At 51.4% G+C, this 57,671-nt stretch carries 35 protein-coding genes, 5 tRNA genes and 1 pseudogene (1 of these 41 running past the window's edge); 24 read left to right on the top strand and 17 right to left on the bottom strand.

Annotated elements, in window-relative coordinates:
- From purB to htpG, 4 genes are all read right to left on the bottom strand, one after another.
- Positions 1-636, bottom strand: the start of a protein-coding gene (gene purB, locus NG346_RS09620; protein ID WP_262288656.1) for an adenylosuccinate lyase. The gene continues 711 nt to the left of window position 1, outside the view; only the first 636 of its 1,347 coding nucleotides appear in the window; its start codon is at positions 634-636; the stop codon falls past the left edge of the window.
- A gap of 343 nt (positions 637-979) precedes the next feature.
- A tRNA-Val gene (locus NG346_RS09615) sits at positions 980-1,054 on the bottom strand.
- Between the two features lie 49 nt (positions 1,055-1,103).
- Positions 1,104-1,178: transfer RNA gene (locus tag NG346_RS09610), tRNA-Val, on the bottom strand.
- A gap of 380 nt (positions 1,179-1,558) precedes the next feature.
- The gene (gene htpG / locus NG346_RS09605; protein ID WP_262279983.1) at positions 1,559-3,616 is read right to left on the bottom strand and encodes a molecular chaperone HtpG; all 2,058 of its coding nucleotides are present in this window, start codon (positions 3,614-3,616) and stop codon (positions 1,559-1,561) included.
- Between the two features lie 781 nt (positions 3,617-4,397).
- Here htpG and NG346_RS09600 point away from each other — a divergent pair.
- Positions 4,398-4,670 (top strand): co-chaperone GroES, encoded by a 273-nt coding sequence (locus NG346_RS09600; RefSeq protein WP_154533616.1) that lies wholly within the window; start codon positions 4,398-4,400, stop codon positions 4,668-4,670.
- A gap of 79 nt (positions 4,671-4,749) precedes the next feature.
- Entirely contained in the window at positions 4,750-6,369 is a 1,620-nt protein-coding gene (groL, locus tag NG346_RS09595; protein WP_262279982.1) for a chaperonin GroEL, read from the top strand.
- 334 nt (positions 6,370-6,703) lie between these two features.
- Here groL and NG346_RS09590 read toward each other — a convergent pair whose 3' ends face one another.
- Complete coding sequence (locus NG346_RS09590; RefSeq protein WP_262288655.1) at positions 6,704-7,090, bottom strand: hypothetical protein; 387 nt, start codon at positions 7,088-7,090, stop codon at positions 6,704-6,706.
- 159 nt (positions 7,091-7,249) lie between these two features.
- Positions 7,250-7,828 carry a sugar O-acetyltransferase gene (locus tag NG346_RS09585; protein ID WP_262288654.1) on the bottom strand — a complete coding sequence of 193 codons (579 nt, stop codon included), beginning with the start codon at positions 7,826-7,828 and terminating at the stop codon, positions 7,250-7,252.
- A gap of 311 nt (positions 7,829-8,139) precedes the next feature.
- On the opposite strand from NG346_RS09585, the gene NG346_RS09580 reads away from it, so the two are divergent.
- Complete coding sequence (locus NG346_RS09580) at positions 8,140-9,090, top strand: bile acid:sodium symporter family protein (RefSeq protein WP_262288653.1); 951 nt, start codon at positions 8,140-8,142, stop codon at positions 9,088-9,090.
- Positions 9,091-9,232: 142 nt separating this feature from the next.
- Here NG346_RS09580 and NG346_RS09575 read toward each other — a convergent pair whose 3' ends face one another.
- The 4 genes from NG346_RS09575 to NG346_RS09560 all read right to left on the bottom strand — a co-directional run bounded on the left by NG346_RS09575 (position 9,233) and on the right by NG346_RS09560 (position 17,853).
- Positions 9,233-10,567: an NAD(P)-dependent oxidoreductase gene (locus NG346_RS09575; protein ID WP_262288652.1), complete on the bottom strand. Its 1,335-nt coding sequence runs from the start codon at positions 10,565-10,567 to the stop codon at positions 9,233-9,235.
- Between the two features lie 351 nt (positions 10,568-10,918).
- Positions 10,919-12,481, bottom strand: coding sequence for a glycoside hydrolase 43 family protein (locus NG346_RS09570; protein ID WP_396266806.1), 1,563 nt, complete (start codon positions 12,479-12,481; stop codon positions 10,919-10,921).
- Between the two features lie 227 nt (positions 12,482-12,708).
- Positions 12,709-15,180, bottom strand: coding sequence for a glycosyl hydrolase 115 family protein (locus NG346_RS09565; protein ID WP_262288650.1), 2,472 nt, complete (start codon positions 15,178-15,180; stop codon positions 12,709-12,711).
- Between the two features lie 15 nt (positions 15,181-15,195).
- Positions 15,196-17,853 (bottom strand): glycoside hydrolase family 95 protein, encoded by a 2,658-nt coding sequence (locus NG346_RS09560; protein WP_262288658.1) that lies wholly within the window; start codon positions 17,851-17,853, stop codon positions 15,196-15,198.
- 211 nt (positions 17,854-18,064) lie between these two features.
- On the opposite strand from NG346_RS09560, the gene NG346_RS09555 reads away from it, so the two are divergent.
- The 3 genes from NG346_RS09555 to pdxT all read left to right on the top strand — a co-directional run bounded on the left by NG346_RS09555 (position 18,065) and on the right by pdxT (position 20,564).
- Complete coding sequence (locus tag NG346_RS09555; RefSeq protein WP_262279975.1) at positions 18,065-19,015, top strand: bifunctional hydroxymethylpyrimidine kinase/phosphomethylpyrimidine kinase; 951 nt, start codon at positions 18,065-18,067, stop codon at positions 19,013-19,015.
- Between the two features lie 64 nt (positions 19,016-19,079).
- Positions 19,080-19,955 carry a pyridoxal 5'-phosphate synthase lyase subunit PdxS gene (gene pdxS, locus NG346_RS09550; RefSeq protein ID WP_262279974.1) on the top strand — a complete coding sequence of 292 codons (876 nt, stop codon included), beginning with the start codon at positions 19,080-19,082 and terminating at the stop codon, positions 19,953-19,955.
- 21 nt (positions 19,956-19,976) lie between these two features.
- The gene (gene pdxT, locus NG346_RS09545; RefSeq protein ID WP_262279973.1) at positions 19,977-20,564 is read left to right on the top strand and encodes a pyridoxal 5'-phosphate synthase glutaminase subunit PdxT; all 588 of its coding nucleotides are present in this window, start codon (positions 19,977-19,979) and stop codon (positions 20,562-20,564) included.
- A gap of 307 nt (positions 20,565-20,871) precedes the next feature.
- Here pdxT and nifJ read toward each other — a convergent pair whose 3' ends face one another.
- The 3 genes from nifJ to NG346_RS09530 all read right to left on the bottom strand — a co-directional run bounded on the left by nifJ (position 20,872) and on the right by NG346_RS09530 (position 26,026).
- Positions 20,872-24,477 carry a pyruvate:ferredoxin (flavodoxin) oxidoreductase gene (gene nifJ, locus NG346_RS09540; protein WP_262279972.1) on the bottom strand — a complete coding sequence of 1,202 codons (3,606 nt, stop codon included), beginning with the start codon at positions 24,475-24,477 and terminating at the stop codon, positions 20,872-20,874.
- Positions 24,478-24,536: 59 nt separating this feature from the next.
- Positions 24,537-25,724 (bottom strand): ATP-binding protein, encoded by a 1,188-nt coding sequence (locus NG346_RS09535; protein ID WP_262279971.1) that lies wholly within the window; start codon positions 25,722-25,724, stop codon positions 24,537-24,539.
- Between the two features lie 228 nt (positions 25,725-25,952).
- A tRNA-Pro gene (locus NG346_RS09530) sits at positions 25,953-26,026 on the bottom strand.
- A 272-nt stretch (positions 26,027-26,298) separates the two neighbouring features.
- Between NG346_RS09530 and NG346_RS09525 the strand changes: the two genes are divergently transcribed.
- The 4 genes from NG346_RS09525 to NG346_RS09510 all read left to right on the top strand — a co-directional run bounded on the left by NG346_RS09525 (position 26,299) and on the right by NG346_RS09510 (position 34,002).
- Positions 26,299-27,420, top strand: coding sequence for an OprO/OprP family phosphate-selective porin (locus tag NG346_RS09525; protein ID WP_262279970.1), 1,122 nt, complete (start codon positions 26,299-26,301; stop codon positions 27,418-27,420).
- 12 nt (positions 27,421-27,432) lie between these two features.
- Positions 27,433-27,657 (top strand): hypothetical protein, encoded by a 225-nt coding sequence (locus NG346_RS09520; protein ID WP_262279969.1) that lies wholly within the window; start codon positions 27,433-27,435, stop codon positions 27,655-27,657.
- 752 nt (positions 27,658-28,409) lie between these two features.
- Positions 28,410-33,788, top strand: coding sequence for a LamG-like jellyroll fold domain-containing protein (locus NG346_RS09515; RefSeq protein ID WP_262279968.1), 5,379 nt, complete (start codon positions 28,410-28,412; stop codon positions 33,786-33,788).
- 40 nt (positions 33,789-33,828) lie between these two features.
- The gene (locus NG346_RS09510) at positions 33,829-34,002 is read left to right on the top strand and encodes a hypothetical protein (RefSeq protein ID WP_262279967.1); all 174 of its coding nucleotides are present in this window, start codon (positions 33,829-33,831) and stop codon (positions 34,000-34,002) included.
- Between the two features lie 130 nt (positions 34,003-34,132).
- On the opposite strand, the gene NG346_RS09505 is transcribed toward NG346_RS09510, so the two are convergent.
- On the bottom strand, positions 34,133-35,470 hold the full coding sequence (locus NG346_RS09505) for an NADP-specific glutamate dehydrogenase (protein WP_262279966.1): 1,338 nt from the start codon (positions 35,468-35,470) through the stop codon (positions 34,133-34,135).
- 604 nt (positions 35,471-36,074) lie between these two features.
- Here NG346_RS09505 and nrdD point away from each other — a divergent pair.
- From nrdD to NG346_RS09445, 12 genes are all read left to right on the top strand, one after another.
- Positions 36,075-38,240 (top strand): anaerobic ribonucleoside-triphosphate reductase, encoded by a 2,166-nt coding sequence (gene nrdD, locus NG346_RS09500; protein ID WP_262279965.1) that lies wholly within the window; start codon positions 36,075-36,077, stop codon positions 38,238-38,240.
- 3 nt (positions 38,241-38,243) lie between these two features.
- Positions 38,244-38,705 (top strand): anaerobic ribonucleoside-triphosphate reductase activating protein, encoded by a 462-nt coding sequence (gene nrdG, locus NG346_RS09495; protein ID WP_154533472.1) that lies wholly within the window; start codon positions 38,244-38,246, stop codon positions 38,703-38,705.
- A 292-nt stretch (positions 38,706-38,997) separates the two neighbouring features.
- Positions 38,998-40,257, top strand: a complete 1,260-nt coding sequence (locus tag NG346_RS09490; protein WP_262279964.1) for a DUF2264 domain-containing protein — start codon at positions 38,998-39,000, stop codon at positions 40,255-40,257.
- 52 nt (positions 40,258-40,309) lie between these two features.
- Positions 40,310-41,590: a glycoside hydrolase family 88 protein gene (locus NG346_RS09485; RefSeq protein WP_262279963.1), complete on the top strand. Its 1,281-nt coding sequence runs from the start codon at positions 40,310-40,312 to the stop codon at positions 41,588-41,590.
- Between the two features lie 12 nt (positions 41,591-41,602).
- Entirely contained in the window at positions 41,603-43,390 is a 1,788-nt protein-coding gene (locus NG346_RS09480; RefSeq protein ID WP_262279962.1) for a hypothetical protein, read from the top strand.
- Positions 43,391-43,498: 108 nt separating this feature from the next.
- On the top strand, positions 43,499-44,293 hold the full coding sequence (locus NG346_RS09475; RefSeq protein ID WP_262279961.1) for a gluconate 5-dehydrogenase: 795 nt from the start codon (positions 43,499-43,501) through the stop codon (positions 44,291-44,293).
- 9 nt (positions 44,294-44,302) lie between these two features.
- Positions 44,303-45,673: a PTS galactitol transporter subunit IIC gene (locus tag NG346_RS09470; protein WP_262279960.1), complete on the top strand. Its 1,371-nt coding sequence runs from the start codon at positions 44,303-44,305 to the stop codon at positions 45,671-45,673.
- 86 nt (positions 45,674-45,759) lie between these two features.
- On the top strand, positions 45,760-46,737 hold the full coding sequence (kduI, locus tag NG346_RS09465) for a 5-dehydro-4-deoxy-D-glucuronate isomerase (protein ID WP_262279995.1): 978 nt from the start codon (positions 45,760-45,762) through the stop codon (positions 46,735-46,737).
- Between the two features lies 1 nt (position 46,738).
- Entirely contained in the window at positions 46,739-47,899 is a 1,161-nt protein-coding gene (locus NG346_RS09460) for a DUF4861 domain-containing protein (protein ID WP_262279959.1), read from the top strand.
- Between the two features lie 157 nt (positions 47,900-48,056).
- Complete coding sequence (locus NG346_RS09455) at positions 48,057-48,302, top strand: hypothetical protein (protein ID WP_262279958.1); 246 nt, start codon at positions 48,057-48,059, stop codon at positions 48,300-48,302.
- Between the two features lie 13 nt (positions 48,303-48,315).
- Positions 48,316-49,866: a RapZ C-terminal domain-containing protein gene (locus NG346_RS09450; protein ID WP_262279957.1), complete on the top strand. Its 1,551-nt coding sequence runs from the start codon at positions 48,316-48,318 to the stop codon at positions 49,864-49,866.
- A gap of 131 nt (positions 49,867-49,997) precedes the next feature.
- Positions 49,998-51,710, top strand: a complete 1,713-nt coding sequence (locus NG346_RS09445) for a glycoside hydrolase family 43 protein (protein ID WP_262279956.1) — start codon at positions 49,998-50,000, stop codon at positions 51,708-51,710.
- Positions 51,711-51,867: 157 nt separating this feature from the next.
- Here the strand turns inward: NG346_RS09445 and NG346_RS09440 are convergent.
- From NG346_RS09440 to NG346_RS09430, 3 genes and pseudogenes are all read right to left on the bottom strand, one after another.
- A pseudogene (locus NG346_RS09440) lies at positions 51,868-52,235 on the bottom strand (transposase); the annotation flags it as partial.
- Between the two features lie 418 nt (positions 52,236-52,653).
- Positions 52,654-52,727: transfer RNA gene (locus tag NG346_RS09435), tRNA-Arg, on the bottom strand.
- A 29-nt stretch (positions 52,728-52,756) separates the two neighbouring features.
- Positions 52,757-52,830, bottom strand: a tRNA-Arg gene (locus NG346_RS09430).
- Positions 52,831-53,480: 650 nt separating this feature from the next.
- On the opposite strand from NG346_RS09430, the gene NG346_RS09425 reads away from it, so the two are divergent.
- Positions 53,481-55,079 (top strand): hypothetical protein, encoded by a 1,599-nt coding sequence (locus NG346_RS09425; RefSeq protein ID WP_262288648.1) that lies wholly within the window; start codon positions 53,481-53,483, stop codon positions 55,077-55,079.
- A gap of 565 nt (positions 55,080-55,644) precedes the next feature.
- Positions 55,645-57,546 (top strand): TonB-dependent receptor, encoded by a 1,902-nt coding sequence (locus NG346_RS09420; RefSeq protein WP_262288647.1) that lies wholly within the window; start codon positions 55,645-55,647, stop codon positions 57,544-57,546.
- Positions 57,547-57,671 lie beyond the last annotated feature (125 nt).

Here is a 57,671-nt window from a genome sequence, read left to right as displayed (position 1 = left end):
GTTGCCCGTCGCGCCCCCGAACTTAGCAGTAATCTTGCAGGCCTTCAGACTGTTGAGCTGTTCGGTCAGACGATAGACATAGACCATGATCTCTTTGCCCAGGCGTGTGGGTGAGGCAGGCTGACCATGTGTCTTGGCAAGCATAGGCACGTCTTTCCACTCATCGGCATATTGCTGTAGCTGAGCGATGAGCTCTTCAATCAAAGGATAGTAGACATCGTGCAGTGCCTCCTTCAGCGAGAGGGGCACGCTGGTGTTGTTGATATCCTGAGAAGTCAGACCGAAGTGGATGAACTCCTTGTAGGCATCCAAGCCTCCGATCTCGTCGAAGCGCTCCTTGATGAAATACTCCACGGCCTTGACATCGTGGTTAGTGATCTTCTCGATGTCCTTGACACGTTGAGCGCTCTTCTCGTCGAAGTTGCGATAGATGTCGCGCAAGCGTTCGAAAAGGTTGTGATCGAAGTCCTTTAGTTGCGGCAAAGGCAACTCGCACAGAGTGATGAAATACTCCACCTCTACACGAATGCGGTAGCGGATCAGTGCGTATTCAGAGAAGTAGTTGGCCAAAGGCTCTGTCTTGCTTCTATAGCGACCATCGATAGGCGAGATGGCCGTCAATGTATCCAGATTCATAATGCTGTTAATAAGCTGTGATAATACGTATTATATTCTATTCTGCAAAATTACTAATTTATTTCGACATCTAATAAAAGTGTAGTGAAAAAGATAATTAAAAAGGAAAAAAGAAAGAAAATAGGGGAGAAAAGGCGAGCAACGGAAAGACATCAAGCGCTTCTGCGCAGCAGAAGCCTACAAAACCAAGCACAACCCTTCCAGCCCGCAAGCGACTATACGAAAGAACCAAGCACACACATTGTCAACCCATAAGCGACCACGCACACGCTAAGCACCGCGGAGAAAGTTCTTTAAAAAAGAAGTATGCTGAAACGGGAGTCAAAGACAAAGCACTTTGACGTGGGCGTTGACGGATTCGAACCGCCGACCCTCTGCTTGTAAGGCAGATGCTCTAAACCAACTGAGCTAAACGCCCGATATAAAAATCCCCGCAATCCCGAAGGACTACAGGGACCACCCCTACGTGGGCGTTGACGGATTCGAACCGCCGACCCTCTGCTTGTAAGGCAGATGCTCTAAACCAACTGAGCTAAACGCCCCTATCTCGGATTGCGGGTGCAAAGGTAACACAATTATTTCATCCCACCAAACTTTTGGCAAGAAAAAAGTGTAAGGGCACAAAAAAGCCTCTGCGCTGCTGAATGAAAAGACAGAAGCGCAGAGGCTGATATAGAGGGGATGACAACCATAGAGCTTATAGAGCCATAGAAGCTATAGAGGCCATAGAAACTACAGAATCCCATAGAGATTATAGAAACCAGAGACACTATAGGAGCCATAGATCTCCATCGCTCAATCATCATCATCTCCCGAAACATTCTCCCCGCAGTCTCCTCCACGAAGGTGTCAGTGGTGTGCAGATCCCCTCCTTTCCCCTTGGGGAGAGGACGGGGGCAGGGGGAGAAGAGAGGCTGGTCTTTTACTTCTTGATCATCTCCACCGATCTCTTGAGGAACTCGTCGAGGGCTTTGCCCTTGAGCATACCGTTCTGCAGGAGAGCCAGGTCGATGAGCTGATGCACGATCTTGTTGTCCTTGGCATAGTCGCAGAGGATCTTGTTCTTCTTATCGCGCTGCTCGTTGACAGCCTTCTCCGTCTTTTCGAGATCGTCTTTTTCCTCTTTGGTGATCTCCTCTGGTTTCTTCTTGCTCTGACTCTGATGAAGGGCTGCAAGACGAGCCTGCTGGCCTTTGAGTTCACTCTCGATCGGCTCCAAAGCCTCGTCGGTAGCCTTATGGGTCTCGTCGAGCACCTCTTTCACGAGAGCGTGGTCGGTGTTGAGCACCACCGTGTAGCTGTCCGGCATCTGACCATAGAAGCTCATTCCCGGCTGGAAGTGGCTCATATCCTTCATACGACGCATGTACTCACTCTCCGTGATCAGCACCGGCTGAGCCTGCTCGCCGAGTGCCTCCATGTCGACGTTGAATGTAGCCTTGGTGTCTACAGGCATCTGCGAGCGGAACACCTCTGACAGTTTGTCGCGGTCGTCGGCTTCCAGAGCACTCTTCTTTGCGTCCTCCTTTTGGATGAGACGGTCGATGATGTCAGCGTCGACACGTGCGAAGCGGCTCTTCTCCAGCTTCTGCTCGAGCATCGACACCATCGGCATGTCGAGCTGGCCGTCCATCAACAGCACGCTGTAGCCCTTGTCCTCGGCAGCCTTTATATAAGAATACTGGTCGTTCTTGTTGGTGGCATAGAGATAGACGAGGTCACCGTTCTTATCGGTCTGGTTGTCCTTGATGAGCGTCTTGTACTCCTCCATGGTGAAGTACTTGCCATTGATGTCCTTGAACAGCGCGAAGTCCTTGGCACGGTCGTAGAAGTCCTCCTGCGAGAGCATGCCGTAGTTGATGAAGAGCTTCAGGTCGTCCCACTTAGCCTCATAGTCCTTGCGGTCGTCCTTAAAGGTCTGCTGCAAGCGGTCTGCCACCTTCTTAGTGATATATGTCGAGATCTTCTTCACGTTGGCGTCGCTCTGCAGATAGCTGCGGCTGACGTTCAACGGGATATCCGGCGAGTCGATGACACCATGGAGCAGCGTCAGGAAGTCCGGCACAATGCCCTCTACCTGATCCGTGACGAAGACCTGGTTGCAATAGAGCTGGATCTTGTTGCGCTGCAGGTCGAGATTGCTGTGGACGCGCGGGAAGTAGAGGATACCCGTCAGATGGAACGGGAAGTCGACGTTGAGGTGAATCCAGAACAGCGGCTCGTCCTGCATCGGATAGAGCGTACGGTAGAAGTTCTTATAGTCCTCGTCTTTCAGTGTCGACGGTGTCTTGGTCCACAGAGGTTCCACGCTGTTGATGATGTTGTCGTCCTGCGTCTCCACTTCCTTGCCATCCTTCCATTCTGTCTTCTTGCCAAAGGCGATAGGCACTGCCATGAACTTGCAGTACTTATTCAGCAAAGCCGTGATACGCGTCTTCTCAAGAAATTCCTTGCAGTCGTCAGCGATGTGCAGCACGATGTCGGTACCGCGGTCAGCCTTCTCAGTCTCCTCAAGCGTAAACTCTGGTGAGCCGTCGCATGTCCAGTGCATGGCTTGTGCGCCCTCCTGATAGCTCTTGGTGATGATTTCGACCTTGTCAGACACCATAAAGCTGGAGTAGAAGCCGAGTCCGAAGTGTCCGATGATGGCATTGGCCTCATCCTTGTATTTCGTCAGGAAGTCAGTGACACCTGAGAAAGCGATTTGGTTGATGTATTTGTCGATCTCCTCAGCGGTCATACCGAGTCCGCGGTCGCTGATGGTCAGCGTCTTGGCATCTTTGTCGAGCTTGACGTGAATCGTCAGGTCGCCGAGCTCGCCCTTGAAGTCGCCCTTCTGCGCCAATGTCTTCAACTTCTGCGTAGCATCGACAGCGTTGGAGACCATTTCACGCAGGAAAATCTCATGATCGGAATACAAGAACTTTTTGATGACGGGGAAAATGTTCTCTGTTGTAACCCCAATATTACCTTTTTTCATGGTACGCTTTCTTATTAGTTTTTGCCGATAAAAATGCAAAAAGCGTGCCACGAAGATTTTTTTGAAATTTTACCGAAATGTTGACAATACTTTGAAAGAAAATTGTTATATTTGCAACATAGATTCATTTCAATAGGTTAAGGTTAGTTTTTTTAAAAGGTTAAAGGCCCCAATCAGAGTAGTGATTACTGTGGATTGGGGATTTTTGTTTAATCTATTGACAATGATCTGCTCTGAGAATCGATTCTTTTGAGTCAAACGGCTTGCCGGCCATGATTTCGTGAATTTCGTGCCTTTTTTGTAATGCGTTGATGGTTAATGCGTTATATCAACGTTGCTTCTTTGCTATTTGCAAAATTATTGGGAATTACCACAGAAACAGTCCAATAATCCTGTCATCTCGGTGGAATGATGCTGTCATCTCGGTGAAATGAGAAGGTCATCTCGGCAGGATGACAGGATCAAATCACCGAGATGACATGGTCAAACCGCCGAAATCATAAAAAAACGAAGCAAAACACACCAAGTCACACCATCGTTTTTATCTGGAAGCAAAAATGAGTTTTTTGCGTTTTGTCAGTTTTTATTGGGTCTATATCCTTTACACCTTATTTATATATAGGGTGCTTCAAGCTGGGACACAGACAAGATGTCACGTCGAAGTCTGCCACTCTTGTCAGTGTGGAGGCTGCTTTCCTTTTGGCACGATTTTGGCAATTACACGGTTGGTTAGCGAAACGCAACAACCAATTTGAAGTTAAACATAAAAAACATAGCAATTATGACAATTAAACCATTAGCAGACAGAGTGCTGGTACTTCCTGCACCAGCTGAGGAGAAAGTAGGTGGAATCATCATTCCTGACACAGCCAAGGAGAAACCACAGCGCGGCGAGATCGTCGCCGTCGGCCAAGGCACTAAAGACGATCCTATGGTTCTGAAGAAGGGCGACACCGTGCTCTATGGCAAATATGCCGGAACAGAGCTGGAGGATGGCGACAAGAAATACTTGATGATGCGTCAGAGCGACGTGCTCGCTGTCGTAGAGGACTAAAGATCTGCCGAGCGCAGACATCTGTTTTCACTCAATCAGTTTACTATTATCATAACATTAAAAATAGGAAATCACAACTATGGCAAAGATTATCAAATACAATACAGAAGCCCGCAACCTCATCAAGGCTGGTGTTGACCAGTTGGCCAACGCTGTAAAGGTTACACTCGGTCCTAAGGGCCGTAACGTCATCATCGAGAAGAAATTCGGTGCTCCTCAGATCACCAAGGACGGTGTCACCGTCGCTAAGGAGGTGGAACTTGAGGATAAGTTCGAGAACACTGGCGCCCAGCTCGTCAAGAGCGTAGCCAGCAAGACTGGTGACGACGCCGGCGACGGTACCACCACAGCTACCATCCTGACACAGGCCATCGTCACAGAGGGTCTGAAGAACGTCACTGCAGGTGCTAACCCAATGGATCTGAAGCGCGGTATCGACAAGGCCGTGGCCAAGGTCATCGACTATATCAAGACCAACGCTGAGCAGGTCGGCGACAACTACGACAAGATCGAGCAGGTCGCTACCGTCAGTGCCAACAACGATCCAGAGATTGGTAAGCTTATCGCCGACGCTATGCGCAAAGTCTCCAAGGACGGCGTGATCACCATCGAGGAGAGCAAGACCCGCGACACCAGCATCGGCGTGGTTCAGGGTATGCAGTTCGACCGTGGCTATCTGTCTGGCTACTTCGTGACCGACACCGACAAGATGGAGTGCGTCATGGAGAATCCTTACATCCTCATCTACGACAAGAAGATCAGCAACCTCAAGGAGTTCTTGCCTATCCTGCAGCCTGCTGCCGAGAGTGGCCGTCCACTGCTCGTCATCGCTGAGGATGTAGACTCTGAGGCTCTGACGACATTGGTTGTCAACCGTCTGCGTGGTGGTCTGAAGATCTGCGCTGTCAAGGCTCCTGGCTTCGGCGACCGTCGCAAGGCTATGCTTGAGGACATCGCAGTCCTGACCGGTGGCGTTGTCATCAGCGAGGAGAAGGGTCTGAAGCTCGAGCAGGCTACGCTTGACATGCTGGGCTCCGCCAAGAAGGTGACTATCACCAAGGACGACACGACGATCGTCGGCGGTGCCGGTGCTAAGGAGAACATCCAGGAGCGCGTCAACCAGATCAAGAACGAGATTGCCAACACCAAGAGCTCTTACGACAAGGAGAAGCTGCAGGAGCGCCTCGGCAAGCTCAGCGGTGGTGTCGCTGTGCTCTATGTCGGTGCTAACTCCGAGGTGGAGATGAAGGAAAAGAAGGATCGTTGCGACGACGCACTCTGCGCTACACGTGCAGCCAGCGAGGAAGGTGTTGTAGTTGGTGGCGGTACCACATACATCCGCGCTCAGGAAGAGCTGAAGGATCTCAAGGGCGACAACGCTGATGAGCAGACTGGTATCAACATCGTACGCCGCGCTATCGAGGAGCCGCTGCGTCAGATCGTCTTCAACGCCGGTGGCGAGGGCGCTGTCGTGGTGAACAAGGTTCGCGAGGGCAAGGGCGACTTCGGTTACAATGCCCGTGAGGACAAGTACGAAGACCTGCGTCAGGCTGGTGTCATCGACCCCGCCAAGGTAGAGCGTGTGGCTCTGGAGAACGCTGCTTCCGTAGCAGGTATGTTCCTGACCACTGAGTGCCTCATCTGCGACAAGCCTGAGGAGAAGCCGGCTATGCCAGCCGCTCAGCCCGGAATGATGTAATTGAGACATCGAAATAAAGATACTCATAACCACGAAGAGGTGGCAAGCCATGTTGCTTGCCACCTCTTTTTTTGTGTCCATACGCAACGACGCTGATTCTATTCATAGGATTTTCCCCGAAAAGAAGTCATCACGATCAGGTCATTTTTTTATTGAATTTACAACTCAAATACCACCAACTATGGAAGAGATTATTCAAACCGCATCACACCCGACTACTGTCATCGAGTCAGCTTATTGATGCCGTAATGCAGCTCTATGACCATATCGTCAACCGATATAAAAAACGTTGCTGCAAGAAGGCACTTTTTGCTCGCATAGTTACCACATGTAATTACAACAACACCAGCATACTCGACGTGGGGCGGACATCGGCCAGATGCTGCTCTATGTCGGGATAATCATTTTTCGACTTGTCGATGACAGCAGTGAGAATTTGGTTCTGCGCATCTATGAGATTGTCATCTTTAATACAGAAATCAAAGGATAGCTGCTTGATGATGGAGTTGGCAATGTCAATACCCTTCTGTAAATCACGGTCGTCATCGCCAAGCTGATTGAAGAGTTGCTTGATGAGCGCATGGAGATATTGCGAGAGATACTCTGCAATATTGCTTTTGTCGATAGGCTTCTTGCCAATGTAGTATTTACATTGGTCCATCTCGTCCAGCTTCCTTTTGAAGAACCTGTTGATGATCTGCTCGTATATACCTAATTCCATTGCTGCTTATAAAGATTGTATATACGTGCAAAGATAATATGTTTTTTTGTAACTGTCGACACTCACCTTATTTTTTACCGGTTACAAGGTTGCATTATTCTCCATCCCGATTGCGTTCTTATTTGCCTAATATTATGGAAAAGGCAGAGCATGCATAGGTTAGTCTTTACTGCTTACTGCTACTGTTCTGATCACTCTGCACGGATTGCCGACAGCGACCACACCGTCGGGAATGTCGTGGGTCACCACCGATCCGGCGCCAATAGTCGTATTGTTGCCGATGGTCACTCCGGGTAAAACAGTGACGTTGCCGCCAAACCATACGTTGTCGCCGACATGGATAGGCTTCGATTTCCCTACCTGTTGGTTGCGTCGCTCCACATCAATGGGGTGAATGGCGGTGTAGAAATTGCAGTTAGGTCCGATGAAGACATTGTCGCCGAAAGTCACCTCTGCCTCGTCAAGCACCGTGAGATTGTAGTTGGCAAAGAAATGCTTGCCCACCTTGATATTGAAGCCAAAGTCGCAATATATCGGTGTGTTGACGTGTAAGCCCTCACCAGCAGCGCCAAAGAACTTGGCAATGCGCCGGTTGCGCTCGTCGATTTGACTTGGCGGCATTTGGTTGATTTCAAAGATTTCCTGCTGACTGCGTCGCAGGCACTTTATCAGTTCTGGGGCATTGGCTTGGTACCAATTACCGCTTTTCATCTGCTGAAAGACGTCTTCCTTTTCCATATTTCCCTAAAGATTGCACCACAATAGTCTTTGACTTTCGTATAAATTAAAATTTAACCATGCAGAAAAACAACGTACCTGAGTGGTGCTAACAAAGCCGCAATTCATCAGCACGGCACGGCAAAGGTACGAATAAAAACTGAGAGGCTGACGTCTTCGAGCGGACTATTTACCTTATCATTGTCTTCGCGTGATCTCAACAATATACATTCTACTTGGAAAATCATTGGTTTGTTCTGTCGTTTGGATAATATTTTGTACTTTTGCTCCACAATTAATAATAAAGTAAAAGAATAGAAAGATAAAGCATCATGCTGAACAAGATTTGCAATTTCATTTCAAAGTATATGGCAGGAATCGTCATTGTGGTAGCAGCGATGGCGCTTTTGTTACCGGCATCATTCAACTGGATTTCAACCTCGTGGATCACGCCGTTGCTTGGACTGGTCATGTTCGGCATGGGACTGACCTTGGATCCACACGACTTCAAGGTAGTCTTCACTCGTCCAAAGGACATCATCATCGGCAGCCTGGCTCAATTCATCATCATGCCGTTGACCGCCTTCCTGCTGTCGCGCGTCTTTGGTCTGAGCGATGAACTGGCTATTGGTGTCATCCTTGTCGGCTGTTGTCCCGGCGGTACCGCCTCAAATGTAATGACCTATTTGGCCAAGGGTGACCTCGCGCTGTCGGTGGGCATGACCACGGTCAGCACGGTGCTGGCTCCTTTTCTCACGCCACTACTCACCTTGCTCTATGCCGGTGAGCGTGTGCACGTCAATGCTCTTGGCATGTTCCTGAGCATCATTGAAGTAGTCATTCTGCCCATCATCTTGGGCTTTGTCTTCAAGAAACTGTTTCCAAGACAGACGCAACGACTATCAGCTTATCTGCCAGCTTTCTCTTCAGTGATGATTGCGTTGATCGTCGGTATTATCGTCAGTGCCAATGCTCCGAAACTGCTTACGGGCGGCTTGCTCATCGTGCTCGTCGTGGTGTTGCACAACATTTGCGGCTTGAGCATGGGTTATCTCGTCGGTCGTGCGCTCCGTTTGTCTCACAAGAAATGCTCAGCGATCTCCATAGAAGTAGGCATGCAAAACTCCGGTCTCGCCAGTTCATTGGCTGCCGTTCACTTCGCCATGTATCCGATGGCTACCGTCCCCGGTGCCGTTTTCTCTGTGTGGCATAATGTCAGCGGTGCTGTCGTCGCCAAGATCTACGCCAAGCAGCAAGAGAAAAAGGAGAAGGCAGAACAATGAAAGAAGACATAGAATCACAAAAAACTCGTGTGACCCTAAAGTCGCACGAGTTTTTTTGTTACCTATATATATATAAGGTGTAAGCGCAAATATTGGCTACTGTCCGTAAGCAATGGCGGTGATTTGTGTTAAACCTTTGTCGTTATTCTTCTTCCCGTTTCTCGATGTCCTGCATCAACTTCACGGCATCGACGTACTGCTCGATACCTTGCGCCACCTCCTGTGCGGCTTTCATGGCGAGGACGACGGTCTGTGGACGGTGCACCACGTCGCCACCGGCAAAGACGCCGCGCCGCGTGGTCATGCCAAAGGGACGCTCCAAGATCTTGACATAGCCTTTCTCGTCGACATCGATGCCATCTGTCGTAGACACGATGCGGTTGGCGGGACGCGAGCCGATGGCCAGGAAAATGCGGTCAAAGTGCTCTTCGCGGTCACCATCGTCGGTGTGTACGGTCACGCTGCCGAGTCGTCCGGGCTCACCGGCAATAAACTCCGTGACGCTGGACTTCCACCAGAACTTCACGCCCTCTTTGACGGCTTCGTCATATTCGCTTTGTATGGCAGGCATCTCTTCCTGCGTGCGTCGGTAGATGACCGTCACTTCGGCACCCAAGCGAATGGCAGTGCGGGCAGCATCCATGGCAACGTTGCCGCCGCCGATGACGCCGACACGTTCTCCGGCACGCAACGGCACCATATTGCGGGCGATGGCACCTTCCTGATAAGCGTTGAACTGATGGAGCAAGTAGGTCGACTGGCTCACACCGTGGAGCTTGGCTCCCGGCACGTCGTCCATGTTCTGTGGCACAGCGGTTCCCGTGCCCATGAAGATAGCGTCGAAGCCATGCGCGAAGAGATAGTCGACGGTGATGCCGTTCTCGCCCACCATGGTGTTGGTGATGAAGTTGACACCGAGCTCGGCAATCTTCTCAATTTCTGCTCTTACCACCGCCTTGGGCAGACGGTATTCGGGAATGCCGAACATCAGCACGCCGCCAGGCTCCTCAAGTCCCTCGTAGATCGTCACGGCGAAACCTTTGCGAGCCAGATTGCCCGCAACGGTGAGTCCGGCAGGTCCCGATCCGATGACGGCGATATTGCCACGCGTCTTTTGTGGCAGCTTTTCGCGTTGCAGGCGCATCTGTGTGTCGAAGTCAGCGATGAAAGCCTCCAGGCTGCCGATCTTCACGGGGTTGCCTTTCTTGTTGAGCACGCAGTGACCCTGGCATTGCTTCTCGTGTGGGCAGACGCGTCCGCAGATTGCCGGCAGGTTCGACGTCTCGTTGATGATGGCCATGGCGTCTCCGAGGTTGCCCTTGGAGAGTTGATGGATAAACGAGGGAATGTCATTGCCGATGGGACAGCCCTTGCGGCACATTGGCACCTTGCAGTGGAGACAGCGCTTGGCCTCCGTGATCGCTTCCTGCATCGTCAGGGGCTGCGGTGTGCTATAGTCGATTTGCTCTTTCTTCATGTTGTTACGATGTTTTGTAGAGATTGGTTGTGGTTATTAAAAGCTTGTTTTGTCAGATAGGGTTTACAAAAGTACGTATTATATCCGTACGCTTCGTTATATTCTGTAAAAAATTAAATAAGATTAACCTCAAACCGAGAAGAAATCTCTATTCAGCAAATGAAGTTGAAGCATAATCACTTGCTATTTACTTATTATCAAGAATTTGAGAATTAAAGAATCTCCTGCGCATTATTGTGCATTAATAAAAATTGGGGAATATAAGTTGCTTTGCTGTTTTCGTTCAGGCAATTCTTTTAGATTCCATACGGTATGCAGTAATTCTCTAATTCTCAAATTCTTGAGTTCTTCTTACTTGACTTTGAAGTGAAACCAATCGATGTCTACCTTTCCGCCAAGCTGCCGGGTGGCATAGTTGTAGATGCCGAAGCGTGTGCCCATGAAGAAGCGACGGTAGTCGAAGACGAGTTTGAAGCCGCTCAAAACCGTTGTCCAATGCTTGCCGTCGAGGCTGTAGGCCAGTGAGGCCACATCTTTGTGGAGACGGAAATCAGCACTCACCTTCAAGTAGACGATGTTCTGTGACAAGACCTTGCGGTAGACTTCGTGACGATGATCGGCAAGGACATGGTGATCTTTTGACTCCATCTCCACAGAGTCCGTCGAGGCCACGATATATTTCTTACCCTTTTCTTTCACTATGGAGAGCAGGGCGGCATCGTTCTGAAAGGCACAGAAGCCTGCCACATCGCCATCCTGCATCTTGCTGACATCCATGCGGATGATGCCCTCGCTCTGTGGTCCCATCATGCGAGTGGTCAGTGTGTTGCGGGCCAGAAAGATGTTGGGAGCCACAGCAGCCGTATGCAGACGCAGCCAGCCACGGCGCTCGGTGAGCGACCAGGCGTTGTCGATGGGGTTGTGGTTCCACTGCCAGTCGAGGCTCAGTGTAGACTTGTTGAACTCATCGCTGTTGACGATGCTCGTCTTCTTATTGCCCGCAAAGGGTACCTCCATCGTTGCGGGCACATAGTCCACCTTCGGCCAGCCGTCGGTCCAGCGGACAGGAGAGAGCGTCGGCACGCGGCCCACACCGCCACGGTCCTGGAAGATCAGCGCAAACCAGCGGCCATCTGGCGTGTCTACTATCGTGCCCTGCCCGACACCGCCGTATCCTCCGAACTCTGTCTCGAGCATCACACGCTTAGTGTATGGGCCTTGGATGTCTTTTGCGCGGTAAACGATTTCGCGGCGCGGATGACCGTTGGTCCAGGAAATCATCTGCAAGTAGTAGTATCCGTCGTGTTTGATGACACGAGAACCTTCGAGGAGTCCCTTCTCCTCACTGTCGCGCTGGAAGAGCTGGCGGTGAGATCCGTCCACGACCGACTTGAGATCGCTGCTGAGCTCCACCATCTCGCCGGTAGCATAGAAGACATACGCACGGTCGTCATCGTCGAAGAACAGCGTGGCGTCGTGGAAATGGGGCAACCGGCTGACGAGTGTCCACGGTCCTTCTGCCTTCTTGGCCGTCATGATATACGTCTCGCCACCAGGATTGTCATTGGGAGCGAAGAGTGCATAAAACCGTCCTTTGTGATACTTCAGCGAGGTGGCCCACTGCCCGCGGCCGTAGACGGTGCCCTGCTCCATATTATATTTAGGCGAGTCTGTGAGTTTGTCGAAGATGTAGCCCACCGTCTGCCAGTTGACAAGGTCGCGCGAGTGCATGATGGGACCGCCCGGCATGAGGTGCATCGTCGTCGAGACCATGTAGTAGTCGCTGCCCACACGGATCAAGTCCATGTCGGGCACGTCCGACCAGATGACGGGATTGGAGAACATTGCGGTCTGCGAAGCTTCGTGATTCACGATTTTGCCCATGGGCTTCTTCACCGTCTCCGTTGCCATCATGGGCAGCGACAGCGCGGCGAGAAGCAGAAGGGCAGGGATTGTTTTTGCTTTCATTGATTTGTCTGTTTCTAATCTGCTTGATTCATGAACGTTCAGATCTTCTTTGTAGAACATGGAATTGCCATGAATTAACCACGAATTATTTACAACGATGATGTTGATGAGTAATTCAAAGTCAGTTCATGAACATCCATGTAAATGATATATACATGAAACAAGCATCTAATTTATTTAGTCTTTATTGTTATTTTCTCTAACACCACACCCGGGTCGAGCGGTTCGAAGACGAGGCGATGGATGCCGTCGCTCAGCTGTTGCAACGGCAGCGTGACCTGCTTTTCAACGATGCGGCGGGCTACCGTTGGGTAGTAGATGCTGTAAATATTCTCCGGCTTCTCATTGAGGTTGGCGTTGAAGTTCACCGTCTCGCCCTTGCCGTCGAGGCTCACGCGGTAGCGCAGTCCACCCTGGTTGAGGAAGTCGAGCGTGCATTTCGTTGTCACGGTGATGGTCACGCTGTCGGTGGGTTGCATACCACGGAAGCGATACTCCAGTTGTGCGCCGTTGACCGATGCTGTAGTTGGCCGCAGCGTCATGGCACCGAGTGACGGTCCCATGAATGGGATGTCGATCCAGCGTGCGCCTTCGCCGTCGCGCTTGCTAAAGTAGTGTTCGGCCTCCAAGACCACTTTGTCTCCCTTGGCATCGATGATCCAGCTGTCGGTACGTGGTTTCACCTGATAGAGTTTCGGCAGCATGTCGTGGGGGAAGTTGTCATTCCAGGTGGTGTATCCGATGTGTTTCTGGATCATCATGCCGTTCCATTTGCCTCCTGCCATATTGTGATTGTAGGCAGCACAGAGCAGAGAGTCACGACGGAAGTCGTGGCGGCAGCGCTCCGCCCACGTGTTGGCATCGGGGTTGCCCTGCTCATAGAGCTGATGGTTCATGGCTTGGGCATAGTACATGTCGTAGAGATTGGCCATTGCCTGCACGGGGAAGAGGATGAGTTCCTGGTAAGCGTCGCGACAACTCTCGGGCAGAGCAGTGTATTGGCGTAGGGCGTCACGCTCCAAGGCAGCGTAGTCGCTGACCGCCTTCTCCCATTCGCCATCCTTCAGACTGTAGGTCTTGGCGTCGAGCATCTCCGCTGTGCAGCGTCCGGCAAACTTGCATTGCAGGTTAAGAATACGCGCGGCCTCCGCAGCCTGCTCCTCGCCGAAGGCAGCCGCACAGAAGCGGCGGGTGTGATCCAAGAGGTTTTCTGTGGTGTAGGCAGTGGGGTTCCATGCCATGTCGATGAAGAGCTGGATGGGATATTCCATCGGTTTGAGATCACCGACATTGAGGATCCACAGCCGGTCGATACCGTTTTCGGCAGCCAGCGTCAGCTGTTCCCACATATTCTGAATGGGCGTCACGTTGATCCATTTCGAGTTTCTCGGAGCCCCCACATAGTCGACATGATAGTAGAGTCCCCATCCGCCTTTGCGATTGCGCTCTTTTGGCGTAGGCACACGACGTACGTCGCCCCAGTTGTCATCACAGAGCAGCAGTATCACATCATCGGGCACACGCAGTCCGGCGTCGTAGTAGTCCATCACCTCTTTGTAGAGAGCCCATACCTGCGGCACCTCGCTGGCCTTCTTGCCACGCTCTTTCTCGATGATGCGTCGCTGGTTGCGGATGATTTTCTCCATGAGCTGAATGTTTGTGTCTTCGCTCATGGCCATGTCGCCGTCGCCGCGCATGCCGATGGTGACGATGTCTTCCGTATTTTTGTTGCGGCGTACGCCACCTGCCCAAAAGTTGTCCAAGGCCTTCTGGTTGGTGGTATAATCCCACTGTCCGCCTGCTGCCTCACGTGAAGCGCGGTCCTGCGGCTCTACGTTCGGGTCGTCGGTATGGCCATGCCATTCCTTTTGTGAGCGGCACATCGGCTCGTGATGTGAGGTGCCGATGATGATGCCACGGTCGTCAGCAGTCTTGCTGTTCAGTGCGTCGTCGGCATAGAAGGCCCAGCCCCACATGGCCGGCCACATGAAGTTTGCCTTTAATCTGAGCAGCAACTCAAAGACGCGGTCGTAGAAACGGTGGTCGCCGTAGTTTGTGCCATAGGTGTTTTTTACCCATGTTGTCAGGCAGGGAGCCTCATCGTTGAGGAAGATGCCGCGGTACTTTACTCTTGGAGAGGGCTGGTATTGACGGCCGTTGCTATATACAATATGGTCTTGGTGCTTCACGGGAACATCAGCCCACCAGTACCACGGCGACACGCCCATCTCGCGACTGAGTTCATAGATGCCGTAGATGGTGCCGCGCTTGTCTGAGCCGACGATGACGAGATTGCCGTCAACAACGTCGATGAGATAGCTCTCCCATTGACCGCGCAGTTTCCTGACGTCGATTTTATGGGCTTTGACGATGTTGCTGATCATTCTACTCTTGCCGAGCGTGCCGGCGATGATGTGTCCGTGTCCCGGCTGATTGGCTGATGAGACGACAAGTACGGGTGCTGCTTTACCGCAGACACGCCCAATGTCAGCACTGAGATCGCGTGCTGCCAGTCTGACACCCGTCCAGTCTGTGGTGTCCACGACGATGGCGGCAGGCTGCTGTCCGGGCTTGGCGATGCAAAAATCATTGGCACTGGCCAGTAGAGGAAACAGAGATAATAAGAATAGGAGGATCTTGTTCATATTGCTTATAAAAGATTATCTAATGCCAAAAACGGCATACGACTTCCCGGGTTGGGTGTCGATGTCATATTCATATACGCGCGGAATCTTTACCTCTTCGACTTTTTCTGTGTGGATGAGCAGCTTCCTGACTACAGCAGGAGCAAACAGCGCATTGGGGCAAGCACCTTTGGCTTCCCGCAATCCTTGACTTTTCAGTGGCTGGTAAGCGCGCAGACGCAGCACGCCGCCGATGGTAGAGGTGATGGTGGCTTGTTTAAGCTTGCCGTCGCTCCACTGTTCACTGACGACGAAACCACCACGGGTTCTGATACCCTTCACGCTTCCCTCGTGCCAGGCAGCAGGCAATGCTGGCAAGAGATGCACGGCACCGTCGTGACTCTGTACCAGCATCTCGGCGATGCCAGCGGTGAAACCAAAGTTACCGTCAATCTGAAAGGGTGGATGCGCATCGAAGAGATTGGGATAGACACGGCCGTTGGGATACTGCCGTTGCAGTGAGTCGCAAGGTAGCAGGTGCAGCAGGTTGTTGATGATTTGCAGCGCATGATCGCCGTCGAGCATACGTGCCCAGAAGTTGATCTTCCATCCTAAGCTCCATCCCGTGGCCATATCGCCGCGCTGGAGCAGGGTGGTGTGAGCGGCGCTGAAGAGCTCAGGATGGCTGAAAGGCGAAATCTGATTGCTCGGGTACAGCCCGTAGAGATGAGAGATATGGCGGTGCTCGTCTTTCGGATTGTCACCGTCTTGCAGCCATTCTTGCAGTTGACCGTAGCGACCTACTTGCATGGGAGGCAGCAAAGCGAGCTTCTCTTGTGCCTCGTGGCGGAATGTCGTGTCGGTACCGAGTATTTCTGAAGCCCTGATAGCCGAGGACAGTGCGTCGAAAGCAATCTGGTTGTCCATCGTGCAACCCGCTGTTACGGACGTGCTTTTACCCATTGGGCCGTGCTCAGGACTGACAGACGGAGAGAGGAGAAACGCTTTGTGAATGTTGAATGCTGAATGATGAGTGTTGAATGAAATGCTACAAGAGTCGAGAGAAGTGCTACCAGAGTTGAAAGTTGAAAGTTGAGAGTTGAACTGATAGAGCGAATCTGTGGGCACGATCTGGCCATAGTCCATCAGGAAGCGGGCGGCGGAGCGGAGAACAGGATACCACTGACGCAGGAAACTCTTGTCGCCTGTGAAGAGATAGTGTTGCCACAGATGCGTTGTCAGCCACGCTCCACCGCAGGGAAACATGCCCCAGTAAGCACCGTCGATCGGGCCGGCAACACGCCAGATGTCGGTGTTGTGATGAGCTACAAAGCCACGGCAGCCATACATTGTCTGTGCGGTTTGGGCACCAGTCTGGCTGAGATCGTGGATGAGAGAAAAGAGAGGGGGCAGGGTAGAAGTGAGGTTGGTCACCTCTGCCGGCCAGTAGTTCATCTCGGTGTTGATGTTGATGGTGTACTTGCTGTCCCACGGTGCATTGCGTTCCTTGTTCCAGATACCTTGCAGATTGGCAGCCTGTCCGCCGGAGCGTGATGAGGAGAGCAGGAGATAGCGGCCATATTGAAACATCAGCGTCACAAGACGGGGATCTTGCTGCTGAGGATATTGCTGGAGCAAAACGTCTGTCGGAAGAACCTGACTTTGTGATTTTGCGGGATTGATGCTTAAGCTTACCGTGTTGAAAAGCGGCTGATAAGCAGCTATATGTGCCCGAAGTTGCTCGGCATAGTTACCGGCAAGAGCCTGCTCCAACGCCAGTTGTGCCTTGCCTTCCGCGTCATCGCTGATGTCGTGATAGTTGACGAAATTCGTGGCAGCGGTCAGATAGATGGTAGCGGAGGTGGCATGAGTGATGCTCAGACGATCGTCTTGACTCATCGTTTTGCCGTCGGTTTTCACAGCCACCTTGCACACGGCATGCAGTCCGGCCTTTACGCCTTCCTGTTCTTCACCCTGACAGACCATCGACAGTTGCTGTCGTTGAGTCTCTACCTTGTGGTTGAGGATTGAGGAAAGCGAGACACTGAAGTGCAAGGCACCTTTTCGCGAAGCCTGGAGATGCACCGCCATGAAACGCCCGGCAAAAGAAGTGAAGACCGTGCGCTTGATTTTCACACCGTCTTGAACGAAAGTTGTGGTATTAACCGCTTGCTCCAGAGACAGAGAGCGATGGTAGCGGTTGTCACCAGAGAGCTTGGCCGATGCTTTGAGCTGACGTTTGTTTCCCTGCCCTTCCGTAGGCATGTCAATGAGCAGCGAGCCCAACGGCAAGAAGCGCATACCGTTCTTACCGGTGAAGAAGTTACGGTTGATGACACCCTCGGCCTGTTCCTCCTTACCATGACGAATCAGTTCGCGCACACATTGCAAGGAATCTTTGGCACGTGGCGCATCGTTGTTGTAAGGTGATCCGGACCAGAATGTAGTCTCATTGAGATCGATACGCTCGTGCAAAGTACCGCCGTAGACCATCGCCCCGATGAATCCGTTGCCTAAGGGCAGTGCTTCCCACCAGTTTCGGGCAGGTTGCTGATACTCCAAAAGCAACCTTTCGTGGATAGAAGGGTTCGTACTCCAACTCTGAAGACAGATGAGCAGGAGTGAAGAGAGCATCAGAAAATACCCTTTGGTTTTGGTTCGCCAAGTATAGATAGAAGGAAATAGCTTTGCCATCATGAGTTGTTTTCAGTTATTTCTGCAAAGTTACGCATTTTGTCTCAATGTCTATTTGCCAAACGTTTCATTTTACTTGTTATTTGTTGCAGATGAAATGTATTTTTGCTCTTTTGTTAGTTTCCTTTGTCAATATCCGAACAGTATTTTGCATATTCGTTATTTTTGTGTTACTTTGCAGCAAGAAAAGAATTAAAGAGTAGAAGCATCGATGAAAGCGGTACTCACGATCACAGGTTCAGACAGTTGTGGCGGTGCCGGCATACAGGCCGACATCAAGACGATCAGTCAGTTGGGAGGCTATGCCCTCACGGCCATTACGTCCATCACGGTTCAGAATACGTTGGGTATTCAGAACTATTACGACTTGCCCCCGGAGACTGTTCGGGGACAGGTGGAGGCCGTCATCAATGATGTGGAACCCAATGTTGTGAAGGTGGGACTGATCCGCACACTTGCCACGCTCAACGTCATTGTCGACTTGTTGCAGAAATATCGTCCCGACAGCATCATCTATGATGCCGTTGTGCGCACAGCTCAGGGCGAGCAGTTGATACCCGATGATGTTCACGACATGATAGTCCGGCGCCTGCTGCCCCTATGTACTGTAGTGATTATCGGCAAGGAACAGTCCATCAGTAAGTTGCCCGATTCGATACATACGATCGCTATCGACGACAATCCCCAGCACGGTTATGCCAATGGCTTCTCCTCGGCGCTGGCCTGCTTCGTCAGTCAGGGACTCTCATTAGCGGACGCTGAGAGCAAGGCACGGGCTTATGTCAATGCCCAGTCAGCCACAGTCTCAGATGCTACGGGGCGCTGTGGCGAGCTTTATCGGTTGTTTCTCGAAGCGATCGCCGAACGGGGCGACGAGTATCACGACATCAACTATTATGCCGATCACCTCAACGTCAGTGCCCGCTACTTGGCGCAGGTCACCCATCGGGCTGTGGGGCTCACCCCAAAACAGATTGTAGATAAGGAAATGACACATATCCTACAGTCAGCATTGCTCTCGTCGGCACAGCCACTCCAGCAGTTGGCCTATGACCACGGCTTCACCTCCCAGCAGCATTTCACCAAGTTCTTCAAGAAGCAAACGGGGCTGACGCCAAGTCAATACCGTGCGGAGGTCAAGCGGAAGGCAGAAGAGAGATAAAAAGCGAGTTAGTATTGAATAGTTAGAAAACAGGATAAACAAAACAACTAAAGGTAAAGAAACAATGGAAAACGACAGACAAACTTTGAACCGCAACTTGGCACAGATGCTCAAGGGCGGTGTGATCATGGACGTAACGACACCTGAGCAGGCAAAGATCGCGGAAGAGGCAGGAGCGTGTGCCGTCATGGCGTTGGAACGCATCCCCGCAGATATCCGTGCCGCAGGCGGTGTGGCCCGCATGAGCGATCCGAAGATGATCAAAGGCATTCAGGCTGCTGTGAGCATCCCGGTGATGGCCAAGTGCCGTATCGGACATATTGCCGAGGCTCAGATCTTGCAGGCTATCGACATCGACTACATTGACGAGAGCGAGGTACTTTCGCCTGCCGACGATGTCTATCACATCGATAAGACTCAGTTCCGCGTGCCCTTTGTCTGTGGCGCCCGCAACCTGAGCGAGGCTCTGCGCCGTATTGCTGAGGGTGCGACGATGATCCGTACCAAAGGTGAGCCGGGAACCGGTGATGTGGTTCAGGCTGTGCACCACATGAGACTGATGCAGAGTCAGATTCGTGACCTTGTCGCTAAGCGCCCCGACGAGCTTTTCGAGGCAGCCAAAGAGCTGCAGGCACCTTACGATTTGGTGAAATATGTCCACGATCACGGCAAGTTACCGGTGGTGAATTTTGCAGCCGGTGGTGTGGCTACACCCGCCGATGCTGCTCTGATGATGGAGTTGGGTGCTGAGGGCGTATTTGTAGGCAGTGGCATCTTCAAGAGCGGCAACCCCCGCAAGCGTGCCGCCGCTATCGTCAAAGCCGTCACCAACTACAACGATCCGAAGGTGCTGGCAGAGATCAGTGAGGATCTTGGCGAGGCCATGGTGGGCATCAACGCCGACGAGATACAGCTGTTGATGGCCGAGAGAGGCAAATAAGCGAGAGGAGGACCTTTGTCTATGAATAAACGTATTGCTGTGTTGGCACTGCAAGGAGCCTTCATTGAACATGAGAAGATGTTGCAGCGGCTTGGTGCGGATGTCTTTGAGATCAGAGAGAAAGCCGACTGGCAACAGCCTAAGGACGGCCTCGTCATCCCAGGCGGCGAGAGCACGGTGATGGCCAAGCTGCTTGTGGAGTTAGGCCTTCACGATGAGATTCGCAACGACATCGTAGCCGGTCTTCCTGTCTTCGGCACTTGTGCGGGCCTGATACTCTTGTCGGAGTATGTGCGCCAGCATGAAGATGAGGAAGCGGAACCGATGGCAGGAGGGCTGTCGACCATGGACATCACCACTTGCCGCAATGCCTACGGCCGTCAGCTTGGCAGTTTTGCTACAGAAGCCGACGTGGAGGGCGTGGGCAAGGTGCCCATGACGTTCATCCGAGCTCCGTATATCGAGTCAGTAGGACCCAAGGCTGAGGCTTTGGCGAGCGTCGACGGACATATTGTAGCCGCCCGCCAGGACAATCAGCTCGTCACTGCTTTTCATCCCGAGCTCACCGACGACACCCGTGTGCACGAGGCGTTCCTGAAGATGATATAGAGAGAACAGGAGCTATAGAGGCAATAGAAGCAATAGAAGCTATAGAAACTATAGAAGCAATAGAGGCCATAGAAGCCATAGAAACTATAGAAGCAATAGAGGCCATAGAAGCCATAGAAACTATAGAAGCCGCGAAAGCCGACAGGCTTTAACAAATAAAATACCCCAAAGCCGCTCAAATGCTGCTTTGGGGTATTGCTTTTCTCCCCCCTTGGGGGGAGTTAGAGGGGGCTCCCCTTAGTGGGGAGTTAGAGAGGGCCTCCCATTCTCCCCTTTTTGAGGGAAGTTAGAGAGGGCCTCCTTTTTCTTAGATGATCTCGCTCCAGTCTTCCTTCGACTTGCGAACGTAAGCCATATAGCGGCGCTTAGCGCTCTTCTCGGTCTCGTCAAAGAGTTCGTCGGCCTTGTCAGGGAATGCCTTCTTCAGAGAAGAGAAGCGGACCTCACCCATGAGGTAGTCCTTGAACTTATCCCAGTTAGGCTCCTTGGAGTCGAGCTGGAATGGGTTCTTACCCTGCTCTGCAAGACGCGGATCGTAGCGCCACAAGTGCCAGTATCCGCAATCCACAGCGAGAGCCTCCTCATGCTGTGAGCGACCCATGTTACGCTTGTCGGCCTTAGAGCCCTTGATACCGTGGTTGATACAAGGAGCGTAAGCGATGACAAGTGACGGGCCTGGGTAAGACTCAGCCTCACGGATAGCCTTCAGAGTCTGCGCATTGTCGGCACCCATAGCGATCTGGGCGACATAGATGTAGCCGTAGGTGGTCTCCATCAGACCCAGATCCTTCTTGCTCACGCGCTTGCCACTGGCTGCGAACTGAGCGATAGCACCCAGAGGAGTAGCCTTGGAAGACTGACCACCGGTATTGGAGTACACCTCAGTGTCGAGCACGAGGATGTTGACATCCTGTCCCTGAGCCAGTACGTGGTCGAGACCACCGTAGCCGATATCGTAAGAGGCACCGTCACCACCGATGATCCACTGTGAGCGCTTCACGAGATAGTGCTCCAGCGGCTGCAGTTCCTTGCAGAACGGGCAGCCAGCCTCTGCGCCCTTGTCGATCAGCGGCTTCAGCTCAGCGGCGGCAACCTTAGAGCCATCGGCATTGTCCTTCTCCTCAATCCACTTCTGAGCGGCAGTCTTGAAGTCATCGGGAGTGTGCTCGCCGGCCATCGCCTCGTTGAGCAATACGGTGATACGCTCCTTCATCTTCTTGTTGGCAAGGTTCATGCCCAGACCAAACTCACAGAAGTCCTCGAACAGAGAGTTGTTGAAAGCAGGGCCCTGTCCCTTTTCGTTCTTGCAGTAAGGAGTAGAAGGAACAGATGCTGAATAGATAGATGAGCAACCCGTAGCGTTGGCGATCATCTCACGATCACCGAAGAGCTGGGAGATGAGCTTCACATAAGGAGTCTCACCGCAGCCTGCACATGCGCCTGAGAACTCGAAGAGCGTCTGAGCGAACTGAGAGTTCTTCGGACTCTGCTGGATGTCTACGAGATCCTGCTTAGACTTCACGTTCTTGACGAGGTACTGCCAGTTAGCGGCTTCCTTCTTCATCTGCTCGTTGTCAGGATCGAACGGCATCATCTTCAGAGCCTTCTCCACCTCACCGGTTTCCTTGTTCTTCTTGCCCGGGCAGACATCGGCACAGTTGCCGCAGCCAAGGCAGTCGAGCACAGACGTCTCGATACGGAACTTCATGCCCTTGAGGGCTTTCGGAGCCAGCATGTCGACGGTCTTGCCATCGAAGCCGGCAGCTTCCTTCTCATCCATGACGAACGGACGAATGCAGCCGTGAGGACAGCAGAAGGCACACTTGTTACACTGGATACAGTTGTCAGGATTCCAGACCGGAACGAAGGCTTCCACGCCACGCTTGTCATAAGCGGCAGTGCCCACTTCCCAACGTCCGTCAACGGTGTTGTGCTTGACGAAGTCTGAAACCTTGAGCAGGTCGCCGGCCTGAGCGTTCATCGGGCGAACCAGCTCCTTGACGAATGCGGGTGCGTCGTCCTCGGCCTCCTGATCATCAGACAGATTAGCCCATGCAGGGTCGACCGTCAGCTCTTTGTACTCACCGCCGCGGTCAACGGCAGCATAGTTCTTGTCGACCACATCCTGGCCTTTCTTGCCGTAGGACTTCACGATGAAGGCCTTCATCTGCTCGACGGCGAGGTCGATAGGAATCACCTTGGTGATACGGAAGAAGGCAGACTGCAGGATGGTGTTGGTGCGGTTGCCCAGACCAATCTCCTGACCGATCTTCGTAGCGTTGATGTAGTACACCTTGATGTGGTGCTTAGCGAAGTAGCGCTTCACCTTGTTGGGGATGAAGTTCACCAGCTCGTCGCCGTCGAAGATGGTGTTGAGCAAGAATGTGCCATTGTCGCGCAGACCACGTGTGACGTCGTACATGTGGAGGTAAGCCTGCACGTGGCAAGCCACGAAGTTAGGCGTGTTGACCTGATAAGCGCTGTGGATAGGCTCGTCGCCGAAGCGCAGGTGAGAGCAGGTGAAGCCACCGGATTTCTTGGAGTCGTAGGAGAAGTATGCCTGGCAATACTTGTTGGTGTTGTTACCGATGATCTGCACTGAGTTCTTGTTGGCACCGACCGTACCGTCAGAGCCCAAGCCATAGAACTTAGCCTCGAAGAGTGAGTCGCCACCCATTGGGATCTCCTCGACCTCTGGCAGAGAGGTGAAGGTGACATCGTCGACAATGCCTACGGTGAAGTGGTTCTTCGGCTCGGGGAGTTCCAGATTGTTGAACACGGAGATGATCTTGGCTGGTGTGGTGTCGGAAGAACCGAGACCATAGCGGCCGCCAACGATGAGCGGCTTGCGCGGATCGTCATAGAGTGCGCTCTTGACGTCGAGATAGAGAGGCTCTCCCTCAGCTCCCGGCTCTTTGGTGCGGTCGAGCACGGCGATGCGCTTCACGGTGTCAGGGATAGCCTTGCGGATAGCCTCGACAGAGAACGGACGATAGAGGTGTACGGCCACCATACCTACCTTCTTGCCCTGCTTGGTCAGGTAGTCGATAGCCTCGCGGGCAGCCTCTGTGGCAGAACCCATCAGTACGATGATGTTCTCAGCATCCTTGGCGCCATAGTAGTTGAAGAGATGATACTCGCGGCCGGTGATCTTGGAAATCTCGGCCAGATGCTTCTCCACGATCTCCGGCACCTTGTCGTAGTAGGCGTTGCAGGCCTCGCGGTGTGTGAAGAAGGTCTCAGGGTTCTCAGCGGTACCACGTGTGTCAGGGCGCTCTGGGCTCATGGCACGGTCGCGGAAGCGCTTGATCCACTCAGGGTTGACGAGGGGACGGATGTCCTCCATGTCCATGGCCTCTATCTTGTGGTACTCATGAGAGGTGCGGAAGCCATCGAAGAAGTTGATGAAAGGAACCGAGCTTTCCAGTGTGGAGAGATAAGGCACGGCAGAGAGGTCCATGACCTCCTGGACAGAACCGGAGCAGAACATGGCGAAGCCGGTCTGACGGCAGGCCATGACATCCTGGTGATCACCGAAGATACACAGGGAGTGGCTGGCCAGCGTACGTGCGGAAACGTTGAACACGCAAGGCAGCAACTCTCCGGCAATCTTGTACATGTTTGGGATCATCAACAGCAGGCCCTGGGATGCCGTGTAGGTAGATGTCAGTGCACCGGCCTGCAGTGAGCCGTGAACGGCACCGGCAGCGCCACCCTCAGACTCCATCTCCTGTACGGAGACCGTCTGACCAAACAAATTCTTACGACCCTTGGCAGCCCACTCATCGACGTGTTCAGCCATAGGAGACGACGGCGTGATGGGGTAGATGGCGGCCACCTCAGTAAACATATAGCTTACATGAGCGGCTGCGGTGTTACCATCACAAGTCATGAATTTTTTTTCTTTTGCCATTTTTTGAAAAATAGATAATAAAAGTTGATAATGTTTTTGCGTATATATATAAATAGGTGTCAGTAGAGCATACCGAGTAGCCATAGTGGTATCTGGTCGCCGTGACCTATTTTCTGATGGTATCGTGCGTAGATCGTGCCGCTGGCGTTGCGGCTTTTGTCTGCCACGAGTGCGTCGCAGACGCGGAAGTGCAGTTTGTTGTCCACGAGATAGCAGTGGTCCTTGTCGCCCTGGTTGACGAGATGGTCCTTCCACAGCGTGTTGACGAAGAAGGTCTCCATGACCTCCTGCGTGCTGCTGGTGATGGGGTAGATGACATACATCAGATTGGGATTGTGCATCATCACCTTCGAGGGCTTCTTGGGGAACTGCTGTCCGGGATTGTAGATGAGGTTGATCAGCCGGGCGTCGGCAAGGTATTTGATATAGTTCATCACCGTGGCGCGGCTGGTATCTATCTCGTCGGCGAGCTTGCTGATGTTCGGCGCCTGCGGACCATTGAGGGCCAGGAGATAGAAGAGCTTTTTGATCTTGGTGAGGTATTTCAGTTCTATCTGTTTGATGAGCAGGATGTCCACCTCTGTCATCATGTTCATGGTCTTGAGCAGATTCTCCATGAAGTTGCGGTTCTCAAGGAAGAATGGGTAGAAGCCATGATGGAGATAATCGACAAAGTAGGTCGTGGGATCCACTCTCTGCACGATGTCCTTGGCGATGGCCTCATGGTTGCTGACGATCTCATCCAGGTTCAATGGCGCAAAGTGGGTGCGCGCCTTGAGGTTGAGATATTCCCGGAAGGAGAAGCCGCGGAGATTGTAGCTCTTCACCACGCCATTGAGTTCGGGGTTCTCCTCTTTGAGGCGCATGACGCTGGATCCGGTGAAAATGATCTTCAGCTGGGGATATTTGTCGTAGCACTCGCGCAACTCCCGGCTCCAGTTGGGCTGCTTGAACACCTGGTCGATGAGCAGCACCTGGCCACCTTGCCCTACAAACTCACCGGCAAAGTCGGCGATGCCTCGCCCCTGGAAATAGAAGTTGTTCATGTTGACATAGAGGCATCTGTGGTCGTTGCTGCCGAAATGTTCCTTGGCGTATTGCAACAGGAATGTCGTCTTTCCCACGCCACGTGTGCCCTTGATGCCAATGAGGCGGTCGTTCCAGTCAATCTCGTCCATGAGGACGCGTCGGACTGGGGCGTTGGTGTGATCCACCAGATAGGCATGGGTGCGAAAGAAGGATTCCATAGATGTCTGTGATGTCTGTATTGGTTATGCAGTGCAAAGATAGTGATTAATTTTAATTTTGCAAACCATAGATAGCAAAAACTTTTGTTTTTAGCAAATTTTGTACTATCAGGAAGGCGCTACAGGTTGGCAGCATGGGGGTGTGCTCTCTGTGGTCGCCCTGGCTCTGCATGGCCTGTTGGCGGTAGAAACAAAAAAAGAGCTTCTCACGATGAGAAGCTCTTCTTGTCGGGGCGACAGGATTCGAACCTGCGACCACCTGGTCCCAAACCAGGAGCGCTACCGGACTGCGCTACACCCCGCATTGCTTTTCTTTTGTCTTTCTTCCGGTTCTCCACAGAGACCGGAACAGTCGATTTCTGATTAGCGGGTGCAAAGGTAAGATAAAAAACTGAAACGACCAAGGGAAATGTGCTTTTTTTTGTGCTGACAGTAAAAATATAGTTGAACATGATGTTAACATCATATAATTTTTTTATTTTTGCACTTGAATTAAGACGACCGATATTTCTGTACAAGAGTGGATATAGTCTGATAACGCAGTTTACAAGAGAAAGATTAAAGATATGTATATATGAAAAGACTTTTTGCCGTAACGCTATTGGTGTTAGGCTTTGCCGCTTTGGCTCAAGCCGAAACCAAGTTGCCACAATGGATCAACGACGTGAAGCTCTCGGGCTATGTGATGACACAATATCAATATAGCGACCAGGAAAACGCCAAGTCCAACTCGTTTAACATCCGTCTGGGCCGTATCGCCCTCGAAGGCCGTATACAGCAGGACTGGTATTGGAAGGTGCAGTTGCAGTTCAACGGCAACACGTCCACGCTCGGCAACTCTCCGCGTGTCGTCGACGCGTTCACCGAGTGGCAGAAATATAGTTTCTTCAAAGTGAAGGTCGGTCAGTTCAAGCGTGCTTTTACCTTTGAGAATCCAATGCATCCTATCGACCAGGGATTCTTCAGCTATGCCCAAGCCATCAACAAGCTGTGCTATTTCTCTGACCGCAGTGGTGTCAAGGCCAGCAACGGACGTGACATCGGCGTGCAGGTGCAGGGCGACTTCCTGCCCAATGCTCGGAAGCGCAACTTGCTGCACTATCAGATAGGTGTCTACAACGGACAAGGCATCAACACCAAGGATGTGGATCAGCAAAAGGACGTGATTGGCGGCATCTGGGTGATGCCCGTGGCCGGCATGCGTCTTGGCGTCTTCGGCAGCGAAGGCACCTATGCGCGCAAAGGCAACTGGACCGACGAGAGCGGTGAGCACAAAGGCGAGGTGCGCAAACTGCCGCAGCACCGCTATGCCATCTCGGGCGAATACAAAGTCAGCGACTGGACATTCCGCTCGGAGTATGTCCACTCTACCGGTAAAGCCTTCAAGGTGTCGGAGTCCGGCGGCAATGGCACCACCGACTGCACCGTCAACGAAGCCATCGGCAGCAAGGCCGACGCCTGCTACGCTCTGGTCATTGCCCCAGTGGTCAGCAAAAAACTCTACGCCAAAGCCCGCTACGACCTCTACCGCCAGTCGGCTGAGTGGGGATCGAGCCGCACACAGTACGAGGCCGGCTTCAACTATCTGTTCAACAAGAACGTACAACTCAATGCGGAATATATGCGCGTCAACGACCGTAATCTGGCTAAGCCAAACTACAACATGATCGACGTGCAGCTCGACTTCCGTTTCTAATTAATAATTTATATGACTTCAACACAGGAACCGACATCAACGTCAACGCAACATCAGCATTATCATCACGAACATCATCACCATCATCATCACGTCGATCAGTCCGAGGTGAACAAGCGAAAGGCTTTCAGAAGCATCAAGTTGAGGGATATGGCCGGCAAGATCCTTACCGTTGTCCTTACGGCTTTTGCCATCGCTTTGATGTGCTTTGTCTATTGGATCTACACGACCGAGTAGATGATTGCTACGCCGCCTCACCGGATATTTCCGGTGAGGGGGTGCCGGCAAGCTTGCCAAATGATGTCGGAGGAGAACGTGCAGTGTTGAATAAACTGACATTTTAGAGGCTTTGTTTTGGCGTTTTTTCCCAGCAAGTGTCCTGTCGCCTGCGATTTCCCGCGTTTTTCGAGCTTTTTCTTAATTGGTTGAATAGCAACGAGATATATAAACTGCCACATTTTGGTATGAATTAAAAGCGGTGAGAAGTCCCAAGATTCTTTGTAGTATTTGGGGCATCTCGGTGGTTTTACCTTGTCATCTCAGTGATTTCTTTCGGTCATCTCGGTGATTTCTTTCGGTCATCTCAGTGATTTTGCCCGGTCGCTTCAGTGGTTTCTTTCAGAAGTGCCCGTTTTTTCTTGTTGTCATCATTGCCTTTCTTGTTTTTCTCCCTGTCTTTTTCTCTATATTTCTCCCTTGTGCCGACACGTTTTTGTCAATATGTTTGTATGTCACGCGCCACTCATTGTTTTGTAATGACCCCAATCGCTCACCGCAAACATCTTGGCAACATGAAGAAAAGGCAAGTCGACTATGGCATACAGAAAGGTCCCGGCAAGGACCTGTATCGGGCCCTTGCGTGATAATTATGAGCTATTTGCCGGAAATATTTGCGTAATTCACGCAATATTAGTAACTTTGCACACGCATAGGGTCTGGCAACGGACGCAGGCGAATGATAAGGAGTAAATCAAGACAACACAAACACAATGATAAGACACAGGTTCGTGGCATCTCTGGTTGTGGCCGGGATGTCTCTCTTCACGCAGGTGATGGCTTCCAATGGCTCTGGCCTGCCTGACCACGTCAATAACGGCATATCGAAATTTTTCCGCCCTATCTACAGTCAGGGCGGCTACAACTCGTGTGGCTCCTCGGCCAGCATAGGCTATATGTTCACCTATGAGTGGAACGCGTGGAACCTCAGCGACGCCTCGCTGCCCCAGAACCAGTTTGCTGCCATGCTGCAATACGACCATGCCGGCATGGGACGTGAGGCCGAGGGCGAGTATGTGGGCTTCACCAATGCCAAGCTCTATGGCGGCAACTATGTCAGCAGCATCTACGGTGGTTATGAGGCCAACACCGACAACGCCGGATGGATACAGGGCTACGAGAGCTTCTTCGACGGCATGCGCCACCGCCTCACCTCGCGCCACTATGCCGTCATCCCCAATATCGACAAAGGCTCCAAGACTGCGCTCGGCAGTACGGCGATGAAGCAGTGGCTCTATAACCACTGCGGCGACAGCGCATGGCCGGTGGTGACCGACGAGAACGGCACCCATGTGGTCGGCGGTGTGCTCTACACGGGCTGCGGCATCTCGCAAAGCAAGCAGGGACGCATTCCCGACACCGAGACAAACAGAAAGATCGGCGTGGCTGGCAAGGTGTTTATGCAGCGATGGAACACCGGAGGCGCTGACCACGCACTGATGATCGTGGGCTATGACGACCGCATACAGTTCGACATGGACGGTAACGGCATAGCCGGAGAGACCAGTAACCATTTTGGCGACAACGAAAACGGTGCGTGGATCATCGCCAACTCGTGGGGCTCGGGATGGGCCAACGGCGGATTCATCTACGTGCCTTACTGCCTTGGTGCCGGTACCGGCAACCGTGAGGAGAAATGGCTCACGGCGAAGGGCGACAGCGTCGTGGGATACAGTTCGGCAGCGGGCAACACCGGATGGACGCCCTCTGCCTATGAGCTGCGCGGCGGCTATGAGCCCAACCGCACGATGAAGGTGACCATGAGCTATGACCACCGCTCGGAGATCAGCGTCAGCGTGGGCGTGAGCCAGGACACCACGGCTACACAACCCGAATACCAATGCGTGTTTCCTTATATCAACTATTGTGGCGACGGCAAGGACGACGGCGTCGAGGCTGCCATGCCTCTGCTCGGCCGATGGGCCGACGGCAAGATCCATGACGAGCCGATGGAGTATGGCGTGGATCTCACCGACCTGACAGATCAAGTCGACGTGACGCGGCCGCTGCGCTATTTCCTCATCATCCACTCCAAGGACAAAGCCCAGGGTCAGGGCAAGGTGCTGCAGGCCAGCGTGATGGACTACCGTCTGGACAAAGAGGCTGTGGAGTATCCCTTTGGCGACAGAAACGTCAGCATACGCAATGCGGGCGCAACCACGATGATCTCTACCGTGGTGCCGGGGCTTGACCTGAAAGCGCCTCTCAACGTGACGGCCACCGATAACGGCATTGTGTGGAGTGCCTCACCGCAGACGGCTCTCAAGCCTGTGGCTTATCGTGTGCTGCGCGATGGCAAGATCATCGCCACCACCGATAACACCTTATATAATATAGCAGCCACAGCCACCGACACGTCACGCTATGCCGTGAAAGCCGTCTATCTCGTTGGGCGTGACTCGCTCCTGTCACCGGCCAGTGCCAACGTAGGATTCCAGACAATGGATGCCCAACAGGCTTATGCCCGCAAGACACTGAACTTCACGCAGGGTGCCTTCACCATTCCTCATGTATGCGACGAGAAACACGACAGCTACACCATCGAATACTGGCTCAAGGCCAGCAAGGTGGACAACTGGACAGAGTCCATTGGACACGATTGGAAAGGCGGCTTCCTATGGCAGGTCAACAAAGGCGGGTCGATGACGGCGGGATGGTCTACGTCTTCCGACAATCAGATGGTGACCGACCCCGGACTCATCAAGGCCGGTGTGTGGACGCATTTGGCGCTCGTTATCAACGGTCCCACCATGACGTTGTATGTCAATGGTGAGAAGGGGAAAGCGTTTACCGCCACCGGGAACAGCGGTATGCCTGCCAACAGCAATGGCCTGCGCTTCGGTGTGGCAGAGACCGATAACCGTCGCCCGCTCTTTGGCAACGTCGCCGAGGTGAGGGTGTGGAGCACGGCACGCACCGCACAGCAGATCAAAGACAACATGCACCGGGCCATCGCACGTCCTGCCTCTGCCGACGGACTGCTGGCCTATCTGACGATGGACACCTGTACTGTGGACGGGGTGAAGAAGATCAAGGACTGGGCTCACGGCCACGACGCTACACTCGTCAATGACTGGTATGTCGCCGATACCTTCGGCACCGACTTTGTGTTGCTCAGCCCCGACAGCGTCTGTGTAGCAATGCCCGATAGCGTAGTGGCCGGAGCCCTGCTCTCGCCCGACGTAGTCTCACTCGATGTGGCGGATGCGCGGTGGACCACTGGTCAGAGCCGTTCTGTCACTACTTCTGCGCTGAAGCCCTCGTTTGTGATGACGCAGCCGGGTCGGCAGACGGTCAGCCTTGCCGCCACGCTTCTCGACGGCCGCACGATCAACCATGACTATGAGGTGGTGGTGACCGACGCTCCGGCACCCACCGCCGACTTCACGTTCACGCAGGACAGTGTGAAGGGTACCACACGCGTTAGCTTCCTCTCCCGTAATAAGGCTGAGGGGTGCGCCTACAGCTGGACCGTTGAAGGAGCCGTGAAGACCTCGGCCATTACACACGACATGGCCACCGCCTTCACCCATACCGGTGTCTTCCCAGTGACACTTGTCGTGACCACCCCCGACGGCCGTAGGCTCCAGCAGACGAAGCACGTCACTGTGCTCGCCTCAGCGCCGGTGGCGGGATATAGCATCGATCCGACCGACAGATATATCATCAAAGGTCAGGCGGTGACGCTCAAGGACAACAGTCTGTACAGTCCGACAGCGTGGACATGGGATTTGATGAGTGGCAACTGTGCCCTGCGCGGCATCGACAGCACGTGGACAGTCGCCCCGCCGCGTGCCGGTGTCTATACGCTTTATCAGCGGGTGAGCAACAGCGTCGGCGACGATCTGAAACAGACCGACCGTGCCCTCATCGTCTGCAATGCACCCTCCTACACGGGCTTGGCCTTTGACGGCACTGCCAAGCGCACGCTCTCCACCCTGTCTCTGCCTGGTATCGGCCGGGAGTGGACGCTTGACTACTGGCTCGATCCCAACGACATGTCCGGTACAGGCAATGCTATGTATGGCCTTGATGCCGATGGCAAGGTCCGGCTGACGCTCTACGCCAACAGCAAGGGCACGCTCACCGTCAAGACCGATAGTGGTGAGGTCTGCTCGCCCGAGGCATTCTATGTGGCGAACGAGTGGCACCACTATGCCGTGACATGCAGCAACAAACTGCTGACCTTCTACCGCGATGGACAGCCGTTGGGTACTGCGACACTGGCTCCTGCCGACTATTCGTCCCTGTTCCATTCCCTGCAGGTGGGTGGTGCCATCCCAATGGACGGCTGCATCGATGAGCTGCGTGTGTGGAAGAAGCAACTGACCCAGGAGCAGATAAAGGCGGTAAGCACACAGCCGCTCACGGGCGACGCGCTCGCCACGGCGCGCGACGACAACGGCCTGATCGCTTACTACAACTTCAACGGTCAGGAAAACAACGGATATGCCGTTGCCGACTCCTCGGGGCTGGGGCACGATGCTGTGCGCAGCAGCGACTTTGGTCCGATGGGCGACTCATGGAAAGCTTCGAAAGGCGTCTTTGCCCTTGACTTCGACAGTGCGGTGTCTAACGATGTCACCACGGGTGCCACGCTTCTGAGCAATGCCTACACCCAGGTCGTTGGTGTGAGCGACGAAGAGACCAAGCGCGAATACTGCCCCGTGGACTACGCCTTCGACAACGACGACAATACGCTCTGGCACACCTCTTATTATAAGGGCGAGATCAGCTATCCCCACAGCGTGACCGTCACACGCACCGATGAGGCCGCTATCACCGGCATGGCTCTGTACATCACCGATCAGCGAAAGCAGAAATACCATCCTGTCTGTGTCACCGTGGAGCAGAGCGATGATAAGGTCAACTGGGAAACGGTGGACAAAGCGCATCATCTGCTCTACACGCCACGCCCGACACTGCGGTTTGAGCGGCCTGCCACGAAGCGCTACGTGAGAATCACCTTCACAGCCAGTGCCGAGGGCAATACCCTCATGACCGTCAACGACATCAAGTTCTATGGCAGCAGCACCATGCCAGCCAACCGTGCGACGGTGGCTCTCGGCTATGTCAGCTGTTCTGATGAGGAGACGAAGGACGAGAAAAGTCCCGGAAACAATGCCGTGGACGGCGACACCACTACATTGTGGCACTCGCACTACAACGGAACGGCAACTCCTTATCCTCACAGCATCACACTGAGCAACACCCATAACGACGCCATCCGGTACATCGGACTCCTCCTCCGCGACATGACAAACTATGCGGTAGCAGACATGAAGGTGTATGTGGCCGACAGTGCAAACGGTGCATTCACGCTGGCCGATAGCGTGAGGGTGCCTTATCAGGCCCATCCGCTGGTGAGACTGAACAAGATCATCACGTCGCCCTACGTCAGACTGGTCTTCACTCATACACGCAACAACAGCAAGACGTTCCTGGCCATTCACGAGATCACGGCCTACGGCGACTCTTGGCCGCTGTCGGTGAGCAGCGCCGGTCATGCGACATGGTATCACAGCCATGCCGTGAAGGTGCCCGACGGGGTGAAAGCCTCTTCGGTGACGGTGAACGACGACGGCACCCTTGACACGCCCTACGAGTATGGAACGGGAACAGTGATACCGGCCTATACGCCGGTGCTCTTCCGGGGAGCCGAAGGCAACTATCCTTTGGACTATACGGTGGAAAAGGGGACGGCTCCCCTCAACAATAATCTGCGGGGTACGCTGACCGACTCGGTCACAATAGCCTGCACAAAGTGCTATCGCCTGTCGCTGAACAGCAACAACGATCAGGGATCGGTTGGCTTCTACTTTGCTACAAAACAGGGCGAAAGCTTTGTCAATAAAGCTCATAAGGCTTATCTTGCTGTCTTTAAATCGTCCGCGGCACGCTCATTCTTCGGATTAGGCGGCGCAGCCACAGCTATCGGGGCGATAATCGTTGACGATGATGCTGCGCAAAAGCCAAGCGCCGACAGCAAGGTCTATAATCTCCAAGGACAATATGTCGGTAAGTTGGGTGACAGACTGCCCGTGGGAGTATATATCTGCAATGGAAAAAAGATCATCATCAATAACAGATAGAAAGGTTAAAACACTGATTATCAATAATAGACTGGAGTATATGATGAAAAAGAAATACGTGAAGCCGGCCATAAAAGTCCTGGCCGTGGAGATGGAATCGACGATCCTCGTCAGTTCTGTGTCTACATACGATTCCCCAAGCGTCTCTCCACAACTGGCCAAGCCTGCTGTGTTTGAGGACGAGCCTGCAAGTTCGACCGACAACTTGTGGTAGTAGCGGCCGGAGCACTCCCATACAGCTGAGGGAAAAAGATGTCATGTCCGCGCTCACAGAGTGACGGGACAGAGGATAACAAAAAAAACGTCGCCACAATGGCGACGTTTCTTTTTTCTATATATGTGGTTTATACGATGCCCTGGGCCATCATAGCCTTGGCGACTTTCAGGAATCCGGCCACGTTGGCACCCTTGACATAGTTGACATAGCCGTCGGCCTCGGTACCATACTTCACGCACTCGGCGTGGATTGAGTTCATGATGCTGTGGAGTTTCTCGTCGACTTCCTCGCGGCTCCACTTCAGTCGCTCAGAGTTCTGCGTCATCTCCAAGCCTGAGACAGCCACACCACCGGCATTGCTGGCCTTACCCGGGCAGTAGAGGATCTTATTGTCCTGGAAGACTTTCACAGCCTCAGGCGTTGAAGGCATGTTAGCACCCTCGCTCACGGCGATGACACCATTGGCGACAAGCGTCTTGGCAGCCTCGCCGTCGATCTCGTTCTGTGTAGCGCAGGGTGTGGCGATGTCGGCCTTTTCGCCCCAGGGCTTGGCACCGGGTACGTATTTGGCTGTCGGATACTCCTCGACATACTCCTTGATACGTCCGCGCTCGATGTTCTTCAGTTCCATGATGTAGGCCAGTTTCTTCTCGTCGATGCCGTCGGGATCATAGATGTAACCGTCGGAGTCGGAGCAGGTCATCGGTGTAGCGCCGAGCTGCAAGAGCTTCTCCATGGTGTACTGTGCCACGTTTCCGGCACCGGAGACAAGCACTTTTTTGCCCTTGAGGTCGATGCCCTTGGTGGCGAGCATGTTCTGCAGGAAGTAGACATTGCCGTAGCCAGTAGCCTCAGGACGGATCAGCGAACCGCCAAACTCCTGGCCTTTACCCGTGAGGATGCCGACAAACTGATGGGTGAGCGCCTTGTACTGGCCGAACATATAGCCGACCTCGCGTCCGCCGACGCCGATGTCGCCGGCAGGAACGTCGCAGTCCGGACCGATATAGTTCCACAGCTCACGCATGAAAGCCTGGCAGAAGCGCATCACCTCAGCGTTGGACTTGCCACGGGGCGAGAAGTCAGAACCACCCTTTGCGCCACCCATCGGCAGTGTGGTGAGCGAGTTCTTGAAGGTCTGCTCAAAGGCGAGGAACTTCAGAATGCTGACATTCACAGACGCGTGGAAACGCAAGCCGCCTTTGTAAGGGCCGATAGCGTTGTTGTGCTGGATGCGATAGCCCATGTTGGTCTGCACGTTGCCCTTGTCGTCAATCCAGTTGACGCGGAACTGAATGACACGGTCGGGGATGCACAACCGCTCAATGAGATTGGCGCGGTCGAACTCCGGGTGTTTGTTGTACTCTTCCTCGATCGTTCCGAGCACCTGGCTCACGGCCTGGATATACTCGGGCTGGTTGGGAAAACGCTGCTCCAAGCGAGCTACTACTTCTGTTGCTTTCATAATCTGGTTGTTTTCTTTATTGGATGTTTAAGTTTGCTCTCTTCTATATATAATAATGTGTATGTGCATGTATCTCCATGCAACTATTTCTTTATCTTTTGCAAAGGTATACCTTTTCTGTGAAAAAACCAACAAATAGACAAAATATTTATTGCAAAACACCAAAATTGTAACTTTATCCTTTTTTCTTGCTTGCGGACAAATTGCTTTTCCACGGTCAGTGTCTCTCTAAGATGGGTCGGTATCGCATTTTGTCATAACCGCGATACGTTGTGGAACGTAAGTAAATGAATATCAATTCTTAGTTAAATTCCACTCACGTGACGGTTGAATAAGATGTAAAAAACGGCTCATTAAATTACGTGAAATGAGGAGGAATTATCCGCGTTGGGACATACAATCTCGGCTTTTTTTGCTTATCTTTGCACTTGAATAGTTGACGGCTACGGAAAATTTAATCGATTCACAAGGAAGAAAGAATTTCCTTTTTGGAAAACTTTTGCAGAAGAGAAAACAAAAAAGTTTCCCGTTTTAAACGACAACAACGGTCATTGAATACAGAAATAAAACACTCTAAACCCAATTAGATAAAGCTATTAAAGGCATGGAAATGAACAACTTCGCCATTACCAAGCGTGACGGCTCGAAAGAAGCTTTCTCGCTCGACAAGATCATGAATGCGATCCTCAAAGCATTCAATTCGGTCAACGAACCGATCAACCTTGGAGCCATCTCCAAAATTCTCAGCCATCTCAACATCCAGGATGGCGTGAAAGTGGAGGACATACAGAACCAAGTAGAGGAGGCACTCATGAGAGAGGGCTACTATCGCGTCGCAAAATCGTTTATTATATACCGCCAGGAGCATAAGGAGGACCGGGAAGTGCTCGACAAGATGAAGTTCCTCTCGGACTATATGCAGGCCGAGAATGCCGCCACCGGATCGAAATTCGACGCCAACGCCAACGTGGAGCATAAGAATATTGCCACTCTTGCCGGTGAACTGCCAAAGAAAAACTTCATCCGGCTGAACCGACGGCTGCTGGTTGAGCGCATCAAGAAGATGTACGGCAAGGAGCTCGCCGACGAGTATATCGACAAGCTCACACACCACTTTATATATAAGAACGACGAGACCAACCTGGCCAACTACTGTGCCTCGATCACGATGTACCCCTGGCTCATCGGCGGCACGACCAGCATCGGCGGCAACTCCACGGCACCGACAAACCTCAAGAGCTTCTGCGGCGGATTCATCAACATGGTGTTCATGGTCAGCAGCATGCTCGCCGGTGCCTGCGCCACACCGGAATTCCTGATGTATATGAACTACTTCATACAGAAGGAATACGGCAAAGACTACTATAAGCACGCCGATGATGTCGTGGATCTCAGCCTGAAGAAGCGCACGATCGACAAGATCATCACCGACTGCTTTGAGCAGATCGTCTACTCGCTCAACCAGCCCACCGGTGCACGCAACTATCAGGCGGTGTTCTGGAACATCAGCTACTACGACAAATATTACTTCGACTCTATCTTCGGCAACTTCTACTTCCCCGACGGCAGTCAGCCCGACTGGGACGGGCTCAACTGGTTGCAGAAGCGCTTCATGAAGTGGTTTAACCAAGAGCGCACCAAGACGGTGCTCACCTTCCCCGTGGAGACCATGGCCATGCTGACCGAGGACGGAGACTGCAAGGACAAGGAGTGGGCTGACTTTGCGGCAGAGATGTATGCCGAGGGCCACAGTTTCTTCACCTATCTGAGCGACAATGCCGACTCGTTGAGCTCGTGCTGCCGACTGCGCAACGAGATCCAGGACAACGGTTTCAGCTATACGCTCGGTGCCGGTGGTGTGTCCACTGGTTCCAAGAGCGTGCTGACGATCAATCTCAACCGCTGCATACAGTATGGTGTGAACCACGATGGTGACTTCCATCCTTTCCTTGAGCATGTCATCGATCTCTGTCATAAGGTGCAACTCGCCTACAACGAGAATCTCAAGGAGTTGCAGGCACACGGCATGCTGCCGCTCTTCGATGCCGGATATATCAACATCAACCGGCAGTATCTCACCATTGGCATCAACGGACTCGTGGAGGCTGCTGAGTTCATGGGCCTGCAGATCACGCCCAACGACGACTATAAGCATTTCGTGCAGGACATCTTGGGAATGATAGAAAAGTACAACAAGCAGTACCGCAGCAAGGAGGTGATGTTCAACTGCGAGATGATCCCGGCAGAGAACGTCGGTGTCAAGCACGCCAAGTGGGACCGCGAGGACGGCTATTTCGTGCCGCGCGACTGCTACAACAGCTATTTCTATGTGGTGGAGGACGACTCGCTGAGCATCCTCGACAAGTTCAAGCTCCATGGCGCTCCCTATATCGAGCACCTCACCGGCGGCTCCGCACTGCACATGAACCTCGACGAGCATCTCTCCCAGAAGCAGTATCGTCAGCTTTTCCGCGTGGCCGCTCACGAGGGCTGCAACTATTTCACCTATAACATCCCCAATACCGTCTGCAACGACTGCGGCCATATCGACAAGCGTTACCTCAAGGAGTGCCCGGTCTGCCACTCCAAGAATGTCGACTATCTGACGCGCATCATCGGCTACCTCAAGCGCGTGAGCAACTTCTCCGAGGCCCGCCAGTCCGAGGCCCACCGCCGCTTCTACGCGGGCATCGACCGTCTGCCGAAGACACAGACCTTTGCCCTCGGCGAGCGAAGCAAGGCACATCAAACAGTAAAGGAGGAGAAGTAAGCAATGCTGAAGTACGTCAATACCGACATCGTGTTTCAGGAGATCCCGGACGAGACGACGCTGGCCATCAACATCTCACGGTGTCCGTGCCACTGTCCGGGATGCCACAGCAGCTATCTCGCCCAGGACTTCGGCAACCCGCTCTCCACCGATGCCCTCGATCAGCTGATTGCTGACAACGACGGACTCGTGACGTGTGTCTGTCTGATGGGAGGTGACGCTGAGCCGCAGTCGGTCAACCACCTCGCCGCCCACGTCCGGGAGAAGCATCCGGGGATGAGAGTAGGGTGGTACAGCGGCCGTCTGCGCATCGATCACGCCATCGACAAGCACAACTTCGACTACATCAAGGTGGGACCCTACATCAAGCATCTCGGGCCGCTCAACTGTCGCACGACCAACCAACGACTCTATCATGTCGTCGGCAACCAGCTCCACGACATCACCGCCTCTTTTTGGAAGTAAGCGAAAAGGTCGAGACTAAAGGCGGAAGCCTTTCTGCCGTCTGGCACCATCGCTTTTTTGATCTTATCCGCAACCATTGGCTCTGCTTGGTTGCGGATTTGTCGTTGATAGAGGATGAGGATCTAATATGGGGCAAACGTGGACAAAAGGACCAACTACGAGGACGCAATTGCTGACGAGTAATCCTTATTAGGGATAGCCGGAACGCTGAAATAATGATTATTGCACTAAAAAAGTCATTTTTTCGCCGTCCGGCTATCTTTTTTTGCCTATCTTTGCAAAAACAAACATTATGAAGAAAACACTTTATCTATTACTTTTTGCCTTCATCGTATTAACGATACCCGCAAATGCTAAGAAAAAGACTGTGATCTCTGACCGCCAGTGGTGGGCAGGACAGGCTTATAAGATGGCACAGCCCGTGCTGGAGAATATGGCGAAGGGCGAATTGCAAAAGAATATGCAGATGGAGTTCTCGCCGAGCTTTGACAACCGTAACCGCAAGGTGGCCTATATGGAATGCTTCGGCCGTCTCATGGCCGGCATCGCTCCATGGCTGGCTTTGCCCGATGACAACACGGAAGAGGGTAAGATGCGCAAGCAGTTGAGGGAATGGGCTCTCCAAAGCTACAGGAATGCCGTTGACCCAAAGAGCCCCGATTATCTCTGTTGGGGCATCGGCGGACAAAATCTCGTTGATGCTGCTTACATCGCTGAGAGCTTTCTGCGTGCTTACGACGCGCTGTGGATGCCACTGGACAAGCAAACCAAAGAGGAATACTTCAAAGAGTTCAAGAAACTACGGAAGATAGATCCACCCTATACCAATTGGCTCCTTTTCTCTTCCACTATAGAGAGCTTCATGGCCAAAGCCGGCGGGGACTACGACCAATACCGTGTCAACTCAGCCATCCGTAAGATGGAGGAATGGTACACGGGTGACGGATGGTACAGCGACGGGCCTGACTTCACCTTCAACTATTACAGTAGTTATGTCTTCCATCCAATGTATCTCGAAACGCTGCAGGCTATGGTAGATGCCAAGGCTAACACGCGTCTCGACTATCAGAAATACTATAACCGCGAGCTGAGCCGTTGCCAAAAGTTCTCTATCATCTTGGAGCGATTCATCTCTCCTGAAGGTACATTCCCCGTTTTCGGCCGCAGCATTCCTTATCGCAATGCAGCCATGCAGCCATTGGCTTTATTGGCTTGGTACAAGCAGTTGCCGAAAGAACTCACCAACGGACAGGTGCGTGCAGCACTGACAAAGGTCATGCACCGCATGTGGGACAAGGGTGACAACTATAACGAGAAGGGATTCCTCAACATAGGATTCTGTGGCCATCAACCGCAGGTGGCAGACTGGTATACCAACAATGGCAGTGAGTATATGGCTTCACTGTGCTTCATGCCGCTTGGGCTGCCTGCCGACGATGCCTTTTGGACGGACGCCGCCCAACCTTGGACACAGGTGAAAGCTTGGAACGGGCAAGACTTTCCGAAGGATCATCTGTGGAAGGATCAGATTCAGACACATGACAAGTGGTAAACTTTCTCGTATAAGAAAACCTACTATCATCAACCTATCTCAATCAAAAGACATGATAACGATCAAGAACAAATACCTCTGGATGGTGCTGATTGCCTTGCTGCCGCTGCTGCCCTTGCATGCTCAGCATCGTATTGCTCGTAAAGCAAAAGCCAAGGCCGCTACTGAGCAGAAGGCGAAAACACTCAATCAGATTTTTAAGGTCAACGACTACTGGCAAAAGCATCATACACCGGAGGCGACTGCTTTCTGGAATGTGGCCGCATACCACACGGGTAACATGGAGGTTTGTAAATGGCTGACGCAAGAGCTGAGCAGCAATAAAAAACTGTCTGCGAAAAGGCGTAAACTGTTGACAGATAAGCTCAACGCATACCTTGCCTATAGTCTGCGGTGGGCAGAGCATAACCAATGGAAAGGAGCGACTGAGGCTGATACGGCTAAGTGGCTCTATAAAAAATACGGAGAAGACCAACAGCATGTGCTCTTCGGTGACTGGCAGATCTGTTTCCAGACCTACATCGACTTATATAATATGTTTCAAGTCCAGCAAGGAAGCAAGGGACAGACTCTCACAAAGATGGAGATCAGCAGCCCTGACTTGATGACGGCAAGAGCTAAGGAAGTGATGGGATACGTTGTCTCACACTCTGCTCACGACTATTGGTGGTGGGCTGACGCCTTGTACATGGTCATGCCCGTGATGATGAAGATGTACAAGCTCACCGGTGACGTGCGCTATCTTGACAAGCTCTACGATAATATCTGCTATTCCGACAGCATCATGCTCGACAAGGAGACAGGTCTTTACTTCCGCGACGGCAAGTATATCTATCCGATGCATAAGACCAACAGCGGCAAGAAAGACTTCTGGGCGCGCGGCGACGGCTGGGTGCTCGCGGGATTGGCTAAGGTGCTGCAGGACATGCCGAAGAGCTATCGCCACTACAATTTCTTCTTGAAGAAATATCAGCGGCTTGCTCTCGCTGTAGCAAAGATACAACAACCGGAAGGCTATTGGACCCGCTCGATGATGGATCCTCAGCAAGCACCGGGTCCCGAGACCAGCGGAACTGCGTTCTTCACCTATGGCATGGAATGGGGCGTGAACCACGGACTGCTCAATGCCAAGACTTTCAAGCCCGTGATTCGCCGTGCTCAAAACTATTTGACGACGGTCGCCCTTCAGTCTGACGGCAGTGTCGGATACGTGCAGCCTATTGGTGAGCGTGCCATTCTTGGGCAGCATGTCGACAAAGACAGTCAAGCCGACTTCGGTGTTGGTGCCTTCTTGTTAGCGGCTACGGAGTCACTGCGTAGTCAAAACCGATAAAAGAAAACGTCTATGTCCATCGTTCTTCTCTCCATCCTTTCAATGCTGTCAGCGTTCATGCAATACGTGCGGAACGACTATCAGCCACTCGACAACCAGTATGCTGTGTTCAAAGGCGAGCACACGGGGGCTGCCGACGAACGAGGCGTGCGCACCAATGCCGACTTGAGCATGGTGGCAGCATTCATGGGAGAAGACTCGATAGCTCTGAAAACACTTGCCTTTACAGTGCATACGCACAAGGCAGTACGTAAGCGTCCCTGTCTTGATGGCCGCTACTGGGGGTCTGTCTCAGCGAAGGATTATCAGTGGGAGAGCAGCCTTTGGGCAATGTCTGTGGCTTACTCTGCCTATTTCCAATGGCAGAGTTTGCCCGATAGTTTGAAGACTGACATCTACCACTTGCTGAAAGCAGAGTGCAACTACGAGTTGGAGCGTGACATCCCGACGGGTTATATTGGTGACACCAAGGCAGAGGAAAATGGTTGGGAAGTAGATGTGCTTGCTGCTACGCTCGGTCTTTTCCCCGATGATCCGCTGGCTTCGCAATGGTTCCAACGTATGCGTGCCTTCGCCATCAACAGCTATTCCCACCCTTCCGATGCCCAGGATACGACAGTGATCGACCCCGCCTATGACGCAACACGCGTTTGTGATCTTTACAAAGGACCGAATCTCTATCCCGACTGGACGCTTCAAAACCACGATTTCTTCCATACTTCCTATCAGAATGTAGTCATCCAGGAACTCGGTGAGGCAGCATTGGCACTGCGGCTTTTCCAAGGCAGACGCCAGCGATGGGCTTCGCGTGCGTTGCTCCACAATTGTGACAAGGTAACGGAAAATGTCCTCAACTGGCTCACTCTGCCCGACGGAGAGCAAGCCATGCCCAACGGCAATGACTGGAGCCTCTTCCTCTATGACCAAGTGACGAGCTACGCTACGATGGCCTGTATGCAAAGAAATGCCGACGCCCTCTATTTCGAGCGGCAATGCTTAAAGCGTATAGCACAAAGACAGCAGACCACTGATGACGGTTCTTTCCTCTTGAGACCGGATGTAGGTGCCCGTCGCATGGGCGTGCAGGCTCATCGGCTGCTGATGACCGAGCTGATGCACCGGCTCTGGCCCACAGAAGACATGAGTCCGACGCGCTGGACAGACTTTGAGCGTCGTTACCATGGCAGCAAACTCTTCCCCTGTCAGCAAATCGTACGTACGCTCACTTCCCGCTGTTTCGCCTGCTTCTCGTTCAGCAAAGGCAAGAAAAGCTACACAGGATACCTCGCACCTATCCATGATGACATGACCGACAATCTCGTCATCCCCTACAGGCAATACAACACCGGCAATATTATTGGTTATTATCAACCTACAACAGGAAAGCCAAATGCTCGACTCGTCGGTGAGCCAACGATAGACATCAAAGGAGATTACTTCATCGTGAAGGCGACGCTGGCAGAAAATGACGGCTCCATTGTCCGTAGATTCACACTGCGTAGCAGAGCCGACGGGCTGGAATACAGCGATAATGTAAAGATGAAAACGGTAGACAGACTCAAAGACTATACCGGGCTGCTCGCCATCTCCGCAGACGAGTTTACGGGACGAAATCATCAGGTAGACTTCCAACCCGGACTGACACGTATCGACAATCAGCTCACCGTTCAATCTGATAGCCGTGTCAAAGCTCAGTGGACAAAGGAGACGATAGAAAACTCCATCCGTTCCAGACGACTCGCTCCTTATGTGGCGGGGAAGCCCCAAACGCGACACCATATTATATATAGAATAGATTAGGGATTGGGTAAGATGAATATAGTATTTGAGTGAACTCATACGTATTATATATTAGACAAAGAATAATCGATTCAAAAATATAACATTAACATAGAAAGGAATAAGAACATGATCAACTTTTCATTGCAAGGAAAAGTGGCACTCGTCACAGGTGCTGCTTATGGTATCGGAATGGCCATCGCAGAGGCTTACGCTGAAGCAGGCGCAAAAATTGCTTTCAACTGCCGCAGCCAGCACCATCTCGATCAGGCTATGGCTGACTATAAGGCCAAAGGCATTGAGGCTTTGGGCTATATTTGTGATGTGACCAAGGAAGACGACGTCAAGAAGATGGTTGCAGACATTGAGCAGAAGCTTGGAACTATCGACATCCTGGTCAACAACGCCGGTATCATCAAGCGAATCCCTATGACAGAGATGAGCACAGAAGAGTTTCGCCAGGTTATCGACATTGATCTGACAGCACCTTTCATCGTTTCCAAAGCTGTCATCCCCGGCATGATCAAGAAGGGACATGGCAAGATCATCAACATCTGCTCAATGATGAGTGAGCTCGGCCGTGAGACGGTCTCCGCCTACGCAGCCGCTAAAGGTGGTCTGAAAATGCTGACGCGTAACATTTGTTCTGAGTATGGCGAGTACAACATTCAGTGCAACGGTATCGGTCCAGGCTATATCGCCACACCACAGACTGCGCCTCTGCGTGAGCGTCAGGCCGACGGCAGTCGTCATCCTTTCGACCAGTTCATCGTGTCTAAGACACCTGCCGGCCGTTGGGGAACTGTTGAGGATCTGCAAGGTCCAGCTGTGTTCCTGGCATCCGATGCCTCTGATTTTGTTAACGGACATATTCTCTATGTCGACGGCGGCATCCTCGCCTACATCGGCAAACAGCCTAAGTAAGTCTGAACCATGGATGTCTTTAGCTATATCATCAGCTTAGGCGCATCGGTCATGATGCCGATTATCTTCACGGTGATCGGCCTGTGTATCGGTATGAAGTTCGGCCAGGCCCTCAAATCGGGACTCTATGTGGGTGTCGGTTTTGTGGGCTTGGGTGTGGTAACGGCATTGCTGACTACCAACTTCAACGATCCGCTGAAAGCGATCTGCGATCTCTATCATCTCCAACTCAACGTTTTCGACATGGGCTGGCCGGCGGCTGCGTCTGTTGCCTACAACACAGCAGTGGGAGCACTCATCATTCCGATCTGCCTGGGCATCAATGTGCTCATGTTGCTAACAAAGACCACGAGCACACTCAATATCGACTTGTGGAACTACTGGCACTATGCTTTCATTGGTGCCGTGGCCTATTTTGTCATGGGTGAGAGCCTCGCCTGGGGCTATTTTGCCGCTATCGTGTGCTATATCATCACGTTGGTTCTTGCAGATATCACTGCCACGAAATTTCAGAAGTACTATGATCTCGAGGGCATCAGTATTCCGCAGCCGTTCTGCCAAAGCTTTATGCCTTTTGCTGTCGTCATCAATAAAGCTCTCGATAAGATTCCAGGATTCTCCCGTCTCGATGTAGACGCAGAAGGTCTCAAGCGCAAGTTCGGAGTCTTCGGCGAGCCTTTGCTCCTTGGTGTCATCGTTGGCATCCTCATCGGAGTGGCTGCTCATTTCGACGTAAAGATGGTCCTGACATTAGGCGTGACCATGGGTGCTGTCATGGAACTCATTCCCCGCATCACCAAACTGTTTATTGACGGTTTGAAGCCAATCTCTGTCAAGGCACAAGAGATGGTCGACAAGCGACTCCACGGACGTAAGGTGCACATCGGTATGAGCCCCGCGCTGGTCATCGGACACCCGACTACACTCGTCGTCTCGATTCTGTTGATCCCCACCGTGCTGGTTGTTTCCGTCATTCTGCCGGGCAATCAGTTCCTTCCGTTAGCCTCCTTGGCCGGTATGTTCTATCTCTTCCCGATCGTCCTACCCTATACCAAGGGCAACGTAGTGAAGACATTTATCATCGGTCTTGTGGCTTTGATATTCGGCTTGTACTTTGTCACCGACATGGCACCTGACTTCACACTGGCAGCCAATGCTGTCTTTGAGGCCACCAAGGACAAAGCAGCGCAGATTCCTCAAGGTTTCACAGGAGGAGCTCTCGATTTCGCCTCGTCGCTCATTGGCTGGGTGATCTACAAGCTCACATGCTATGTCCGCTATGTGGGACCGGCTATTCTCGTCTTACTTACCTTGGCATTGATGGTCTACAACCATAAGCAGATCGTCAAAAGCGAGAAATTGGCAAGCAGCAATAAGTAAAGTCGGAAAACAATAATATATAATAAGGTGTGTCTATCCATCAGAAAGACACATGTTCAATACTGTATTTGGAATAAGAAAATATGATGAAGAAGTTTATGATAGCGTTGTTTCTCTGTCTGGCAACAGTACAGGGCTTCGCACAAAATTGCAAAACCAGTTTATATCCCATGAAGAGTGAAAATGCTTATACACACTATAATGTGCGCTATGCCACCAGTCCGGTAGATGCCAAGCACTATACCACAGACCGTCTACGTCAGGAATACCTTATCCAAAAGGTTTTCGTACCCGGCGAGGTCAACTGGACCTATTCCCTCTTTGACCGTTTTCTCATTGGTGGCGCCGAGCCGACAACACAGCCGTTGACGCTGACGAGCATCGCACCGCTCTATACCGAGAAGACTACGGACAAAAAACGTTTGCTCGACAACCGTGAGATCGGCATCATCAACATCGGTGGTGACGGTACTGTGACGGTGGACGGCAAGAGTTATGACCTGAAGTTTCAGGAAGCCATCTATATTGGCCGTGCTGACGCCAAGAACGATCATCAGATCGTGCTCAGCAGTAAGGACGCTGCAAATCCCGCCAAGTTCTACATGAACTCAGCCTGTGCTCACCAGACTTTCCCGACGAAGAAGGTGACGCTCAAGGATGCCAACAACATTGTGGCAGGAAGTCTTAAGGAGAGCAATGCCCGTGTCATCCATCAGCTGATCATTGACGGTGTTGCCGGCGTGCGCACCTGCCAGCTTCAGATGGGTGTCACCGAGTTGCAAGAGGGTAGTGTTTGGAACACCATGCCTGCTCACACTCACCTTCGCCGCATGGAGACCTACCTCTATTATAAGGTACCCGACGGCCAGCGTATCCTGCACGTCATGGGTGAGCCCAAGGAGACACGTCCTATGTGGCTGAGCAATGAGGAAGCAGTCATTTCCCCGTCATGGTCCGTGCACTGTGCAGCCGGCACCAGCAACTACACTTTTATTTGGGGTATGGCAGGCGAGAACCTCGATTATGGTGACATGCAGAAGGTGATGCCAAAGGACTTTGAATAAGATGAAAAGGGGAAAGCACATAACAGTTGGCGCGTTTTTGCTGTCATTTGTCCTGCTGATTCCGTCTGCTACTCTTTCTGCAGAGCCTCGCTCCGAAACTCAGGTGAAGGTGCTGACCTTCCACAATCCTTCATCATTCCAGCGCGATGAAGTCGTGGAAGTTAAGGGCAGTGAGCTCTACAAAGCTTTGGGAGTGAAGGCAGGAACGCCCGTTGTCGTCAAAGACAAACGCGGCAACGAGGTAATTTCTCAGTTGGATCACAACGGTAATCTCCTTGTGGATGTCTGTGTCCGTCCGATGTCCACAACGACCTATACCGTTGCCGTGGGTCAGCCCTCGAAGTACCGTCAATGGGTCTACGGGCGTCTCGTCCCGGAACGTAAGGACGATATAGCGTGGGAAAACGACCGCGGTGCGTATCGCATCTATGGTCCGGCACTGGAGAAGACCGGGGAACGCTCCTTTGGTACGGACGTATGGGTGAAGAACACCCCCGATCTCGTCATCAACGACCGTTATGCCGGTGACGAGAAAGGCGTATCCTATCATGTCGATCACGGCACGGGCTATGATCCCTACGATGTAGGTCCTACGCTCGGCTGCGGCGCACCGGGCTTGCTTATCGACGGCAAGCTCAAGATGCCCTACTGCTGGAAGACCTACAAGATACTGGACAACGGGCCACTACGCTTCTCCGTCGAGGTGAGCTATGGCAATGAGCATCGCATCATCAGTCTTGACAAAGGCAGCAACTTCAACCGCATGACGGTTTGGTATGACCAGTTACCTGCCGGTGCACGCCTCGCCACAGGTGTCGTACTCCACGACGCCGACTCTACAACCGCTGTTTTGGGCAAAGATTACGTGCAGTATGCCGATCCCACTGACAACCGTGATGCCAACAACTGCCAGGTGTTTGTCGCCACACTCTTCCCTGATGGTGTCGACTCTACCTTTGTCTTGCCGCTCGATCACCCCGACAAGATCCGCTACGCACACGCATTAGGTGCGCGTCCGCTGAAGAGCGGAGAGCGCTATACCTATTACTTTGGTTCAGCCTGGAGCCGCTATGATGTACGCACCCAACGCGAATGGCAACTGCGCATCGACGAGACACTTGAGACTCTGCACCGTCCTGTGGAGTACACGTTCTCAAAGTAGGGAACTACTGTTTTCATAGAAATACATTTTTCGTTAAGTTCTGACCACATGCTTTCATAGCAAGGTCAGAACTTTTTTGTGCCCTTATCATACCACACAAATGATTTTTCACAGTCATAACGCCATGAAATCCAAAAAAAATATGTAAGTTTGCAATATGAAATGGAAATTGAAAATAGATTGGCGCAAGGTCGTGCTGTTTCTCGTTATCTCAGCAGGACTGCTATATTTGACCCGCTCTGTGCTCATGGCGGCAGGAGTTATCATGCTGCTCTTCGTTGTTGACAGTCTGATCAGCGACTACGAGTACCGTCGCAAAACCCATGAGCTGTTCAAGGACATCAGAGAGCAGCAGGAACAGAAAACCAAAGAGAAACAATCAGATGCCGACCGGAGACATTGAAAAAGCTATATCCATGGATCAACTCATACAACTCTATACCACATGGGCCGGACAGGCTCCCGCCCATGTCGAGAAGCTTGCAGGTGCAGGCAGCAACAGACAATATTACCGGCTGACGGGATCAGACGGAAAGACAGTGATCGGTGTACTTGGCACCAGCAAGGACGAAGATCATGCCTTTGTGTACCTTGACCGCCATTTCACGCAGCGCAAACTGCCAGTACCCCATGTGCTGGCAGTCAGCGACGACGAGATGTGCTATCTGCAAACCGACTTGGGCAGTACATCGCTCTTCGAGGCTATCCGTGGCGGGCGTGAGGCGGGTGGCAGATACAACCTTGCTGAGAAAGAACTGTTGAAGCGTACGATACGCCAACTGCCGAACCTACAGATCCGCGGGGCCATCGGCTTGGACTGGAACAACTGCTATCCGCAACCTGAGTTCGACGAGGACAATGTGCTCTTTGACCTCAACTACTTCAAATACTGCTTCCTGAAACCCACAGAACTGGAGTTCCATGAGGTGAAACTCCAGGCCAGCTTCCGTCGTTTCGCCAAGGACTTGATAGCCGAACCGACGGAGAGTTTCATGTATCGCGACTTCCAGGCCCGCAACATCATGCTTGACGCTGAGGGAAATCCGTTCTTCATCGACTTCCAGGGCGGACGTAAAGGACCTTATTATTACGATTTGGCTTCATTCTTGTGGCAGGCATCGGCAAAGTACAGCTTCAAGTTGCGCCGTGATCTTATCGCTGAGTACTATCATGCTTTGAGCCATTACATCGAGGTTCCGTCCGTTCGTCACTTTGCCGGCAGGCTAAGCCTCTTCGTACTCTTCCGTACGCTGCAGGTGCTGGGCGCTTACGGCTTCCGCGGCTACTTCGAGCATAAGCAACATTTCATCGACAGCATACCGCCGGCTATCCAAAATCTGCGTGACCTCCTTGCCCTGCGTGAGGATGTGTTGCCCTATCCCTATCTGCGTGAAGTGCTGACCGCTTTGGTCAACTTGCCGCAGTTTGCGCCTAAGAAAGATGAGATGCAGCCTCGAAAAGACGGTTTCAAGACCACAGACAGCAACATCTATCCAAAGAATCCACAAGACGGACTGCCCACATTCTCGAAATACGATGGCAAGGGACCGCTCGTCGTGCGTGTGTATAGCTTCTCCTATAAAAAGGGAATCCCTGAGGATCCCTCGGGCAATGGAGGCGGCTATGTCTTCGACTGCCGTTCTACGCACAACCCCGGACGTTATGAACCTTATAAAAAACTGACGGGACTTGACGAGCCGGTAATACGCTTCCTTGAGGACGACGGCGAGATCGTGGAGTTCCTGCAACATGTCTATGCCCTTGCCGACCATCATGTGGCGCGCTATATCCAGCGGGGCTTCACGAGTCTGATGTTTTGTTTCGGATGCACTGGCGGTCAGCATCGCAGCGTCTACAGTGCACAGCATTTGGCAGAGCACATCCATGAGAAGTTCGGCATCGAGGTGCAGATCGTACATCGTGAGCAGAACATCCGGCAAACCTTGGAGGCTGTGAAGGACAAGTAGTTCTCGTCAGGCACATCTCTCTATTATACCATAACGAAGGCGCCATGCCGTATGCAAGTGCAACGGCAGCGCCTGCGTCTACTAACAAGCTAAAAACTCAATATTAACCATTATACCAAAAGACAATCACCATGACAAAAAACTATCTGCTCCTCAGTCTTTTGCTCTGCTTAGGCTGGCATCAGACGCAGGCACAACCGTCCGGAGACAATCAAAGGGGTAGGGCAGACGTCACTTGCGCGTTCTCCTATTTCACCTATCAAGGCCAGGACCAGCGCTTCGCCACACCTTACGACCACAGCCGGCAGTATCTCAACCCGGTACGCTCGGGCTATTATCCTGATCCGAGCGTGTGCCGTGTAGGCAAGACGTTCTACATGGTCAACTCATCCTTCGGCTCTTATCCCGGCGTGCCCATTGCCACTTCGCAGGATCTCGTCAGCTGGCAACCGGCAGGTTACGTTCTTGACCGTCCCTCGCAACTGCCTTTGGTCAACCAGCCCATCGCACACGGAGGCATCTATGCACCGACGATCCGCTACAACAAACGCAACAAGACGTTCTATATGATCACGACAAACGTAGGACGCGGCAATTTCCTTGTCAAGACAAAGGATCCCTCCAAAGGCTGGAGCGACCCAATCTGGTTGCCGAAAGTGGTAGGTATCGATCCCGACCTGCTGTTCGACGATGATGGTAAAGCCTATATCGTGCACAACGCTTCGGTGACGGGTAAGCCCGCCTACGAGGGGCAGACAGCCATCCGCCTCTTTGAGTTCGATGTCAAAGGCGACTCCACGCGGGGCAATTTCACGGAGATCGTCCGTGGAGGAACGCATGTAGAGGAGAAGCCGATATGGATTGAGGGACCACATCTCTATAAGCATGGACATTACTATTACCTAATGTGTGCCGAAGGCGGTACGGCGGAGCACCATAGCGAGGTGATCTTCCGTGCCAAGAAGCCGCAGGGGCCTTGGGAGGAATATAGTGGTAACCCTATTCTCACCCAGCGCGATCTGACTGACAATCGTGTTGATCCCGTGTCCTGCACGGGTCATGCCGACTTGGTAGAGGACGGTACCGGACAGTGGTGGGCCGTGTTCTTGGGCTGTCGACCTTACGAGAGTAATCTCTACAACACTGGTCGTGAGACTTTCCTGCTGCCCGTCACATGGAAAAACGACTGGCCCGTGATCCTCGAACATGGTAAGGCCGTTCCTACGCTCAACGCTAAGCGGGGCATTCAACTGAAGGTCCGCTCGTCACAAACGCCCGAACAGCTCGGCGTTACAGGCAACTTCTCTTATACGGACCGCTTCGACAGCGCAGCCCTGAACCAGCGCTGGTCGTTCGTCCGCAACCCGTCGGCATTCTGGACAACAGGCAGCAAAGGACTTGTCATTAAAGGACAACCGACCGGACTCACTGTGAAGGAGAACCCGTTGGCAACCTTCGTGCATCAGCAGAACGCCAGCTTCACGGCTGAGACGGAACTGACGCAGCAACCCCAAAAGGCCAACACCGTTTCCGGCATGTTGCTTCTCCAGGGGGGCAATGCCAACATTGTCTTCGGCACAATGCTTCGTCAGGGCAAGCCGGTCATCGTCTTGCGCCGAACAGAGAAGACGCCCGTCGTCGTGGCATCTGCACCGATTACGTCTGGTGCCATCAAACTGAAGGTAGCCGGCGACGGCCGTTGGTATTCGTTCTATTACCAGCAGGGCAGTCAGCCATGGAGAGTTCTTGCCAGTGGCATCGATGCCAGCAATCTTAGTACGACCAAGGCCGGTGGCTTCATCGGCACGCTCATCGGCTTAGGAATGTGCACAGTCAATGAATAGTTTTCTCCTCTCTAACTCTCTTCGGGGAGTTAGAGAGCGTTTGAAAAACCAAGTCTAAAGGTAAGTTGAGCATCTACAATACAAAAAGAGGGTGTATCATAATTAAGTTTTATGGTGCATCCTCTTTTCTTTTACAATGATAGTCGTAAAATTAGGATTAGGCCGACTTCTTAGTTAAAATTCCATTTTTCGCTGTTTCTAGAGTCGTCAGGACCACAAGTAGGCAGGAATAGGCCGTATTAGCGGCTCCAAAAGGCTTTCCCTTGCCTTTTTTGTTGATTTTCGAGCACATTTTCTTTATGTTGAAAGCAATCGCAAAGAAGGCAAAGTCCATCTTGACTTGTCCATATCGAAGTGCCTGAAGCGTTTGTAGTTCATGTCGTACTTCATCTGTCCGAAGACGGCCTCTGGCTCTATGCATCTTTTCCCCCTATATTTTATTCCTTCTTCCGAAGTAAGTCTTTCTGCGGCCTGCTTTCTGTATTTGGCAAGACGGTGGTTGACCTCGATGATCCTGTTGCCCTTGATTGAGTGGGTTTGAAGCTGCATTCTTGCGGGGTCGAAGCTATGTTCTTGCGGGGACGAAGCTATGTTCCCAATGTTGTAACGCTATAGAAAAAGATCGTTCGCTACGCAGGGAATGATTAAAATCTACGCAGCGAACAATCATTTGTAAGGCAGTAAAAACAAGCGTTGAAAATCTTGCTAAATTTCTGTATAAACGTTTGTTGCAATATCTTTGTCAAGACGTTGAGGAAAAAGGATAATTTGTTTGGGATTGTAATCCCGAAAGTGTACTTTTGCCATGTAATTCGTTTTATACCACAAAGATACTAAATCTTTGTGATATGACAAAGCCCCGGCTTGTGAAAGTCGAGGCTTTGTTTTTAAAAAATAATACGAAAAAGAGGATGAACCAGAATTTTGATACACCCTCTTCTTGTGACTCCGCTGGGATTCAAACCCGGAACCTTCTGATCCGTAGTCAGATGCTCTATTCAGTTGAGCTACGGAGCCAAACCCTAATTGTGTGCTAACTTAAGAAGTGACTCCGCTGGGATTCAAACCCGGAACCTTCTGATCCGTAGTCAGATGCTCTATTCAGTTGAGCTACGGAGCCATATCTCTTTGTAAGCGAGTGCAAAGGTACGACAATTATTTTATACTGCCAAACATTTAGCCGACTTTTTTCAATTTTTCTTTAATGCCTTACTTCCTGCACATGCTTCTGCGCCTTGTGAGGTGCCTCTACGTGCTATATATATAATAAGGTGTTGACAAGATGAGAAAAAAGGTATTCAGACAGGCCAATGAAACTCAGGCTCCATCTTGGCAAGTGTCAACGGAAGAGCCAAAACCTAAGTAGGTCTGCTTTATGACATGGTAAGTTTGCCGAGTCGAAGGTGTGGATAGGCAAGGGGCTGTACCGTCAAATTGAGGCTTTCAACCTCAGATGAGGCAAGCGTGTGCCGACCAAAGATGTCATCAACCATCCTGCGGATGTTCATGGATGAGCATAAGACTGAGATTCAGAAAGCAAAGAAGAGTACTTGATGAAATTGTCTTCGCAATTCATAATAAATGTCTTTCCCATTAAGAAGAGCCACTATTTGCTGCATGGTAGACGCTTAAATAGACCTTCGAATTCAACTATAATTTTCAAGCCTTTGATTATTAGACAGATAATATTGATAACCAAATAGAAGAAATAGACCTTTGATATTTGCTTCAATGATGATTATTGCGTAACTTTGTCGAAATTTAAGATTCATGAATAACAGGACTATCATATTTCTATTCGTATTCGTTGCGCTTTTGATGACTGGTTGTAAGGAGAGACACAACCAATCCATTGATGTCGCTTACCAATTATCGGCAACGGCACCGGACAGTGCTTTATCGGTACTGAATGATGTCAACCAGAAAAAACTTAGTAAAGCCGAAATGGCGCGATATGCCCTCGTCTACACCATAGCACAGGACAAAAGCGGGCTGGATGTTGACAACGACTCACTGTTAAGAACTGCCTACACCTATTATAATAATAGAGAGGATGACTCGCTCTATGCCAAGTGTGAATACTATATGGGCAAATACTACATGCTCAACGACAGCACAGAACTGGCTTTAGACTGTTTGCAGAAGGCAGCAGATGTTTCTGAAAAGAATGGGGACAGATATACACAATGTATGGCATTGGAGAAATATTCTCGAGTGCTAAGTCAAACAAATCCTCGAAAGGCTATAGAAGTGGCAAGGCATGCAGAAACGACATACTCAAGTATACCAGAAGCCTCAAAGTCAAATATAGTTTACACGAAACTAAACGTAAGTATGTGTTTGCTTTTCGCAGATAGTGTAAACGAAGCGGAGCAGAAATGCAAAGAAGCCATGTCTGTAGCCTATGAGGTAAAAGATTCAGGCATTCTTTCTGATGTCTATCAGGACATGGCTTCTGTTTTGGCAGAAAAGAAGAACTACAAAGAATCTTTATGGTACTCCTATCAATCGTGCAAACTTGACAATGCAGATCAATCATCCAAAATGCTAAATCTGGCTTGGTCTTATCTGAATGCTGACTCAATTAAACAATGTAATGCCCTTCTGAACACAATACAAACAGAAAATCTCTCAGAGTTATACACAGCTTATTATATACGTCATTTAGCTGCGATAAAGGAGCACGATTATTCTAAAGCTGTTTCATTGGCGGACTCTGCATACCACTATCTGGAGCAGATGTATGGCAATCAGCTGGATAGCAAACAAAAATATTATAATTCCTTAGTGAAAACAAAATATGAGGAGGGCATTGCTAAAGGTAAAACACGGGTCTTGTCTTGGCTCATAGTCATCGTATCCTTGCTCGGTCTGGCTATAATTGTATTTATTCTGCATTCTTACCGGCAATTTAAGTCAAATGCAAAATTCAAGCTGAAGACCGAGAAAGAAAAGTTGCTCCAAGAAGAAAAGATACACAACGAGGAATTGCATCACAAGGAGATTCAACTCTCCGCAATGCGTAATTTCATTCTTAGGAGGATAGATACTGCCCAAAAGATTCAAGAATTGCGAGGCAACAAGACCGACAGCGTGCCGCTAACAGAAGAGGGCTGGGAAGAAATAAGGCTGTTTGTAGATGGTGTAGAAGGCAACTTCGTGTCCAGGCTACATAGCACATTCCCCGACCTAAGCGATGATGACATTAGACTTATGATGCTTCTCCGTCTTAAAATGCCCACAAAGGCATTGGCTTTGATATATGGGATTAGCGAAAAATCGATCAAGCAAAAGTTGTTTGTCTATAAAGCTAAAGTAGGAATTAGCGGTGAAAAGACGTCTTTGCGTACGTTCATTGAAGCCTTTTAGTGACTCCAAAATTGCAGAAATAGACCTACTTTATTGAATATAAATTATAATAGCTTAATATTTAGGATATTACAGAGACAATAGAAATAAAGAAATAGACCTGATTTATTTGCTTCATATCTCTAAAGTGGCTAAATTTGCAATCGAAAACCATAAAACGACTTTAATATGAAGATCGTCTAAAAAATAAATTTCAGAATGGGCATTATAATCTATGTTCTACATATCAAGACGGCAGTTTAGATATGGACTATCTGAACAGATGTTTAGAAGAACATTATAAAATGTCATCTTCTGTGATTAAACTTAATATAGACAAATGATGAAAAAATCTCTTCTAAACCTTATGCTTTGGTATGTTGCGTTTGGGTTGTTGCTTGCTGTTGTACATAATGAAATGTATGCTACGAAAGTACATTCGCGTGTCATCATTGGTCATAATCATTTTGCATATATAGACTCTTTGGAACAAGATACCTTGAAAAAGGTGGAGCTTAATGAGGTCGTTGTCAAATCTAGTCAGAAGATTCATGAAATAAACAATGATGTTTATATTCCAACAGCATTGCAAAAGAAAGTGTCTATGGACGGCTATGACTTGCTCAGGAACATGGCAATTCCTCAACTGGACATTGACGCGATCACCTATGAGACAACCGTAAGGGGGAAAGCGGTGACCTTCGTTATTGACAATCATATTGTTACGAATCCCAATGATGTCAAGACACTATCCCCTAAAGATATTCTGAAAGTGGAATACGACGCCATGCCGACGGGTGAATATGCTCAATATGACTGCATTGTCAAGTTTACGACAAAGCGAAAAGATCGGGGCGGAAAGATCATGGCCAACGGGATGCATGGACTGAATAAGAATGTGGGGGATGGCAATGGCGTGGTAAGATTCTACAAGCAGAGATATGAGCATAGCCTGGCATATGCCGAGTCCCATTCCCATGACGAAGACTCTTATGCAGACCAAACCGAGCATTTTGTTTATCCGAATGGAGACGAACTGGAGAAAGGCCTTGTTTCCAACACTTCAAGTCATAAGAAGAGGAGTAGCAATCTGTTCTACAATTTTCACTATTATGGCGATTCCACGACTTTCAATGTGCGGTTAGGCTATCTGTTTCGCCGACCGGAGACAAGTGCTGGCTATCGGACCCGCTATCAAGGGGCTTTTGAAAGAACCACGACCTCATTGGAAACAAGCAATGAGTCTTCCTATTCGCCCTATTTGTCCTTCAGTAGCAGGTTTCAGCTAAGGGACAGCCAGCGACTGAGTTTCAGAGGATCTTTGGATTACTCCAACAACAGATTTGACTACCTGCTCAAGGAAGGGACTTTCAATAATAGCAACTTCACGAAAGAGCACTACTACAGATTGGTCCTCGGGAGTAATTATACAAAGGTGATGGGCAAGAGCTGGACGTTGACGGGGGCTCTGTATAATTTCACAGAGAACTCAAGGATGAATTACCAGCTCAACCAAACGAAGGTGAAGGGTGGACTGACCTATTCTGAGACTTTGCTGGAAATGGGAGTCTCCAAACGCTGGTCGAAGATGTTCGCGTCTTTGGATGGCGGTATCAGCCAACTGGTATACAAGATTCGAGGAGACGCGAATAAATACCGTTATAGTCCACGCGTCTCGGCTACGGTGAAATACACGCTCACGCCGGGCCTCTACGTACAATATCGTGGCAGCTTGACGAACAGTTACCCGACAATGACGATGTACAACAACATCGAGCAGGACATCGACACAATTCAGAAAAGACGGGGAAATCCTAATCTGAAGCCCACGACCATCGTCTCCAACACACTGGATGTCAACTGTGATGTCGGCTCATGGTCGTTCTATGCCATGTATGACATGTTCATCAGTTGGAAAAACAATGCTGAGTTTGTCAGCTATGACAACGGCTATTTTATCCATTCGTTGCTGTCGGAGGGGCATTATTACTACACCAATCCGGAGATAGGAGTGAGCTATTCGAAGAATGGCTTCCTGGTGAAGACACGTTTGGGTGCTGAGCACTATCAAGTGACCGGCAGAAATGGGCTGACGGATACGGAATGGTATAACAAGTCATCCATTTCGTATGCGATCAACGCCCTGAATATCGGCATGTATTACACAACCTACCGACATGGCGTTTATGCCACACTTGAACAATGGTCCAACACTGCATTGTATGGACTGACGGTCACTTACAAGTTTAAGGGCATTGGCTTGCAGGCCGGTTGCCAAAATCCATTTACCGACTATCGTTCCCACAGTTCACTGCTCACGCGGGATTACAGCAAATTCCAATACCGCCTTGACAATCTCCGCGGGAAGTTCTTCTATCTGAAGGCATCCATATCCATGGACTTTGGTAACAAGAAACACGCATACTCTGATGTAGATACCGATAAAAGTATCAATTCTGCGATTATGAAGAATGGAATTAGTAATTAAAAATAGGCCCAAGGGGGATTGTCCGTGGCGGACGGATGCCGCTGCCTAACCAAAGAACTTGATATGATAGCGTGCTAAAACTATTTTTTTTGCTTACCTTTGCGGTCATGGAACAAGAAAAGATA

This window comes from Hallella absiana (assembly GCF_025457485.1).
GTDB lineage: Bacteria > Bacteroidota > Bacteroidia > Bacteroidales > Bacteroidaceae > Prevotella > Prevotella absiana.
The sequence above is the reverse complement of the archived record's forward strand: the minus strand, read 5'-3'. Positions and strand labels throughout refer to the sequence as shown.

Excerpts from the sequence above, each read along its gene's own strand:
- htpG (WP_262279983.1), bottom strand. The coding sequence starts at position 3,616 with ATGAAAAAAGGTAATATTGGGGTTACAACAGAGAACATTTTCCCCGTC.
- NG346_RS09600 (WP_154533616.1), top strand. The coding sequence starts at position 4,398 with ATGACAATTAAACCATTAGCAGACAGAGTGCTGGTACTTCCTGCACCA.
- groL (WP_262279982.1), top strand. The coding sequence starts at position 4,750 with ATGGCAAAGATTATCAAATACAATACAGAAGCCCGCAACCTCATCAAG.
- NG346_RS09590 (WP_262288655.1), bottom strand. The coding sequence starts at position 7,090 with ATGGAATTAGGTATATACGAGCAGATCATCAACAGGTTCTTCAAAAGG.
- NG346_RS09585 (WP_262288654.1), bottom strand. The coding sequence starts at position 7,828 with ATGGAAAAGGAAGACGTCTTTCAGCAGATGAAAAGCGGTAATTGGTAC.
- NG346_RS09580 (WP_262288653.1), top strand. The coding sequence starts at position 8,140 with ATGCTGAACAAGATTTGCAATTTCATTTCAAAGTATATGGCAGGAATC.
- NG346_RS09575 (WP_262288652.1), bottom strand. The coding sequence starts at position 10,567 with ATGAAGAAAGAGCAAATCGACTATAGCACACCGCAGCCCCTGACGATG.
- NG346_RS09570 (WP_396266806.1), bottom strand. The coding sequence starts at position 12,481 with ATGATGGCAACGGAGACGGTGAAGAAGCCCATGGGCAAAATCGTGAAT.
- NG346_RS09565 (WP_262288650.1), bottom strand. The coding sequence starts at position 15,180 with ATGAACAAGATCCTCCTATTCTTATTATCTCTGTTTCCTCTACTGGCC.
- NG346_RS09560 (WP_262288658.1), bottom strand. The coding sequence starts at position 17,853 with ATGGCAAAGCTATTTCCTTCTATCTATACTTGGCGAACCAAAACCAAA.
- NG346_RS09555 (WP_262279975.1), top strand. The coding sequence starts at position 18,065 with ATGAAAGCGGTACTCACGATCACAGGTTCAGACAGTTGTGGCGGTGCC.
- pdxS (WP_262279974.1), top strand. The coding sequence starts at position 19,080 with ATGGAAAACGACAGACAAACTTTGAACCGCAACTTGGCACAGATGCTC.
- pdxT (WP_262279973.1), top strand. The coding sequence starts at position 19,977 with ATGAATAAACGTATTGCTGTGTTGGCACTGCAAGGAGCCTTCATTGAA.
- nifJ (WP_262279972.1), bottom strand. The coding sequence starts at position 24,477 with ATGGCAAAAGAAAAAAAATTCATGACTTGTGATGGTAACACCGCAGCC.
- NG346_RS09535 (WP_262279971.1), bottom strand. The coding sequence starts at position 25,724 with ATGGAATCCTTCTTTCGCACCCATGCCTATCTGGTGGATCACACCAAC.
- NG346_RS09525 (WP_262279970.1), top strand. The coding sequence starts at position 26,299 with ATGAAAAGACTTTTTGCCGTAACGCTATTGGTGTTAGGCTTTGCCGCT.
- NG346_RS09520 (WP_262279969.1), top strand. The coding sequence starts at position 27,433 with ATGACTTCAACACAGGAACCGACATCAACGTCAACGCAACATCAGCAT.
- NG346_RS09515 (WP_262279968.1), top strand. The coding sequence starts at position 28,410 with ATGATAAGACACAGGTTCGTGGCATCTCTGGTTGTGGCCGGGATGTCT.
- NG346_RS09510 (WP_262279967.1), top strand. The coding sequence starts at position 33,829 with ATGATGAAAAAGAAATACGTGAAGCCGGCCATAAAAGTCCTGGCCGTG.
- NG346_RS09505 (WP_262279966.1), bottom strand. The coding sequence starts at position 35,470 with ATGAAAGCAACAGAAGTAGTAGCTCGCTTGGAGCAGCGTTTTCCCAAC.
- nrdD (WP_262279965.1), top strand. The coding sequence starts at position 36,075 with ATGGAAATGAACAACTTCGCCATTACCAAGCGTGACGGCTCGAAAGAA.
- nrdG (WP_154533472.1), top strand. The coding sequence starts at position 38,244 with ATGCTGAAGTACGTCAATACCGACATCGTGTTTCAGGAGATCCCGGAC.
- NG346_RS09490 (WP_262279964.1), top strand. The coding sequence starts at position 38,998 with ATGAAGAAAACACTTTATCTATTACTTTTTGCCTTCATCGTATTAACG.
- NG346_RS09485 (WP_262279963.1), top strand. The coding sequence starts at position 40,310 with ATGATAACGATCAAGAACAAATACCTCTGGATGGTGCTGATTGCCTTG.
- NG346_RS09480 (WP_262279962.1), top strand. The coding sequence starts at position 41,603 with ATGTCCATCGTTCTTCTCTCCATCCTTTCAATGCTGTCAGCGTTCATG.
- NG346_RS09475 (WP_262279961.1), top strand. The coding sequence starts at position 43,499 with ATGATCAACTTTTCATTGCAAGGAAAAGTGGCACTCGTCACAGGTGCT.
- NG346_RS09470 (WP_262279960.1), top strand. The coding sequence starts at position 44,303 with ATGGATGTCTTTAGCTATATCATCAGCTTAGGCGCATCGGTCATGATG.
- kduI (WP_262279995.1), top strand. The coding sequence starts at position 45,760 with ATGAAGAAGTTTATGATAGCGTTGTTTCTCTGTCTGGCAACAGTACAG.
- NG346_RS09460 (WP_262279959.1), top strand. The coding sequence starts at position 46,739 with ATGAAAAGGGGAAAGCACATAACAGTTGGCGCGTTTTTGCTGTCATTT.
- NG346_RS09455 (WP_262279958.1), top strand. The coding sequence starts at position 48,057 with ATGAAATGGAAATTGAAAATAGATTGGCGCAAGGTCGTGCTGTTTCTC.
- NG346_RS09450 (WP_262279957.1), top strand. The coding sequence starts at position 48,316 with ATGGATCAACTCATACAACTCTATACCACATGGGCCGGACAGGCTCCC.
- NG346_RS09445 (WP_262279956.1), top strand. The coding sequence starts at position 49,998 with ATGACAAAAAACTATCTGCTCCTCAGTCTTTTGCTCTGCTTAGGCTGG.
- NG346_RS09425 (WP_262288648.1), top strand. The coding sequence starts at position 53,481 with ATGAATAACAGGACTATCATATTTCTATTCGTATTCGTTGCGCTTTTG.